We start from the raw sequence: 57,171 nt of genomic DNA on the forward strand, positions 1-57,171 counted from the left end.
ATTTCTGGGGCTGCGCCTGGGCGCTTGGCTGGCCGACGAAGCCCTTGTAGACGAAGCCGCGCCGGCCCTTGTAGACGACCTCGCACCAGGCCTTGCAGGCGACGATCCCGACGGAGGCATTGTCGGGGATGACCGCGACCACGGTGGCGCCGTTGGCTGCGCGGGCGCGCATCTTCACCGCGCTGGTGACGACGGCTGTGCTAGACGGCGCAGCACCGGTCGCGGCGGCGCCGGCAGGGGCTTTCCTTGGTGCCGGCCGCGCCTCGGCAGCCGGCTCGTCTGGAGTGATCGCTGCGGTCCGGGTCTCGTCCGGGACTTCAGGCGTGACCGGCGCTTCCGGCAGCGGTTGAGCCGCGGGTGGAGAGACGAGCGTCGCCGTATTTTCACCACCTGGCTGCATGGCCAGTGCGGCCTGGACGGCGGATGCAGCTGGAACCGTGGGGGCGAGCGCTTCGCCGACCTGTGCGCCGGAGGCGGCCGGAATCGGATCGTGTGCCGGGGTCAAGGTCTTCGCCCAGCGTGGGTCGTTCCCCTCCAGCGCTTCGACGTCGGATGAGATCGCTGCCAGCCCGGCCCGGGCTACCTGGCCCGATGCCGTGGTGTTGGACGCCATGCGCGCGTCGCGCTGGGGGCCCGCTGCTGGTGGCCGGGGCGCTGCGGCCTCCGGGCTTGTATCCTCGGCGGCCATCGCCGCGGGCACGGCCGCAGCGCGGATGTCACCGGCGGCAGCGGGCGGATCGGCGAACGGCGCAGTGAACAACGCGGCCAGGGCGCCGAGGCCGGCGAGTGCCGCCATCCCGGTCGCGCTCAGGATAAGGCGTTGCTTCCGAGGGGGCTGGCTATTTTCGGTGGGCTTGCTCCGGCGCGCCGCATCTTCGTGATAGGGCCGGGCCGCTTCCCCTGTGAACGGGCTCTTCAACTTACTCTCCACGCAAGACCGTTGTCTCACACCCCGCCAGTCGAGGGTTCTGCCGCGCGAATGTGGCGTTGCTGCGTCGAGATCGCGGCATTTATAGAAAATTTACCATTGCTGAGACGACGACAATCGCAAGGATGCACCTTGTGCTTGCCCCGCCTGCCGTCGACAGGCGACAAGACCGCAGTGGAGAGTCGAGGGAGCCCGCAATGACCAGGAAGGACATCGAAATCAGGACCGGGGACGGCGTGGCGAAAGGCGTCCTGTTCGGCCAGGCGACAAACGGGGCCGGAGTCATCCTCTACATGGATGCCTTCGGCCCGCGCCCCGCGCTCGACGCAATGGCGGAGCGGCTGGCGGGCGAGGGTTGTCTGGTGCTCGTGCCCGACCTCTTCTACCGCTTCGGGGCCTATGGCCCCTTCGATGCCAGGACCGCGTTCGGCGACGACAAGAAGCGGGCTGAACTGATGGCGCTGATCGGCGGGACGACGCAGGCCATGACCCAGGCCGATACCGCTCACTTCATCGCCGCGCTCACCGACGCAGGCGCGCACGGACGGCTGGGCGCGGTCGGTTACTGCATGGGTGGAGGGCGTGCGCTCAATGCGGCCGCCGCCCATCCCGATCGCATCGTTGCCGCGGCGAGCTTCCATGGCGGCAATCTCGCGACCGACGCGCCTGACAGCCCGGCGAACAATGCGGCGAAGATCAAGGCGCGGGTTTATGTCGGGGTCGCCGGCGTCGACCAGAGCTTTCCGCCCGAACAGTCGGCGAAGCTCGCCGAAGCGCTGCGCCGCGCCGAGGTCGACCATATCATCGAGAACTACGTCGGCATGCGCCATGGCTGGGCGGTTCCGGACCATGGCGTCTTCGACACGGCGGGGGCCGAAAGGCACTGGAAACGATTGACGACACTTTTCGCCGAGACGCTCCCCGCGAAGTAGCCGCCGACGCCGGACATGCCGGTCGCTTTCGTGAGGACGCAGCGTCCGGCGCCGCAAATGGTTGGCCGGCGAGGTGGGCGCCCACGCCGACATCACGGAACGGACTTTTTTGACCGAGCGCCCAAGGAATGACGACAAGCTTTCGTCCAACAGGCAAATGATGGCGACGATGCTGGACGAAGGCAGCGCGTCCGATGCCGATCTGGTCGGTTTGGCGCGCGAGGGAGACAGGCAGGCTTTCGGCGAACTCGTCGAAAGGCACTACGACTTTATCCATCGCGTCGCCTGGCGATGGTGCGGCAACAGCACCGACGCCGAGGACATCGCGCAGGAGGTCTGCGTGCGGCTCGGCAAGGCGATCAGGACCTTCAAGGGAGAGGGCGCGTTCACGACATGGCTCTACGCCATGACCTTGAACGCCGCTCGCGACATGAGGCGCAAGACGGTGCGCGAGGCGTTGAAGGCTGAAGCCTTCGGTGTTCACGCATTGATCTCCGGCGCGATCGCGCCCGTGCCGGACAGCGCGGCCGAGCGGCTCTGGGCGGCGGTCCGGCAGCTTTCCGACAAGCAGCGCGATGCCGTGCTGCTGGTCTATGGCGAAGGCCTCAGCCACTCGGCCGCGGCCGATGTGATGGCCTGCGCGGAAACGACGGTGTCCTGGCACGTCCATGAAGCGAAGAAGCGGCTGAAGGTGCTGATGCGCCATGCCGGGGAAGAGTGACCATGGTCAACGACAACGAACTCGATCTGCTGCGCACGATCTCCGTGCCGACGCCCGAGGCGAAGGCGCGCGCGCAGGCGCTTGAGGCGGCGCTTGCCGCCTATGACGGCAACCAGAATAGTTCGGAGGCGGCCCAAGGATCGGCCGCGAAGCTTCGTCTCATCGAGCGAGCAAGCAAGCTCTGGAGTGAGATGATGCAGAAGAAATTGGTTGCGACACCAGCAATCGCCGGTCTCGTGGCGTTGCCGATCGCCGGCTATGCGGCCTTCCATATCTTGAAAGAGAGCCCCTTCGTGCCGGCGGATGTGGCCGAGCAGACCACGTCGGAACCCCGGGAACAGGCGCTCGCCCGGCCCGCCCAGGTGAAGCGTGATCTCGATGCGGAGAGCAGGCAAGCGGTCGCCGAACTGCCGGCGCCGTCGAAGCCCGAGGCAGGTCCGGCGGAGATGGCGAACCAGGAGGCCGCGCCGGCCGATACTCTGGCGTCGGCGCCCGTGGTTCAGAGCGGCAATCGAGCCTTGTTCGCGCCCAGCACGGCGGTAGGAAAGATGGCCGTCCGCGAGATCGCGCCCGCGCCCGATATGCCGTCGCCGAAAGCGCAGGGCCGCGACCGGTTCGAGGCGTTCAAGTCCAACCCGATCCATTCGGCGGCGGAGGATCCGGTTTCGACCTTCTCCATCGATGTCGACACCGCCTCCTATTCCTTCGCGCGGCGTTCGCTGAAGGAGGGAATCCTGCCGGACCCCGACAGCATCCGCGTCGAGGAGATGATCAACTATTTCCCCTACGACTGGAACGGCCCCGAGGACGCCTCGACGCCGTTCAACACGACGGTCTCCATCATGCCCACGCCCTGGAACGAACACAGCAGGCTCATGCATGTGGCGATCAAGGGCTACGACGTGAAACCGGTCGAGCGGCCGAAGGCCAATCTCGTCTTCCTCATCGACGTGTCGGGCTCGATGGAGGAGCCCGACAAGCTTCCGCTGCTGCAGTCGGCTTTCCGCCTCCTGGTCGGCAAGCTCCAGCCCAATGACACGGTGTCGATCGTCACCTATGCGGGCGAGGCCGGGACCGTGCTGGCGCCGACCAAAGCGTCGGAGCGCGAAAGGATCCTGGCAGCGATCGACGATCTCCGCCCCGGCGGATCGACGGCAGGAGAAGCGGGCATCAAGGAAGCCTACCGGCTCGCCGAGCAGTCATTCGTGAAGGGCGGCGTCAACCGGGTCATGCTGGCGACCGACGGCGACTTCAATGTCGGACAAAGCGACGACATGGAGCTCAAGCGGCTGATCGAGGAGAAACGCAAGTCGGGCGTCTTCCTGTCGGTGTTCGGTTTCGGGCGCGGCAACCTCAACGACCAGATGATGCAGGCGATCGCCCAGAACGGTAACGGAACGGCGGCTTATATCGATACGCTTGCCGAAGCAGAGAAGGTGCTCGTGCAGGAGGCCGGCTCGACGCTCTTCCCGATCGCCAAGGATGTGAAGATCCAGGTCGAGTTCAATCCGGCCAAGGTCTCGGAGTACCGGCTCATCGGCTACGAAACGCGGGCGTTGAACCGCGAGGAATTCAACAACGACCGCGTCGACGCCGGTGAGATCGGTTCGGGCCATTCGGTCACCGCCATCTACGAGATCACGCCGAAGGGAGCGCCGCAGATAGTGGACGACCTGCGCTATGGCGCGGCGTCGACCGCCAATCCGGGCGGCATCCGGAACGCGGACGAATATGCCTTCGTGAAGATCCGATACAAGGCGCCCGACGGCGATGTAAGCAAGCTGATCACGACCCCGGTGACGGATGCCGACGCGGTAGCATCCTTCGATGCGGCCGGCGTCGACCAGCGCTTCTCGGTCGCGGTCGCCGCCTTCGGCCAGAAGTTGCGCGATGCCGATCAGCTCGCGTCGATGTCCTGGGAGCGCATCATTGAATTGGCCGGCGCCGCGCGCGGTTCCGACCCCTATGGCTATCGCGCGGAGTTCCTGTCGCTGGCGAGGCTCGCTTCGGCACTGTCAGGCGGAAATCGCTGATACGGCGAGGTTCCTGCGGCCAGAAAGCAGAGCGGCGACGAACCTGGTCCGTCGCCGCTCAATTGTTTAGGGATGAAGAACAAGTCGCCGGGGCAGGCTTCCGCAACGGAGCTGCGCCACGAAGGCTGAGGGTCAGGCCCTTGCGCGGCGACGCTCGCGGCGTGGTTCGCCACCGTCTGCTGCCGTCTTGTTGCGCAACGGTCCGATGTATTCCACGATTGTTTCGAGGGTGGGGCGGCTCGCCTTGGTATGGGCGTCGAGCGCGTGGCGCATCGCTGCCAGATGCGCGAAAGACGTGCCGCAGCAGCCGCCGATGATCCTGGCGCCGCCGTCGACCGCGAGGCGCACATAGTCCGACATCAGTTCGGGGGTGCCGGAATAGTGGATCTCGGATCCACGGAATTCCGGGATGCCGCAATTGCCCTTGACGATGACGGTCGCCTCCGGCTTGGCAGCCGTCATGTCGAGCAGCGAAGCCAGGATGTCGGCCGCGCCCACGCCGCAATTGGCGCCGACGCCGATCGGGGCGGCCGAAAGGCCTTCCGCCACGCCGTGGATGTCCTTGGGCAGCAGGCCCATCATGGTGCGGCCGGCGGTGTCGAAGGAACCGGTATAGGTGTAGGGCAGGCCGACGCGGATCGCGGCTTCCGCCGCAGCGCGGATTTCATCCGGCGCGGACATGGTCTCGATCCAGGCGACCTCGGCGCCGCCGGCCTTGAGCCCTTCGATCTGCTCGGCGAAGGCCTCGACAGCCTCTTCGTAGGTCAACGCGCCGAGCGGCACCAGCAGTTCACCGGTTGGGCCGACGGAGCCGGCCACGATGACCCTGCGGCCTGCCTTGTCGGCCACCGAACGGGCGATTTCGGCCGCACGCTTGTTGAGCTCGTGCACGCGATCCTGCGCATGGTGCAGCTTCAGCCGGTGGCGGGTGCCGCCGAAAGAGTTGGTGAGGATGATGTCGGCTCCGGCGTCTACGAAACCCTGGTGCAGGGCGGCGATCTTCTCGGGCGCCGCCTCGTTCCAGAGCTCGGGCGCCTCGCCGGCCTCCAGGCCCATGGCGAAGAGGTTGGTGCCGGTTGCGCCGTCGGCCAGAAGCACGCCCTTTTCCGCAAGGAGCGCATCGATTGGATTGTTCATCGGGAGATTGCCTTAGCTCAAACTGAGATAAGCATATAAAGAAGTCTTTATATGTAGTCAATGTCCAGGGTTGGGAAAACGACGGTTCAGCGGGTCACGGCCAATGAAGCGGCGAAGGACGCAGCCTCATGCGCGTTGACGTCGGCAGCGCGGATCAGATTGTCGAAATGCCTGGTCAGCGTATGGATCGGCTGCGTGGCGTTCAGCACGAGATACATGTCGCCGACATAAATGGCGGCACGCAGTGACCCGAAGATCGTATAGGGGATCGAATAGCGCATGCGCCCGTCATAGAGATAGAGGCGGAAGCTCGGATAGAGATCGTCCAGCAGCCGGGCCATGTGGGCGAGTTGTTCGGCGCGGAGATCGGCTGGAAAGCGGTCCCACACGCCGAGGCCGCGCGCGAAGATATCGAGCGTGTGGCGCGGCATGCATACTTCCATGTCGGTCTCGGGCCGGCGGCTGTAGTCGATGCGGTATTGCGTCTCGCCGAGTTGGGCCTCGCGGCTCTTGTTCGAAATGCCTGCCTCATAGTCGATCAGCGCATCGGTTCTCAGAAGGTCAGGGATGCCGGCCGGCACATAGCGGATCTTGGTGCCCGCAGCCTCCGCATGCCACTTGGCGATGAGCGTACGCTCGAAGCCGCCGGAGGCCTCCTCGATCTCGAGGCTTTCCCTGATCTCGCCGGTCAGGCCTTCGTCCTGGCTGAGGCCGAGCAGCCAGTCGAGCGAGACCTTGTGCTCGGAAGCTATGTTGAGCAGCGTCTCGGCCCGGGGCAGGCGGGTCGAGGTGCCTGAGAGGAGCTGGGACAGGGCCGACCGGTCTATGCCGACCTCGGCCGCGAAGGCGGACTGATTGACGCCGGCGCGCTGGATGAGGGTCTTGAGTCTCTCACGGAAGACACTTGAAAGATCGCGCTTGTCCACGTGTGCTCGCCTCCAGGAAAAAAATACCGGGATTGGTCGGAATACCGACTAAGGAGGAGCATCGGAATCCTCCCAAGTGTTTACAACACACAACATCTGTATTCCAAGCAGCGCAATATAAACATTTTATGCGCATTGTCGCATTGCACGCAACGAAAGCTCCTGACACCATGCTGTCAGTAACCAATGATTCCAGCAGTTTAGCGCGCACCAAGGGCATGGGCGAAGCAGGCAGACGGCGGGCGCCGACGATAGAATGGCCGACAGTCTTGTTGGTCGTGGGTTGCTACGGCACCTGGGCCGCAACGGGTTTCCTGGTCTGGCCGCACCATCCGATCATCGCCCTCATCGCGCTCACGCTGACGTTGACGCTGCAGTCGTCGCTGATGCACGAAATCGTGCACGGGCATCCCACCCGCGATGCGCGCGTCAACGAGGCCTTCGTCTTCCTGCCGATCGGTCTGGTCTGGCCGTTCCGACGCTTCAAGAACCTGCATCTGCGTCACCATGCCGACGAAAGGCTGACCGACCCGTTCGACGATCCCGAGAGCTATTACAGGGCGCTCTGGCAGCATCGCGACCTCCCGAAGACGATGAAGCAACTGCTCAGGGCAAACAATACCATGGTCGGGCGATTCCTGGTCGGACCCTGGTTGTCGAGCATCGGCTTCGTCATCGGCGACTTCAAGCTGGCCGTCGAGGGCGACCGCGCCGTACGCCAGGCCTGGCTGCTGCACTGCGTCGGGCTCGCGCTCGTCGTGCCAGTCATCGTCTTCGGCTTCGGCATACCGCTCTGGCTCTATGTGCTGGTGCCGGTGTGGATCGGCCAGTCGCTTATTTCGATCCGCACCTACGCCGAGCATCAATGGTCCGAGCATCCCGAGGGTCGCACCATCATCGTCGAGCGCTCGCCGCTGTCCGTCCTGTTCCTCAACAACAATCTGCATTTCGTCCATCACAAGAACCCGACAGCGGCCTGGTACGACCTGCCCCGGCTGTTCCGCGAAAGGCGGGAGGAATGGATCGCCCGCAACAAGGGCTATGTCGTCCCCAGCTATCTCGCGCTGCTGAAGGACTATGCCTTCCGCGCCAAGGAACCCGTCGTGCACCCGATGCTGCGGCGAGCGCCCGAGACGGGGCGGGCCTTCAAGCCGCGCATCAGGGCGCGCACGGTACACGGCGCCGGCACTGCGCCGGTGCCGGCCGAGCCGCCGAAGGAGTGAGGGCGCCTCCCTCCGGCAGGTCGCTTCTCTTGCCATCTGCCCGCGGGCCGGTTGATATCCTGCCATGAACGAGTTCGTCGTCGCGCTTCCCATGTATGAATGGCCCGAGACCCGGCACGAAACGGATGCCGAGTGGGCGCGGCTCCGCGCGGCGTTCCGCGAGGCCGGAATCGCGGCGCCGGAACCTCTGGTTCGGCGCAACGCCGACCTTCCTCCCGTGCCGGGCGGCATCCGCGACGCGAACGGGAACCCGCTCGCGCCCGATCCCGCAACCTTGCCGCCTGATGAACTCGATTTCCATGCGCTCTGGCTGCATCCACGACTGCTCTTCACCCAGACCTGCTGGGGGCCGATGGAACTCGGGCTGCAGGACCACGTCGCTGTCCTCGGCCAACCGAGCTATGGCAATATGGAAGGCGGGCAGGGTGCCCTCTATTCAAGCGCGATTCTGATGCTGCGGGGAGCCGGGCCGAGAATGCCGGCGCCGGCCGATGGCCAGCCGTCCATCCCGCTCGATCTCATGCGTGGAAAGCGGCTCGCCTACAATGGCAATGATTCCATGTCGGGGATCATCGCACTCACCCGCGATCTCGGGGCATCGGGCGAGAGCCTGGACATCTTCTCGGAGCGCATCGCGACTGGTGCCCATCGTGCCTCGATCGTGGCCGTCGCCGACGGCCGCGCCGACGTCTGCGCCATCGACTGCCGGAGTTGGGACATGGCGCTCCGCCATGAGCCGCGCGCCGCCGACGTCGAAGTGGTGGGCTGGACGGGCAGGCGCAAGGGCCTGCCCCTGATCACGTCGAGGTCGACGCCGCCTGATGTCGTGGCTGCGTTGAAGCAGAGCCTCAGGCTGACATGAGCGAGCTCAGTCTTGATATGAGCGAAGCTCAGTCAGACATGAGCAAGGCTCAGTCAGACATGAGCCGCGGGTCGAGCGGGTAGGCCGACAGCTTCTCGTTGCCGTTTTCAGTGATGAGCACCTGCTCCTCGAGCTTCACGCCCTCGTGTCCGCCGAGCCGGCCGATATAGCTTTCGACGCAGAGCACCATGCCCGGCTCGAGCACGCCATCGGGCGTGTCGTCGGTCCAGTCGGCCGCATGCGGCAAAGTCGGATATTCATCGGCAAGGCCGACGCCATGGTAGAGCACGCCGTAGCGTGTCGCGAAGCAGTCAGGTGGCGGAACGCGCGAACGCTCGGCCAGGTCGCGGAACGTCGTGCCCGGCTTCATCAGTTCCGTGTTCTGGGCGATCTGATCGGCTGCGATGCGGAAGAGATCACGCTGCTCCTGCGTCGGGCCGACGTCGCCGCAGAGCCAGGTCCGCGAGAGATCGGCGCAGAAACCGTAGGGCCCGATCAGGTCGGTATCGAAGGCGACGAGGTCGCCCGCCTCGATGATCCGCGACGAGCATTCCTGGAACCACGGATTGGTCCGAGGGCCGGAGGACAACAGGCGTGTCTCGATCCATTCGCCGCCGCGGGCGATGTTGCCGCGGTGAAGCTCGGCCCAAAGCTCGTTCTCCGATATGCCTGGCCGCAATGCGGCTTCCATCTCGGCCATGGCCGCTTCGCACGCAACGATGGCGCGGCGCATGGCGAGCAGCTCGTCGGGCGATTTGATCAGCCGGGCACTCTCCATCACCGCCTCGCCATTGCCGATCGCGATGCCCAGGCGCGCGAGCTCGGATACGCCCTCGGGGTCGAGATGGTCGACCGCGAGGCGCCTGTTACCGCCGCCATGCTCCTTCACGAGATCGGCGATGCCGCCTGCCCAGCGTCGGACACGCTTATGAGTAAGTTCGCCGCCATAGAGAAAAAGCCATGGGACGGCCGGGCGAACCTCGTCGACCACACCTGTGTGATCGGAGAGATGCTCGCACGAAAAATAGTCGAACAGCACCACCGGGCCGTCCGTGGCGACGAAACAATGCCGCGTCGGATTATGCGCCACCCAGGACTGCATGTTGGTGGCGTCGGTGGCGTAGCGGATGTTGATCGGATCGTAGAGCAGGGCGCCGGCATAGTCGCGCCGCCTGAGTTCAGCCCGGATGCGTTCGAGCCGATAGCGGCGCATCGCTGGCAGATCGGGCGCGGCGATACCGGCGGCGCGCCATTCGGCTTCCGCAACGGCGCCGTAGCCCAGGACGTGCTGGTTGAGCCCCGCAGCCTTGTCGCGCGAGGCCTGCCGAAGCGCCTCGATCGAGCCCGGCTCGAAAGGCATGATCTTGCGGTGGCGGCCGAAGGTCGAGCGCGGGGCGTCGTTCATGGAAGCGCCCTGCCGCCAGTACCCCCCTCTGGCCTGCCGGCCATCTCCCCCTCAAGGGGGGAGATTAGCTGTCGCCACTGCCTGCACACATAGGCAGCGCTGCAGGAAAGTTTCCAGCGTCGCAACTGCCAATCTCCCCCCTTGAGGGGGAGATGGCCGGCAGGCCAGAGGGGGGTATGAAGCACTGCCATGGCCGTTCGCCGCCGCTCCCTCTATCCCCGCATCTTCTCGCCGGCCGGATCGAACAGCGGTTCCGCATTGATGCGCGCCCGCCGGCGATGGCCGAGGATCTCGATCTCGAACAGTTCTTCGCTTTCGTCCTCGGCGAGCGCGGCTGGCACATAACCCTGCGCCAGCGACTTGCCGACATAGTGCGCATACCCGCCGGACGTCACCCAGCCGACCACGCGCCAATCGCCGTCCGCGATGCCGCGAACCGCCGAGGCTCCGCTGGCCGCAGCCGAGCCGCGCACTTCCTTGCCGGTCGCATCGAAGCGCGGCGCGCCGTAGCCATGCGGCTTCTCGACGGTGCCGAAATCCTTGTCGCCGACCTTGGCCCAGATCGGCTCGTCGCCCATGACGTCGGCATCCGCAGCCTCGACGATCAGCGACACGCGGCGCAGCTTGGGTCCGTCGGCCTTCTCCCGGGCCGCCACCTCGCGGCCGATGAAGTCGTTCTTCTCCAGCTTGATAAAGCGGTCCATCGAGCCTTCGAAGGGGCCGTAGATGGGCCGGAGTTCCCGGAACCAGGTCGGGAAATTCTTCTCCAGGCGCATCGACAGAAGCGCGCGCATTCCGAAATCGACGATGCCGAATTCCTCGCCGGCCGTCTTGATCGCCTGGTAGACGAGACGCTGGTAGGCCGGCTGCATCCAGATCTCGTAGCCGAGATCGCCGGTATAGGTGATGCGGTTGACCATGCAGGGAGCGCCGCCCACCGCCATCTCGCGGAAGTCCATGAAGCGGAAGGCCGCCGACGAAACATCCTCGTCGACCAGCTTCTGCAGCAATGCCTGGCTTTTCGGTCCGGCGATCGACAGGCCGACCAGCGTCTGGTCGAAGCGGTGGATATGCACCGAGCCGTCGTTCGGCAGGTGCTTCTCGAACCAGCGCAGATGGTATTTCTGCGCGGCCGAGGAGCCCCAGATCATGAATTTCTCGTTGCCGGTCTTGGCAATGGTGAAGTCGCCGATGAGCTTGCCGAATTCGTTGAGCATCGGCGTCAGCACGATGCGTCCCTTCTTCGGCATGCGGTTGGTCATCAGCCGGTTCAGGAAGTCTTCCGCACCGGGACCGGCCACCTCGTATTTGGCGAAATTGGCGATCTCGGTGACGCCGACCCGCTCGCGCGTGGCGCGCACCTCGTTGCCGATATGCTCGAAATCGTTGGAGCGGTGATAGGAGACGATGTCTTTCGCTTCCGTGCCCTTGGGCGCGAACCAAAGCGGCGTCTCCAGGCCCCAGCTGTCGCCCATAACCGCGTTCTGCGCGACCATCGTGTCATAGAGCGGCGTCGACTGCGCCGGCCGTGCGGCGGGCAGTTCCTCATTGGGGAAGCGGATCGAAAAGCGACGCGAATAGTTCTCGCGCACCTTGGCATTGGTGTAGCGCAGGGTCGCCCACTCGCCGAAGCGCGCAACGTCCATGCCCCAGACGTCGAAGCCGGGATCGCCGTTGACCATCCAGTTCGAGAGCGCGAGACCCACGCCGCCGCCCTGGGAGAAGCCGGCCATGACCGCGCATGCGCACCAGAAGTTCGTCAGCCCCTGCACCGGGCCGACCAGCGGATTGCCGTCGGGCGCGAAGGTGAACGGGCCGTTGATGATCTGCTTGATGCCGGCCTTCTCGATCCCCGGGAAATGCTTGAAGCCGATCTCGAGCGAGGGCGCGATGCGGTCGAGGTCGGGGATCAGCAGCTCATGGCCGAAGTCCCAAGGAGTGTCGACCGGCGACCAGGGCTTGCAGGCCTTCTCATAGGTACCGAGCAGGATGCCGTTGCGCTCCTGCCTCGTATAGATCTCACCCTTGAAGTCGAGCACGCCGACCATCTCGCGCCCGGTCGCCCTGTTGAAATCCTCGACCTCCTTCATCGGCTCGGTCAGCAGATACATGTGCTCCATGGCGAGCAGAGGCAGCTCGACGCCGACCATGCGGCCGACTTCGCGTGCCCACAGGCCGCCGCAGTTCACCACATGCTCGGCTTTCACCGTGCCCTTTTCGGTCACCACATTCCACGTGCCGTCGGGCTCTTGCGTCAGCTCGACGACCCGGTTGCGCAAGACGATCTCGGCGCCGAGTTTCTGGGCTGCCCTGGCATAGGCATGGGTGGTGCCCGATGGATCGAGATGGCCCTCGACGGGATCCCACATGGCGCCGACGAAATTCGTCTCGTCCATCAGCGGGAACATCGCCTTGGCTTCCGACGGGGTAATCAACTCGGTATCCATGCCGAGATAGCGACCCTTGGCGTGGGCAAGCCGCAGGAAGTCCATGCGCTCCGGCGTATCGGCCATCATGATGCCGCCGGTGAGGTGCAGCGAGCAGGACTGGCCGGAAAGCTCCTCAAGCTCCTTGTAGAGCTGGACCGTGTAGGCCTGCAGCTTGGCGACGTTGGGGTCGCCGTTCAGCGTGTGGAAGCCGCCGGCGGCGTGCCAAGACGAGCCCGACGTCAGCTCCGAGCGCTCGATCAGCATGACGTCGCTCCAGCCGGCCCTGGCCAGGTGATAGAGCACCGAGCAGCCGACGACGCCGCCGCCGATGACAACCGCTTTTGCGTGGGATCTCATAACAGTTGGTTCCGGTTCCGTAATGTATCGATGAAAGGAGGGACGAGTCAGGCTGCCGCGATGGCTTCGATTTCGATCAGCCAGGCCTCGTCGAAAATCCCGGCGATCACGATCGTGAGGGCGATCCTGCGGCCGGCCAGGATCTCGTTGCGTATCTGACGATATTCGACGCCGTGGCGACGGTCCGCCAGGAAGGTGGTGACCTTGACCAGGTTGTCGAGCGTCATGTCGGCGGCGCGAAGCTGCGCCTCGATATTGGCCCAGGCGAGCCGGGCCTGGCTGGCGAAATCGGTGGGGACGGTACCGTCCGGCGCAACTGGGATCTGGCCGCTGATGTGCAGGATGCGCGTTGCCCCAATCGTTTCGACGGCCTGGGCGTAGCCGCCCTGTGCCTGCGGCGCGTCCGGTGCGTTGATGAGGCGGCGGTTCATGGGGTCTCGACCCGGGATTGATCGGAACCGCGTGCCGGGCGGCCTCGGAAGGGAGCGTGGGAGCGAGCCGCCGCATGGATGGTTCGCCCCGGCAAGGGGAGGGATAGCGCCGTCGACGCGGCGAGGCGGCTGACGTGGTCCGGCCAACGATCGAGGTCTGTGAGGATCATTTCAGTGCCATCCCTGTGGTAGACCGGTCGACTACAGGAGCCTTGCTATGGTGTATGTCAGGCCGAAGGCGACATATTCATATTTGAAGTCTGTCTTCTCTATGAATTCCATGAATGCCTTATGCTCATGCTCCTGCCATCCATAGTATCCGATAAGTTCGTCGAAGCAGATCCATGAACCTTTTCGTAGCATGTGGCCAAGCGTCTCGAATATGGTCTTTGTCGAGCTGTACAGGTCGCAGTCGACGCGAAGAAGAGATATGATCTCGCCTTCATGCTCTTTCGCCCAAACGGGCAGCGTGTCGTCGAACCAGCCTTTGTAGAGACGGACATTCGCCGGCATTTCGGGCAGGCCCTTCAGCCAGCCGAAGGCCCCTTTCATCGAGTGGGACCAATCCTCCGGTAGACCCTCGAAAGAGTCGAACCCATGGATCGTATGCTTCGGGAAAATTTTCGCGAGGGCACGGGTGGAACCGCCCTTGAAGACGCCGAGGTCGACGACGAGCGTGTCCGCCGTCGGGGAGATTTCGTCCTTGCGCGCCTCTAGGACCCGGAACTGGTCCCTTTGCCAAAGCGCGTGCCGCATCTCCTTGTCGATGAAGTCGTAGGTGTCCCGGGCCGCACGGCGGCTGCGTTCCCGTATCGTCTCCACGAACCGGTACTCCGCGTCGAGATATTCCCGAATGGCCAGGCTGGTCGGGCTCTGTCCGATCTGTGCGACCATATCGCCGATGTCGAGCTTGAGCCGCGTCTCGGCGAAGACGGCCTTCAGCTCTTCGCGCACAATCTTGCGCAGTTCTTCCTTGTCTATGCTCACGACCAAATCTCCGATGTGCGGATGCCAAGTCGGTCCGGACAAAGTCTAGCTCAAAAATCGGTCGGCGCGCCGCCCTCGGCCTTACGTTTCTCCACGAAGGCGTTGATCTCCTCGCGGATGGCCGGATCGATGTAAGGCTCCTCGTAGGAGGCGAGCCTCTCCTTCCAGACGCGGTTGGCGCGCTCCAATGCCGTGGGCGCGCCGGCCTCGCTCCAGGTCTCGAAGTTGCGCCAGTCCGAGAGGATCGGGGAATAGAAGGCGGTCTTGTAGCGCGACTGGGTGTGCGGCGTTCCGAAGAAGTGGCCGCCGGGACCGACGGCGCGGATGGCCTCGACGGCCAGCGCATCCTCCGACAGATCGAGCGGCGTCAGGAACTCCGCCACCATCTGCAGGAGGTCGATGTCTAGGATCGTCTTCTCGTAGGAACAGCGCAGCCCGCCTTCCAGCCATCCGGCACCGTGCATCATCAGATTGCCGCCGCCCTGGATGGCGCCCCAAAGCGAGAACACGCTTTCATAGGCGGCCTGCGCGTCGACCGTGTTGGCCGCGCAGGTGTTGGAAGTGCGGTAGGGTATGTTGTAGCGCCGCGCCAGCTGACCGCCGACGAGCTGCGCCTTCATATATTCTGGCGTGCCGAAGGCGGGCGCGCCGGATTTCATGTCGACGTTGGAGGTGAAACCGCCATAGCCGACCGGCGCGCCCTTGCGCACCATCTGCGTGAACGAGATGCCGGCCAGCGCCTCGGCATTCTGCTGCACCAGCGCGCCGGCGACCGTCACGGGCGCCATGGCACCGGACAATGTGAAGGGCGTGACGATCACCACCTGACCCATGGACGACATCTGGATGATGCCTTCCATCATCGGGATGTCGAGCTTGAGCGGCGAATTGGTGTTGATGATGGTGAAGACCGATGGCTCGTCCATGAGCTGTTCGCGCGACACGCCGCGGGCGATACGGGTGATCTCGATGCCGTCGAGATTGCGCTCCTTGCCGAGCGAGTAGATGTGGAAGACCTTGTCCGTGAGCAGCGCGAGATCGCGGATGCACTCGAGATGGCGCACAGACGGATGGATGTCGATCGGCTCGACCGGATAGCCGCCGGTGCAGTTCAGGATGTTGTGCATTTGCGCAAGCCGCAGGAAGTTCCTGTAGTCTTCCTGGTTGCCGGGACGGCGCCCACGGTCGATGTCGGAACAATTCGGAGCCGACGCCATCATCGAAAAGATCAGATTGTCGCCGCCGAATGTGACGTTATGCGTCGGGTTGCGCGCATGCATGGTGAACTGCGGCGGGCAGTGCGCGATGAGCTCCAGGATCATGTCGCTGTCGAAGCGGACCCGCTCGCTGCCTTCGCGCACGTCGGCGCCATACTGCTTCATGATGCGGCGGGCTTCATCGTGAAGCACGTCGACGCCGATCTCCTCGAGCACGCGCAGCGACGCCAGATGGATCGATTCGAGCTCGTCGTCGGAGACCAGTCTCGTAGGCGGGAAGGGCATCCGGAGCTGGCGGAACGGCGGCTGCTCGAAGGGGGCGGAGCCGACGGCGCGTTTGCCGGCACGTCCGCCGCGGCGACCACGGTCGGTGGCGAGAACCGGTTCGGCCGGGTGGAGCGCGGCGGTCATGGAAATTCCTCGTGGCGAAGCATGTTTCGCCGGCATAATGGACCGGGGCTAGACGCCCGGGTACGGAAGCTACGACTACTAGCGCGAAGGAAGCGACATCGTGCGGGCTGCAGGTTGGCCGACGAGACAGGACCCCCTGCTGGAGGGATCGATTGCTCTTCCTGTCCCAAGGAGGCGCCTTCGCGGCGTGGCATTGATGCCCTGCGGCTCTGCTCGCCTGGTGCGTGCGGCGTCTGAGGGAGACAGGATTTGGGCGTCGCGGAAAAGACACCATGGCCGGCGCTCACCGGCGTCATCGCGACGGTTTCCGTGTTCGCGATCGCGCAGGGCCTCAGCTATCCTTTGCTCAGCTTCATCCTTGAGCGGCAGGGCGCGTCATCGAGCCTGATCGGGCTGTCGGCAGCCATGACACCGCTCGGCTTCATCGTGTCGGCGCCGGTCATCCCGTCGCTGGTGCGGCGTTTCGGGGCAGCGCGTACGGCGCTCGTCTGTGCTTTCCTGGGCGCGACGCTGCTGGCCCTGATCGGCTGGACGCGGGATGTCTGGCTCTGGTTCCCGCTGCGTTTCCTGCTCGGCTTCTCGATCAATCCGCTCTACGTGATCAGCGAGACCTGGATGCTCATGCTGGCGCCGCCGTCCAGCCGCGGCCGGATCATGGGCGCCTACACCGCGGTCGTCTCCGCCGGCTTCGCCACCGGCCCGCTGATCCTGTCGATTGCCGGAACACAAGGCTGGACGCCGTTCCTCGTCGGCATCGCAGCCTTCGGTCTCTGCACCTTCTGTCTCGGAGCGGTCTTGCCGCGCCTGCCGGAGTTCCACGACGCCGACGGCGACGCCTCGCTCGCTCGCTTCATTCCGCTCGCGGCGCTGCTTCTCCTCGCCGTGACCGTCGCTGCTGCCTTCGAGCAATCCCTGTTGTCGTTGACGTCGGTCTATGCGCGCAGCTACGGCAATACGGAGGCAGCGACCGCCACGTTGCTCGCCGTCTTCGTCGCCGGCAACATCGCCTTGCAGGTTCCGCTTGGCATGGTCGCCGAACGGCTCGGGCCCGCGAAGGGGCTCGCACTCTGCGCGGCGGGGTCGGCGCTCGGCTGCCTGCTGCTGCCTTTCCTGTTTGCGACCCCGCTGATATGGCCGCTCGCCTTCGTGTTGGGAGCCATATCTTTCGGCATCTATACGATGGCGCTGATCGAGCTGGCGAACAGGTTCAGCGGGCCGATGCTGATCGCCGGCAATGCGGCCTTTGCGCTGTTCTGGGGTGTGGGCGGCATCGCCGGTCCGCCTGTCACTGGTGCCGTCATGGACATCGTAGGAACTCAGGGGCTGCCGCTCGCTCTAGGCTCATTGTGTTTCGTTCTCGCCCTGCTTCAGACCGGGCGCCGGAGCGCGTGGGGCCGGTAACTGCTTGAAGCATCGAACCAGTCTCGGCTAGTGTGCGCTCATGAGCGCCTTCGACGCCCATCTCCGCACGCCAGGCACCGCCGTAACGCCGTCCCCGCGCACACGGCATGCGGAGCTGTTGCGGCTGTGCGCCCGCATCGGCTACTCGCCGCCCGCTCTTTTCTGAGGATCCATCCCGGCAACGCTGCCGGACCGATTCAAGAGAAGAGGCTAAATCCATGACCTATCAGAATTATTCGCTGAAGCAGTTGCAGGCGATCGACGCCGCGCATCATCTCCATCCCTTCACCGACCACAAGGACCTGCGCGCGGCGGGATCCCGCATGATCACCCACGCCGATGGACCGTACATCTACGATTCGGAAGGCAACGAGATCCTCGACGGCATGGCGGGCCTGTGGTGCGTCAATGTCGGCTACGGCCGCAACGAGCTGGCCGAAGCGGCCTACAGACAGATGAAGGAGCTGCCGTTCTACAACTCCTTCTTCCGCTGCACGACGCCGACGCCGGTGCTGCTCGCCAAGAAGATCGCCGAGCTCGCGCCTGACAACATCAACCAGGTATTCTACGGCTCGTCAGGGTCCGAGGCCAACGATACGGCCTTGCGCCTGGTGCGCCACTTCTGGGCACTGCAAGGCAAGCCGCAGAAGAACCGCATCATCTCGCGCAACATGGCCTATCACGGCTCGACAATCGCCGGCGCGTCGCTGGGCGGCATGGGCGGCATGCACGAGCAGCTTGGCGGCGCCGTGCCGAACGTCGTGCATGTCATGATGCCCTACGCCTATGAACTCGCGTTGCCGGGTGAGAACGACCACGATTTCGGGCTGCGTGCGGCCAAGGCCGTCGAGGATGCAATCCTCGAGGCGGGCGCCGACAATGTCGCGGCCTTCATCGGCGAGCCGGTCATGGGGGCGGGTGGCGTCAAGATACCGCCTGCGAGCTATTGGCCGGAAGTCCAGCGCATCTGCCGCAAATACGACGTGCTTTTGATGCTGGACGAGGTGATCACCGGTTACGGACGCACCGGCGAGTGGTTCGCAGCCCAGACCTTCGACCTCGAGCCCGATACCATCACCACGGCCAAGGCGCTGACCTCAGGGTACCAGCCCCTGTCGGCGCTCCTGGTCGGCGATCGTATCGCCGCCACACTGGTCGAGAAGGGCGGCGAGTTCTATCACGGCTACACCTATTCGGGGCATCCCGTGGCCTGCGCGGTGGGGTTGGAGAACATCGAGATCATCCAGCGCGAAGGCCTGGTCGAACGCGTCAAGAACGACACCGGTCCCTATTTCGCCAAGGCGCTGCAGGAGCATCTTGGTGACCACGACATCGTCGGCGAGGTGCGTGCGATCGGTCTCATGGGCGCCATCGAGATCGTCAAGGACAAGGCGACCAAGGAACGCTTCGAGCCGTCGGGCAGTGCCGCTGTCGTGGTGCGCGACCATGCGATCGCCAACGGCATGATGCTGCGCGCCACCGGCGACACGATGATCATGTCGCCGCCGCTGATCTGGACCCGCGACACGATCGACCTCGCCTGCGAACGCATCCGCAAGGCGCTCGATCTCGCCAAGGCGGATCTCTTCCGCTCGAAATAGTTGTCATGCCAGCGGTCGACGATATCGACCGCTGGAGCGCGCGACCGCGTGGCCCACGCCCGTTGGCGCGAAAGCCAAAGCGGCCCGGAGGGCCGCGCCGGCGATTGAGGTAAGGTGGATGTGCAGCATCCACCTTACCTGGATGTGTCAACATCCAGTGCCACTGGTATCAGAGGGCAGGGCGCATCTGCGTCCTGCCCGCGATGTTCCGCCGACAGAGGAGGCGACCATGACCGGAAAACCTGTTGTCCCGCCGATCGAATATGAGGCGGCGAGCGACGAGGTCAGAGCCGTCTATGACGACATCATGCGGACGCGCAAGGTCGACTGGATCAACAATTTCTGGAAGGTCCTCGCCCATGACCCGGCCCTGCTCAGGCGTACATGGGAGGACCTGAAGCAGGTGATGGCGCCGGGCGCGCTCGATCCTCTGGTCAAGGAGATGCTCTATATCGCGGTGTCCGCGACCAATGGCTGCGAATACTGCACCTATTCGCATACGGCCTCTGCGCGGGCCAAGGGCATGAGCGAGGCGCAGCTCATGGAACTGCTCGCCGTCGTCGGCATGGCGAACCAGACCAACCGGTTGGCGAACGGGCTGCGCCCGCCGGTCGACCCACAGTTCGAGCCGCGTGGGTAGCGTTGCTGCGCTGTCACTTCCTTGGTGGCGTTGACAACGCTTATCTCCTGGCTCTCCGCGCAGTACTTCACGGTGTCCTTGGCCGTGTTGCCGAGCACGTCGGGATCCATTGAGAGTTCCTGGAAAATTCGCCTCTCGGCGGCGACGCAAGCTGAACAGAGGCACCCGAGTCAGGGGAGAGGCTAGCCGGGGCTATTGCTCAGGCACCCGACCTTTGACGACCCACGCAGTGGCGGCATAGGAGCGAGCACCGTCATTTTCGCCATCGAGGTACGCTAATCTGACCGCATCTCGCAGTTTGCTTCTTCCTTCAATCGATAGTGTGCTGACATATTCAGCGAACGGCCCGTCTTTGCCTTCCATCGGCGTCCAGAAATCTTCGAAGTCGGCGAAATCCATTCGAATGGTGATCATGGCGTCGCTTGTGTCCCGGAAGCCGGCATCCCGCCAGGCGCGCGCGAGATCGCCAGGTCGCGTCATTGGCCGCGAGTAAGCCCTTGCCCGGCGCTCGACGGCCCGTTGATCAAGCATCGCAGCGGTATCCCAGAATATGCGAGACATTATCAATCCACCTCGAGCATCCCACATTGAACCAGCAACGGTTCCACCGGGCCGAGTCACGCGTCGCATCTCGCGCACGGCGAGGTCCGCTCGAGGAATGAAGGCCAGAACCAAGAGCGACGCGCAGTGATCGAAGGTGGCATCCTCGAATGGCAGCGCGCACGCGTCGCCAACTTGAAACTGAACGCGAGGATCCTTGTTGAGGCGCTTGGCATATTCGACATAGATCGGCGAATAGTCGATCGCGCTGATGTTTCTCACGTTTGGGTTCTGGGAGAGTGTGAACGCCAAGCTCCCGGTGCCGCAGCCAACATCAAGGACATGTTCGCCCTCGCTGATGCCGGCGAAGTCGACGAACAATGGTGCCAGTATGCGGCTCCAGCGCCCCATTTGGCGCTCGTAACCGCTGCCGTCGCCCGCCATGAAAGTCGATGTAGGGACGGAGCCCGTAGCGCTCATGTGCGTCTCCTGTTCCGTAAGTCGCAGCACGCGCGGCAGACTACGAGGGGTCCCGGACAGCGACATCGTCGCGCCCCAAAAGTGGCCGGCGTCTGCAATCTGCACAGCGCGTGGCGAATCGTGGGCCCAGGGACGATTAGTGTCAACGAGATATATGCGGCCTCCGAATTGAGAACCGATTGGATGAGCTTGCATTTCCCGAGAATAGCGGGCGGTATTCCTTCGAATGCGGCCTCCTATTGATCCGTCGCGTCATTTCGTTGCTGAGCAGCAACTCCAACATCGATGCGCCACGCCATCAAAATTATGAGTACATGACCTAATCAGAGTTGCCAGTTCCGCCAGATGGCCTTCAGACGCCAGGTCGAGGTGTGGGCCCCAAAACGCGAAAACCGCGCTGCCCCATCGGGGAAGCACGGCTTCGCCAAACAACGCAAGGCCGACGCATACTCACTCGGCAATGATACGGCTCCGGTACGCGAGACCTGATCCGGAGCGGGGGCGGTTGCGATCGCCGCCTCGTCATCCGTTCTACAGGAACATCGTTACCGCGCGGTTATCGAGACCTTAAGCAATTCTAAATTTGTGGCTTTTTTGCTCGGAAGCCTGTCTTCGCAAGCTTACCATGCGTCACCCCGCAGGAAGCGGATGATGCCGGAGAAATCGGTTCCGCCATGGCCCGCAGCGTTGAACAGGGCATAAAGCTGGGTCGCTTCCGCGCCGAGCGGCGTGATTGCGCCGGATGCCTGCGCGGCTTCCTGGGAGAGTTTCAGATCCTTCAACATCAGGGCGGCGGCGAAGCCGGGTTTGTAGTCGCGGTTGGCGGGGGAGTTGGGCACGGGCCCGGGCACCGGGCAGTAGCTGGTCAGCGACCAGCACTGGCCAGACGAGGTAGAGGCCACGTCGTAGAGCGCCTGATGGGAGAGGCCGAGCTTCTCGGCGAGCACGAAGGCCTCGCCGACGCCGATCATGGAAATCCCGAGGATCATGTTGTTGCAGATCTTCGCCGCCTGGCCAGCGCCGGCATCGCCGCAATGGACGACGCGCCCCGCCATGGGGTTCAGCACCGGCTCGGCCTTGGCGAAGGCCTCCCTGGAGCCGCCGGCCATGAAGGTCAGGGTGCCGGCCGCGGCTCCGCCCGTTCCGCCGGAGACCGGCGCGTCGATCGAGAGCAGCTTGTGCCTGGCGGCGATCGCGTGTGCCTTGCGGGCCGATTCCACGTCGATCGTCGAACAGTCGATGAACAGCGTGCCCGCCGGGGCCCCGGCGGCGATGTCCTCATAGACCGACAGCACATGCTTGCCGGCCGGCAGCATGGTGATCACCACCTCCGCGTGCTTCACGGCGGCCGCGGCGTTCGCCATCACGGTCACGCCATGCTCGCGCGCCACGGTGAGGTTCTCCGGCAAGAGGTCGAAGCCTTGCACGGTGTGCCCGGCCTTGACCAGATTGGCGGCCATGGGGTTGCCCATATTGCCGAGGCCGATGAAAGCGATCGTGGTCATGTCTGTTCTCCGGATTCCTCGCCGCCTCAGCGGCCGATCAGATGGCGCGCGATGATGACGCGCATGATCTCGTTGGTGCCTTCGAGAATCTGGTGGACGCGAAGGTCGCGAACCAGCTTCTCGATGCCGTAGTCGTGCAGGTAGCCGTAGCCGCCGTGGATCTGCAGGGCGTCGTTGGCGACGTCGAAGCCGGTGTCGGTGACGAAGCGCTTGGCCATGGCCGACCATTTCGAGGCGTCATGCGTCTTGCGGTCGAGCTTCGAGGCCGCGGTGTAAAGAAGCACGCGGGCGGCCTGCAGCCCGGTCTCCATGTCGGCAAGCTTGAACTGCAGCGACTGGAACTGGTTGATCTTCTGCCCGAAGGCCGACCGTTCGCCGGCATAGGCGAGCGCCTTGTCGAGCGCGGATTGCGCTCCACCCAGCGAGCAGGCCGCGATGTTGAGCCGGCCGCCGTCAAGGCCGGCCATGGCGATGCGGAAGCCCGAGCCTTCGCCGGTGAGCAGGTTCTCGGTCGGAACCTTGCAGTCCTCGAAGATGACCTGACGGGTCGGCTGCATGTGCCAGCCCATCTTGTTCTCGACCGCGCCGAAGGAAAGGCCGGGCGCGTCCTTCGGGATAACGAGGGTCGAGATGCCCTTCGGTCCGTCCTCGCCGGTGCGCACCATGGTCACATAGACGTCGCTGTCGCCGGCGCCGGAGATGAACTGCTTGGCGCCGTTCAGCACATAGTCGCTGCCGTTGCCGCCGCTGCGGGTCGCGCGCGTCTTCAGCGCCGCGGCGTCGGATCCCGATCCCGGCTCGGTCAGGCAATAGGATGCCAGCCATTCCATGGAGGTCAGCTTGGGAAGGAAGCGATGGCGCTGCTCGTCATTGCCGAAGCTGTCGATCATCCATGCTGCCATGTTGTGGATCGAGATGAAGGAGGCGAAGGCGGGGCAGGCCCTGGAAAGTGCTTCGAATATCAGGACTGCGTCGAGCCTTCCGAGCGCGGAGCCCCCGACATCGTCGCGGATATAGATTCCCCCGAGGCCCAGCGGGCCGGTCTCGCGGATCACATCCGCGGGGAAATGCTTCTTGCGGTCCCACTCGAGCGCATTGGGGGCCACCCGGTCGGCGGCGAAGGCCTCCGCCATCTCCTGAATGGCGCGCTGATCCTCGTTGAGCTCGAATTGTCCGGCGGTCGCTTCGATCGCTGCGTCCATGGCGGCCTCCCCGGCAGGTCTTGCTTTTCGTATGACGCAATCTAGAGCAATGATGCCGCAGCGCAATCCGACCCGCTGCGGAGCCGATGTGCGAAGATACGGATGATGGCGACGACGATCCCCCAGACCCTGTTGCAACTGTTCCGGGAGCATCTTGGAGCCTTCCCGGCCGAGCCGCTGGCGAGCTTTGTGAGCGAGATCAGCTGGGACATGGCGGCGCGCGCCGTGGAGCCCGGAACGCTTGCCTGCCTCGGCTATCTCGATCGTGTCGCGGAGATCGCACGGCCCGAAGCACTGCGGCTTGTCCGCTTCCTGGCGGAGCACCGGCAAGCGCTGCTTTGGCAGCAGACCTACACGGCTGCCGACTTCGGCCAGCATTTCGTCGATAGTTACGGCTGGCTGGAGCTTTTTGGCACGCGGGGCCATTTCGCCAATGAGAACGTCGCAGCAGGCTTTCTGATTCTCGGCCCGGAAGTGGTTTATCCCGACCATCACCATGTGGCGGAGGAGATCTATGTTCCGCTCACCGGCGGGGCCGAATGGCGCAAGGAAGCGAGCGGCTACCTGCCGAGGGGCGCTGGCGAGGTGATCCATCATCCCTCCAACGTCAATCATGCGATGCGTACGAGGGCGGAGCCGCTGCTCGCTCTCTATCTCTGGCGGGGCGGCCCCCTGGCCCAGAAGCCCGTCGTCAGCAACTGAAAGAGAAGGGCGCGATGGCCAAGGCGATCATGCTGCAAGGCACGGGGTCGGATGTCGGCAAGACCGTCCTGGTGGCCGGACTTTGCCGTGCGGCGCGCAGGCGGGGATTGCGTGTGCGGCCGTTCAAACCGCAGAACATGTCGAACAATGCGGCGGTGGCCGACATTCCCGGCGAAAGCGGCGGGGGTGAGATCGGTCGCGCGCAATGGCTTCAGGCGATCGCCTGCGGCGTTGCGCCCTCGATCCACATGAACCCCGTGCTGCTCAAGCCACAAAGCGACATCGGCGCGCAGGTCGTCGTCCAGGGCAAGGTCTTCGGCCAGGCACGGGCCCGCGACTATCAGCAACTGAAGCCGAAGCTGATGGATGCGGTGCTCGACTCCTGGCGCAAGGTGGGCGAGGGCGCCGACCTCGTCATCGTCGAGGGCGCGGGCTCGCCGGCCGAGATCAATCTGCGCGACCGCGACATCGCCAATATGGGTTTTGCCACACGCGCGGACTGTCCCGTCGTACTGGTCGGAGACATCGATCGCGGCGGCGTCATCGCCTCGATCGCGGGAACGCATCTCATCCTTCCGGAGACCGACCGGCGGATGATCGTGGGCTATCTCATCAACAAGTTCCGTGGAGACGTGACCCTGTTCGACAGCGGCCTCACCGCGATCGGGAAGTTCACGGGATGGCCGTGTTTCGGCATCGTGCCCTGGCTCAAGGAGGCGGCGCTGCTGCCGTCGGAGGATTCGGTGGTGCTCGAGAGGTTGGCCTCGGGCGAGCAAAGGGCGTTGAAGGTGGCCGTGCCGATGCTCGACAGGATCGCCAATTTCGACGATCTCGACCCGCTGAAGGCCGAGCCACGGGTCGAGGTCGTGTTCGTGCCGCCGGGCAGCCGGCTGCCTGACGATGCCGGGCTCGTCGTCATCCCCGGCTCGAAATCGACGATCGGCGACCTGATCCGTTTCCGCGAGAACGGCTGGGATCGCGATCTTGCCGAGCATCGCCGCCGCGGCGGCCATGTGGTCGGCATCTGCGGCGGGTATCAGATGCTCGGCCGCGTTGTGCGCGATCCCGACGGCATTGAGGGCAAGGTCACGGAAGCACCGGGCCTCGGCCTGCTCGATGTCGAGACCGTCATGGAACCCGAGAAGACGGTGCGCAACGTCACCGCACGCTCGACCCATTTCGATACCGCGCTCGAAGGCTACGAAATCCACCTCGGCCGCACCGTCGGCCCGGATTGCCTGCGCCCGGCGGCCGTCATCGACGGTGTCGAGGACGGCGCGACATCGTTTGACGGCAAGGTCTTCGGTACCTATCTCCATGGGCTGTTCGGCGCCGACGCGTTTCGCCGCCGCTATCTCGCCAGCCTGGGGGTGGCCGATGGCGGCATCGACTACAGGGCCGCAGTCGAGGATGCGCTCGACGCCATTGCCGAGCATCTCGAAAGGCATCTCGACTGCGACGCGCTCTTCGCCGCGGCTCGGTAGGGCTCAGGCTGGGTCCCCAGCCTTCGGCCAGTAGGTGCCGAACGACCAGACATTACCTTCCGGGTCGCGGCAGATGAAATCCCGGCTGCCGTAGTCCTTGTCATTCAGTTCCTGTTCGATCTTCGCCCCTGCCGCCTTGGCGCGCGCATAAAGCGCGTCGGCGTCATTGACGGCGATGTAGACCGACTTGCCGCCATTCTCGCCGGGCAGGCCGACGATCGCGCCATATTCATCCTCGCGCGTGTGGCCGACCATGATCATCGAAGACCCGAAGGCGAGTTCGGCATGGTGGACGTCGTCGCCTTCACCGTATCGCACACGCAAGGTGAAGCCGAAGGCTTCCACCAGCCAGTCGATCATTCGTGCGGGATCGCGGTAGCGGAAGGTCGGGAAAATGCGCGGGGCTTCGGTCATGACTATTCTCCTCATGCCAGCGGTTTCGTCGGCCTGAATGGTCGCAGGAACCCGAACTGCCGTCTTGAAGAATTGTAACCGCGCTCAGGCAGCCTGGGCCCGCCACCGGGACGGGCTGGCGCCGGCGAATTCGGAGAAGTCGCGTGTCAGATGCGCCTGGTCGGCGTAGCCGCAGGCCGCGGCAATGTCGGCCCAGTCGACTTCGCCCTCGCAACGTGCCATCGCGAGCGCCGCCTGGAAGCGGATCATGCGGGCGATCACCTTGGGCGGAAGGCCAAGTTGCGCCTGGAACCGCTGCGACAGGTGCTTGCGGCTCCAGTCGAGCTCTCGTGCGACATCGGCGATGCGGAGGTCACCCCGGCGGGCGAGCATGCGCTGATAGGCCCAATGAAGAGCCGGATCGGCTTGCCGCGCGCGTCGGATCCTTTCAACGACGTAGCTCTCGGCGAGATCGAGCCGGCGCTGCCAGTCACGCTCTTCCCATAGCCGTTGGCGCAGGCGCCTCATATCCTTGTCGCCGAGATCGTCGAGAGCCACCATCCGGTCGGCGAGTTCGCTCATCGGCAGGCCGAAGAAACGCCAGGCGCCAAGCGGCGTGAAGTCGATCTGGATGCACTCCGCGCCGCCGGTCGACGTGATCACCACGGGACCGGCGTAGAGACCGGCCGCAAAGCTGCCATAACGATCGTCGGAACCGGGCTCGTGGCCCAGACCGATCTCGAAGGCTTCCCCGAAACTGATGACCAGGGGCACGGCCAGCGTGGCCGTCTCGACGTTGCCCGTGATGGCCCGGCCGTGCTCCTGGTATCCGATCAAACGCTCGACCATGCCGTCGAGCTCGGGCGGGATTTTCCGCTCCAGCACGAAGGGGCTGCCGGCCTGGCTTCCCGTCGATGGCCTCGATGCCGATGACATCAGATCCTCGCGCCTTGATCTCCGGCGAGAATAGGATCGAATGGAGCCGTCAGGAAGAGGCAGGCAGAGCGCATGGACAGCATATCTTCAGTGTGATATATGGATATACGAAGGGAGATATCCATGGCGCTGTTTATCCGGGATGCGGAAGTTGATGCACTGGCCGAAGAAGTTCGCAGGCTGACGCAAGCACCCACCAAGACCGAAGCAGTTCGCCAAGCCTTGAGGGATCGGCTCGCGCGGGCACGAAGCGCGCTCCCGCTAAGGGAGCGCCTTGACCGTTCAAAGGCGCTTGCCGATGCCATGGGACCCGGCGATCCCAGCTTCGACATGAAGCACTTTACCGACGAGATGTGGGGCGACGCTTGATGTTCATCGATGCGTCGGTCGTCGTCGCGATCCTGGGACGCGAGCCGGGGCACGAGGAGATCGAGAAGCGACTGGCTGCGGCCGGCGGGCGGTTCTTCGTTTCCCCGCTGGTGAAGTTCGAGGCGACCGTGGCGCTTGCACGCCTGAAGGCGACGGCGAAGGGATCCATTGCGCGACCGTCGCCGACGCTGCTGAAACAGGCGCAAGCGGCCATCGATGCGTTCGTAGAGGATCTCGAGGCTGAGGAGGTGTCGATATCGGGTGAGATCGGCAGGAGAGCATTGGACGCCAGCGCGACATACGGCAAAGCCGTCGGTCATGTCGCGGATCTCAATTTCGGCGATTGCTTTGCCTACGCCTGTGCCAAGTCGCTCAATGTCTCGCTGCTCTATAAGGGCGACGACTTTGCCCACACGGACCTCGCCTGAGACCGTGGCCGCTCGGGACGGATAATCCCACTCAGTCGTCAGATTTCGGCCGCAGGCTCAAACGCCGATCAGCAGCCGCAGCGGGTGGGTCGGATCGGCGAGAAGCTTCACGGCCAGCGCGATACAGGTGAGTACGAGCAGCGGCTTGATCAGCCTGGCGCCGATCCGCATAGCCAGGCCGGCGCCGGCGCGCGCGCCGAGGAACTGGCACAGTCCCATCATCAGCCCGATCTTCCACGAGATCACCCCGGCCGCAGCGAAGGCGCCGAAGCCGCCGAGGTTGGAAGCGAAATTCAGCAGCTTGGTGTGAGCGGTCGCCTTGAGCACGCCGTAGCCGGCAAGCGACACGAAGGCGAGCATGAAGAAGGAGCCGGCGCCGGGGCCGAACAACCCGTCATAGAAGCCGATCGCAGGGACGATGAGCAGGCCCAACAGAAGGGGCGACAGGCGCTCGGCCCGGTCGATGTCGTTCATGTTCGGCTTCAGTGCGAAATAGAGAGCAATCGCGATCAGCATGAAGGGCAGCGCGAGGCGCAGGAGATCGCCGGGCAGCACCGTCGCCAGCAGCGCACCAGCCACGCTGCCGACGACCGAAAGAAACGCCGACGGAAGCTGCTTTCCCAGGTCCACATGCCCCTTGGAGGCGTAGGCGATCGTGGCGGAACCGGTCCCGAACAACCCCTGAAGCTTGTTGGTGCCGAGCGCCTCGACCGGGCTGAAGCCGGCGAGCATGAGGGCCGGAACCGTGATCAGCCCGCCGCCGCCCGCGATGGAATCGATGAAGCCGGCGCCGAAAGCGGCAATCGCAAGCAGGAGGACGAGTTCAGTCGAGAGATCGAACATTTCGGGGCGGATGGCCAGCGGTGAGCCTTTGTGCTTCGACCACAGGCCGGCTCCTTTCGCAAGGCCGATTTCGCGATAGCAGCCTTCCGAAAAACCGTTCCGCTCCCCGGTTCGATGCTATAGGTTCCGGCTTTCCGGTCTGTGGAGCGACACAAACATGTCTCAGGGAATGTTGGCCAGGATCCGTTCGCTTTTCGAGGGTGACCCGGGCGTACGCAAGGTGGCCGACGATCCCGTGCTCTCCGCCGAACTTCTGCTCCTCTTCCGCATGATCCTCGCCGATGGTTCCGTCAGCGATGCCGAAATGGAGACGCTGCGGCGGATCTGCCGTGACTCCTTCGGCATCCCGGAAGCGAGCATGGACTCGGTGATCGATTACCTTAACGAGTTCGGATACGAGACGAACGGCTCCCAGGCCGTTGCGATGTTCCAGGACCTGGATGACGATCGGCGACGGCTCCTGGCGCAGCACATGGCCGACATCGCCAAGGCCGACCAGCAGCTTGCGGAGAACGAAGTGCGTCTGCTCCGCCGTACGCTCGAAATGCTGGGCCTCAGCCCGGTCGATGTCGTGAAGCCAGCAGCGAGCAAATAGCGAATAGCGAGTAGCGAACAGGGAAAAGGTGCGCGGACGGCAGTTCGGGTTCTTTCGCTTTTGGCCATTGGCTATTCGCTCATCCCTGTTCCTGCAGCTTCCGCGCGATGGCCCGGTGCAGGTCGGGCGCGGCGTCGACCAGGTCCCTGGCCGCCTGCGACTGCGGATTGTCGAGCACCTGCGTGGTCTTGCCCGCCTCCACGATCTGGCCTTCGTCCATAACCATGACGTCGTCGGTGATGGCGCGCGCGACGGTGAGATCGTGGGTGATGAACAGGTAGGCGACGCCCAGCCGCTGGTTGAGGTCGGCGAAGAGGTCGAGGACCTGGGCGCGGATCGAGACGTCGAGCGCCGAAACCGGCTCGTCCGCCACCACCAGCTTGGGGCGCGTGATGATGGCGCGCGCGATCGAGATGCGCTGGCGCTGGCCGCCCGAGAATTCGTGCGGGTACTTGTCCATGTCGCGCGGCGAGAGCCCGACCTCGTGAAGTGCGGCCGCCACCCGCTCGCGCCGCTCGGCCGGTGACGGCTTCTGCTCGAGCAGATGCAGGGGCTCCGCGACCAGGCGTTCCACCTTGTGGCGCGGGTCGAAGGAACCGTAAGGGTCCTGGAAGACGACCTGCATGTTGCGCCGTGCCGGCTTCAGCTCGGCCTCGGTCCTGCCTGCGAGGTCGGCGCCCATGAAGCGGATGCTGCCGCCCGTCGGCTTGTCGAGAGCGAGGATCATCCGCGCGAGCGTCGACTTTCCGCAACCCGAGCGCCCGACCAGAGCTGTCGACTGGCCTTCGGCCAGAGAGAAGGACACGCCGTTCACCGCCCGCACCGGTGCGCCTGATTTGAACAGCGAGGTCCTCCGGCCCGGATAGTCGCGCGTCACGTCGCTGAGTTCGAGCAGCCGGCCCGTGGACCCGCTGCTGGAATGGACCTTGGGGCGGGCCGGAACATGTACCGAGGCAAGCGCCAGTTGGCGCGTATAGGGATGGGCCTGTCCGGAGAGCGTCGGCGCGGTCTCGCCGGCCTCCATCACCTCGCCGTGGCGCATGATGGTAACGCGGTCGGACATGTCGGTGACGACGGCGAGGTCGTGCGAGATGAGCAGAAGCCCCATCCTGGCCTCGTCGACCAGGTCGCGCAGCAGTTCGAGGATCTGCTTCTGGAGGACCACGTCGAGCGCGGTGGTCGGCTCGTCGGCGATCAGCAGCTTCGGCTTCAGCGCGCAGGCTATCGCGATGACGACACGCTGCCGCTGGCCGCCGGAAAGCTCATGCGGATAGCGGGAGAGGGGGAACTTCGCTTCCGGCAGGCCGACCCGGTCGAGGATCCTGCGAGCCCTGTCCTCGGCATCGCCGCGACTGGCGCCCGTGTGCCAGCGTATCCCTTCGGCGACTTGCTCGCCGATCGTCTTGACGGGATTGAGCGCGGTCATCGGCTCCTGGAAGACCATGCCGATCTCGTTGCCGCGCAGCGCGCACATCTGGTCCTCGGTTGCCGTGAGCAGGTCGATGCCGTCGAAGACGACGCGACCTGCGGCGCGCGCAGACCGAGGCAGGAGGCGCATGACGGTCAGCGCCGTCATCGACTTGCCGGAGCCGGATTCGCCGACGAGCCCCATCACCTCGCCGGGTTCGATCGACAGGTCGATGCCCTTCAGCACCGGAATGCCGGCGATGTCGACCGTCAGGTTGCGTATGTCGAGCAGGCTCACCGTTCGCGCCTCAGCTTGGGGTCGAGAACGTCGCTGAGGCCGTCGCCGAGCAGGTTGAGGCCGAGCACCGTCACGACGATGGCCATGCCGGGAAAGATGGCGAGATAGGGTGCAACCATCATGCGCGTCTGCGCGTCGAACAGCATACGTCCCCAACTCGGCATGGGCGGCTGGGCGCCGAGGCCGACATAGGAAAGACCGGCTTCCGCCAGGATGCCGAGCGCGAACTGGATGGTGCCCTGGACGAGCAGCATTGTCGCGATGTTGGGCAGGATGTGCTCGATCGTGATGAGCGCGCTGCCCTTGCCCGCGGCGCGGGCGGCCAGGATGAACTCGCGCGGCCAGATCGCCAATGCGCCTGCACGGGCGACCCGGGCGAAGACGGGGATGTTGAAGATGCCGATGGCGATGATCGCGTTGATGGCGCCGGGCCCGAAGATGGCGGTGATCATGATTGCCGAGAGCAAGGCGGGGAAGGCGAAGACCAGGTCGTTGAACCGCATCAGCACCTCATCGACCAGACCGCCGCGGGCCGCAGCCCAGCAGCCGAGCGGCACGCCGACCCCCATGCCGATGCCGACCGCGACGAGGGCCACGGCGATCGAGTTGCGCGATCCGACCATGATCATGGACAGGATATCGCGGCCGAAGTGGTCGGTGCCCAGAAGATGCGCGGACGAGGGCGGCTTCATCCGGTCTGCGACCGGAAGCACCGTCACGTCATAGGGAACCCAGAAGAAGGAGACCAGCGCCATCACGGCGATGGCCAGGGTGATGAAAAGACCGATCATGAGAGAACGGCTCGCCAGGGCCTTGGACAGGAAACTGTCCCCCTTCACGGCAGATGCAGGGTCGGTCATTGCCGGGTCCTCAGCCTGGGGTCGATCACGGCGTAGGAGAGATCGACGAGGAAATTCACCAGGATGACTGCCGCGACGAGGAGCATGACCACGCTTTCGACGACGATGACGTCGCGCTGGGTGATCGCCTGGAAGACCAGCCGCCCGAGGCCCGGCAGATAGAAGACGTTCTCGATGATGATCGTGCCGGCGAGCAGGAAGGCGAATTGCAAGCCCATTATGGTCAGCACGGGTATCATCGCGTTGCGCAACGCATGGCGCCACAGCACGTAGCGGCGCGGCATGCCCTTGGCGCGCGCGGTGCGGATATAGTCCTCGTTCAGCACCTCGAGCAGGGCGGAGCGCGTCACCCGGGCGAGGATGGCGGCCTGCGGCAGGGCCAACGCCACCGCCGGCAGGACGAGCGCCTTCAGGGCCGGCCAGACGCCCGCGCTCCAGCCCGGGAAGCCGCCGGCCGGCACCAGGCGCAGCCACACGGCGAAGAGGTAGATCAGCAGCAGCGCGAACCAGAAATTGGGGATCGCCACGCCGAGCTGCGCCGTTCCCATGGCGACGGCGTCCGCCGCCTTTCCTCGCCGTGAGGCCGAGAAGATGCCGACCGGAATGGCGATCGCCGTCGACAGGAAAAGCGAGATCACCGCAAGCGGCAGGGACACGACGGCCCGTTCCGCGACCAGGTCGATGACAGGCACCGAATAAGTGTAGGAACGGCCGAGATCGAGCGTCAGCATGCCGCCAAGCCAGCTCAGGTAGCGAACCGCCAGCGGCTGGTCGAGGCCCATCTGCTGGCGCAGGGCCTCGATCGCATCCGGCGTCGCATTCATGCCCAGCATCAGCTGGGCAGGATCGCCGGGCAGGATCTCGAGAACGGCGAAGACGACGAGCGAAGCAACCAGCAGGGTGGCAACGCCGATGCCGAGTCGTTTGAGGATGTAGGCGGTCATAGTTCGCGCCGAAGGGTCGGTGGCACGACGGCGCCGAAGAGTGCTGTTCGGCCTGCCTGACCTCTTCCGTGCGGGCAGGGCGAGAGGCTCTTCTTGCCGCGCCGGCACTGCCCGTGCCGTGAAAGTAGCGCTGAAATTCGTTTTGCTTCAGTGAGATAACGGACTCGGCAACGCCGAGCTGGGCCCGTCATCCGCCTGCCGACACCCTCTCCGCGCATTGCGCTACGGCAGCACACGTCGCGAAAGTACCCCTCATCCGACCGCGCTTTCGCGCGGCCACCTTCTCCCACAAGGGGAGAAGGGAAGGCTCCCGCAACGTCGCAGCTAATCGCATAAGTTGACGATTTGAAGGGCCGGCCAAGCCAGGCTCCAACCTTCTCCCCTTGTGGGAGAAGGTGGCCTCGCCCCAAAGGGCGAGGTCGGATGAGGGGTACTTTCGCGATGTGTGCGTCCCATAACCGCATTGCGGGGAGAAGATCGATGTCGCCACGGGCTTCGCCAATCGTCAGCATAGCAGATTGAACGCCGTCACTGCGGCAGGCGGTCTTCTCCCCGCAATGCGGGGAGAAGGTGCCGGCAGGCAGATGAGGGGCGGCGCCGACGCCTGGGAAAGAGCTCCTCATCCGACAGGCGAATATGTGCGCGCGTCTCCCCCGGATCGGGGGAGACGGCCGGCAGACCGGAGAAAGGTAGTTTCGCATGCTTACCAAGAGACGTCAGTCGACCCATTTCACCTTGGTAAGGTCGTTGGCCTGGATGGGCGAGTTCTCCCAGAGCCCTTCCAGCTTGGCATCCCATATGCCGATCTTGGGCAGTTCGAACAGGAAGCCGTTGACCGCATCGTCGGCCAGGATCTTCTGCGCCTGCTTATAGAGTTCCATCCGCTTGGCCTCGTCCGAGGTCAGATCGAGTTCTTCGATCACCTTGTCGAAGGCAGGGTTGTCATAGTTGAAGTAATAGTCCTTGCGGGAATAGATACCGATGTCGTTCGGCTCGGTGTGCGAGACGATCGTCAAGTCGTAGTCCTTGTTCTTGAAGACTTGGCTCAGCCAGTCCGCCCATTCCACCGGAATGATCTCGAGATCAATGCCGATCTCGCGCAGTTCCGAGGCGATCACCTGTCCGCCGTCGCGGGCATAGGCGACCGGCGGCAGCTTGAGGGTCGCCTTGACGCCGTTCTCGAGGCCGGCCTCCTTCATCAGTTCCTTGGCCTTGGCGACGTCGTGAGGATAGGTGCTGGTGAGGTCGACATAGGCGGCATTGGCCGGGGAGAAATGCGAACCGATCGGCGTGCCCAGGCCGGAGGATGCAGCGTCCATGATCGCCTTGCGGTCGAGGGCATGGGCGATCGCCTGACGGACCTTCAGATTGTCGAAGGGCGGCTTCTTGTTGTTGGTCGACAGGATGGTCTCGCCTTCGGTCGCGCCGATCACCACCTTGAAGCGCGGATCGGCCTGGATCTGCGGCAGCGCGTCGCCCACCCCGACATTCGGGAAGGCCTGGACGTCGCCGGAAAGCAGAGCGGGAATGGCGGCGGCCGCATCGGGAACGATCCTGAATTCGGCCTTCTCCAGCGCCACCGGTTCACCCCAGTAGTCGGTGTTCCTGACCAGGGTGATCGCGGAGCCCTTGGCCCAGTTGTCGAACTTGAACGGACCGGTGCCGATAGGCTTGTCCTTGTTGGTTTCGGCCGATTCCGGCGCGACGATCACCGCGTCACCCCAGCCCATATTGTAGAGGAAGGAGCCTTGCGGCTGCTTGAGCGTGACCTTCACCGTTGCGGGGTCGACGACCTCGACCGTATCGATCGCCGCGAACAGGGCCTTTTGAGCGTTTGTCGAATTGTCGGCCCGTGCCCGGTCGAGCGAGAACTTCACGTCGTCGGCGTTGAAGTCGCTGCCGTCATGGAACTTCACCCCGGTGCGAAGCTTGAAGGTGTAGACCTTGCCGTCGTCCGAAATGGTCCAGCCTTCCGCCAGCGCCGGCAGCACCTCGCCCTTGGAGCCGATTCGGGTCAGGCCTTCGAAGACGTTCGCGTAGAGCACCTCGTCGATTGCCGCTGCAGCACCCGCCGTCGGATCGAGATGCGGCGGCTCGAGCGTGATGCCGAGAACGAGGTCGGTGCGTGCGGCGAAGGCCGCCGTGCTCGACGCGAGCGCCAGCGCGGTCGCCGCGAGAATGGTCTTCCAAGCTTTCATAACCTAACTCCCCAAGTATGAATGGCGCGATTGAAGCCGGAATTTCGGTCGGAGTAAATCGCTGATATCGCGCGGCCCGCCGGGCGGGCGAAATCGCTTTCCATTTCGCCCGAACCGTGTGGTCACGCCGATCAGTTCGCCTTGGAAGACAGGCCCGAGCCGCCGCGTAGCAGGACGTCGAGGCCGATCGCCATGACCTTGGCCGATTCGACCATGTCGGTGATGCCGACCCATTCGTCGGGACGGTGCGCCAGGTCCAGGATGCCAGGCCCGTAGGCGATGCAGTCATAGATGTGGCCGATGCGGGCGACGTGTTTCTGATCGTAGGTGCCAGGGGAGATCACATAGTCTGGCTCGCGGTCGAAGATTTCGCGGATGCCTTGCGCCACCGCGGTGACGACCGGCGCGTCGCGCTCCGTCATGGTCGGCTGGACCTCCATCAGGTCGCGCAGCTTGTAGTCGAATTTTGGCCGCTCACGCTTCAGACGTTCGAGGATCGACGTGACCTCGCCCTTCACCTCGGCGATGTCCTCCTCGAGCAGGAACCGACGGTCGATGGTGAGCCGGCACCAGTCCGGCACATTGGGCGAGGGGAGGCCCGGCCGGAAATCCTCGGTCTGCCCGCCATGAATCGAGTTGATGTTCATGGTCGAGCGCCGCGCGCCTTCAGGCACCACGGGCATCCGGGTGTGCTTGCGGTCGAGGGCCGGGAACAGTTCGGCTTCGAAGGCAGCGAGCACTGCACCCATGTGACGCACGGCATTGTCGCCCAGGAATGGCATCGAGCCATGCGCGATCTCGCCCTTGGTCTCGATCTCCGCCCACCACACGCCGCGATGGCCGAGGCAGATGCGATCCTTGTTGAGCGGCTCGGGGATGATGACGTGATCGACACGCGGCTTCGAGAAATAGCCCTTGCCGGCAAGATAGGCGACGCCGCCGAAGCCGCCCGATTCCTCGTCCACGGTTCCCGAGATTTCGATGGCACCGGAGAAATCGGGATTGACACGAATGAAGGCCTCGGCCGCGATGATCGAGGCGGCGAGGCCGCCCTTCATGTCGCAGGCGCCGCGGCCATAGACCCGGCCGTCCCTGACCACGCCGCCAAAGGGATCGACGGTCCAGCCTTCTCCGGCCTCGACCACGTCGATATGCGAGTTGAAATGCACCGTCGGTCCGGGTCCGCGTCCGTCGAAGCGGGCCACGACATTGGTGCGCGGATAGCGATCGGTGTCGCCGGGCGTGCCTTCTCCACGGACGAACTCCACGCCGAAGCCCTGCTTCCTCAGGCGTTCTCCGATGTATTCGGCGCAGGGCGTGTAGGCTTCGCCCGGAGGGTTCACGGTCGGAAAGCGGATGAGGTCGGCCGTGAGCTCGACCAGGTCGTCTACCTGGCCGTCAATCGTTTCGAAGAGCTTGTCGTACATTCCAAAAACCTTGCGGCGAGGCGCGGCCGGCGGCGCCTTGCGCGGATTCCATTGCGGCTGGTGAGAGCCTGGCGCCTGCGCATTCAGGGCACGGGCACTTCAGCTTCGTCAGGGCCGGACGGCCGTTACCTCTATCTCGACCAGAAAGCCGGGATTGACAAGCCCCGCCACCTGCATAGCCGATCGTGAGGGCAGGTTCGGTTGTTCCTTGGTTCCGAAGAACTTGACATAACCCTCCATGAAACCCGCGAAATCCATCTTGCCGCCCTTGGCGGGATCGCCGACCAGGAAGACCTGCATCTTGACGACGTCGCCCATCGTCAAGCCGAGCCCCTGGAGTGTCCTGTCGATCGCCTTCAGCACGGTCTCGGTCTGTGTTCTGGTGTCGCCATAGGCCGCCACGCTGTTCTTGTCGGCCTTTTCGTCGATTGCGGTCGGCACCGCGCCGCTGACATAGACGGTCGTCTTCCCGGCCGGGACCTCGACCGCCTGCGCGATCGGGAAATCGGAGTTCGGGATCCTGTGGCGCACGACCTCGTCGGCCAGTGCGCCGCTGGCGGCAAAAAGGCCGGCAGCCAGCGTGGCGGCGGCGATCCGCGAATTCTTCATGTTGCATGCTCCTTCTATCGATGAGTGAGGGGAAACCGGCACGCCGGATCCTGTCGCCTCTACCGGGCGTCGGCAACGTCCTGCGCCGACACCTCGTCCGTGTAGTCGTTGCCGAAATGGGTCCTGACATAGTTGACCACGGCGGCGACCTGCTCGTCGCTCATCATCTGGCCAACGGGCGGCATGCCTTTCAACCCATGCAGGATCACATAGACCGGGTATCCGCCGGCCTCCAGGTTCTCATTCTTGGCGAGCGCCGGATATTTGCCGGCACCCACCGCGCCCTGCGCCTGGTCCATATGGCATGCCGTGCAGACATTGGCATAAAGTGCCTCTCCGGTCTGCTGGCTGAACTTGTCGCCCTGGCTGACGGTGACGCCGGCCGAATCTGCCAAGGCGCCGGAGCCGGCGCAGGCCGCGAACGCCAAGGCAAGGCCTATGCGTGCGGAAGTGTGCTGGGTCATGACATCCCTCGCTGTCTGAGTCGCGGAAAATCGCGTCGACACGGCGTCAACCCGAGACGACACGCTGGTGCAGGCGGGTTATGGCGTCGAGCGACGACAGGATCGCGCCTTCCATCCAGGCCGGTATGTAGGAAGCGTGCTCGCCCGCGAGCACGATGCGCCCGTCGATCTGGCAGAGATTGTCGTAGTGCTCCTTGCGTGCCTCGTCCGTCCAGTCGCCGGCGCAGCCGAGCGTGAAGGGCGATCGGTGCCAAGCTACCGCGATGCCGTTCTCGAACTCGTCCTTGTACTGGGGGTGGATCTGGGAACCGTATTCCACCGCGCGCTTGACCCGCTCTTCCGGCGCCATGGACGTGAATTCGTAGGAATTCGGCCCGTTCCAAGTGTAGCAGCCGAGCAGAACGCCCTTGCCGCCCTTGTTGAAACCGGTGCTGGGATAGGAGATCTGGGTGATCGGCAGGTCCGTGTAGCTGACGCCCCCGAAGATCAGATCGTCCTCTTCCCAGAAGCGGCGCTTGAACTGGAGGCCGACCTTGACCGAAGACACATAGGGCACGGCCTCTATCGCCGCCTGCATCGGCGCCGACACGTTGATCTCGATCTGGCTGAGGATGCTCAGCGGGATCGTGCACACGCACCAGTCGGCACTTGCCTGCTTGGTCGAGCCGGGGTTCCTGGTCTCCTCGTAGGTCACCGTGACGCCCTTGTCGTCCTGCGCGATCCTGGTGACCTTGGCGCCATACTGGATGAGGTCGCCGACCTCCCTGGCAAAGGCCTTGCCGATCATGTCGATGCCGCCGACCGGCTGGAACATGGTGGTCTGGAATTCGTAGAGCGCGAAATTGGCCAGGCTGTCCCAGAGCCCGGAGCTCAATATGTCGGCAAGCGCGATCGGCTTGCCGGGCACGGGCGCCGCGCCCAGGCCGCCGCCAGGGTCTTTCGCAAAACCGCGAAACTCCGCCGTATGCAGGCTTTCCCTGTAGGCGTAATCCTTGTCGAGGGCACCCCAGGAGCGCAGCGCCTCCAGCAGCATCTCCTGGTCCTGCCTGGTCACGTCTCCTTCGAGTGCGCCCTTCTGGGTCACTTTGGCCAGAAGCTCGGATACGTGGCCCCGGAAGTCCGTCTTGATCTCGCGGACGCGCTGCGGCTTGCCGCCAAAGGCCTTGCTGGAATGCAGAAAGGCGTTGTGGTTGAGTTGCTGGAAGGGCTCCAGGGTCACGCCGAGCCGCCGACAATAGGCAAGCAGCCCGTTGTGGTGATACGGAATGCGCCAAGGGCCCGGATTGATGTAGAGGCCTTCGTCGAATTCGCACTTCTGGGTCGCACCGCCCAGTTCGGTATAGGTGTCGCCGCCGCGCAAGGTCCAGTTCCGGCCGCCGGCGCGCTCGTTGTATTCAAGGATCTGCACCTTGTAGCCGGCCTGGCGCAACTCAAGGGCGGCCGTCATGCCCGCAAGGCCGGCACCGAGGATCAGCACCGAGGCACCCTTCGGGTCCCCTTCGAGCTTGACCGGTCCCTTGTAGCCCGACTCCTGCGCGAGCCCGAGGCTGGACATCGCCTGATACATGGCGGCGGTGCCAGCCGTCAGCCCGATCAGCGACAGCAACTGACGCCGGCTCAGGCCGGCAAGTGCTCCATCATGTTGCATTTTGATCCTTTCCGGCAGTGCCTCGCATGGTGATCACGCCGCGCCGACCGGAACAGCCTCGCTGTCTTCCAGGGGCGTGATCGGAGACTATGCCTGTCCTCCACCCTGTCAATGGAAGTCGCCGCGATGGCGCAATCCTCGGTTGCTCCGTGGCGCAAAGTCTCCCGACGCAATGGCGCAACTTCCGGGCGGTTCAATCGTTATTGTTGCGTATTCGCCACAGAATATTTACCCCGTGTAGAGATTTTTGCCGCTTCTTCCGAAATGGACGAAAAGCTTGGGAAGAAAGGTTCATTTGAATGTACAAGATACTATTCATGGCGGCTGCTCTGGCCTTTTCTGGAATTTCGACGGAAGCCTACTCGGCGGGTCTCGTCGCCAGGATCAATGTTTCGACACAGACCATGACCGTCACGAAACATGGCCGCATCATCCATACCTGGCGCGTTTCGACGGCTCGCAAGGGGTATGTCACGCCGCGCGGCACCTGGCGGCCGACCCGGCTCCACAAGATGTGGCGCTCGCGCAAATACGACAATTCGCCGATGCCCTATTCGGTGTTCTACCATGGCGGCTATGCCATCCACGGGACCAATGCCGTGTCGCGGCTCGGATCGCCCGCCTCGCATGGCTGCGTCAGGCTCGACACGCAGAACGCGGCGCGCTTCTACGCGCTGGTCAAGGAGTTCGGGCCGGGCAACACACGCATCATCGTGTCGAACTGACGATCTCCGCGCAAGGGTGCCGGCCGGCCGCCGGCGCTCATGTCGACACGTTGGGGTGCAGCGGCGTGGATTGACGCCTTCGGCCATTTCCTTTCGCGGGTCCGCTCTGTAGGACTCGGGCGCAGGGAGCATCGCAGATGGATACCGACTCGCGCGTGGCGCTGTCCAAGCCGGTAGGCGACGAAGTGCGCAAGACCACGTGCTACATGTGTGCATGCCGTTGCGGCATCGACGTCCACATCAAGGACGGCAAGATCCGCTACATCGAAGGCAATCGCGATCACCCCGTGAACCGCGGCGTGCTCTGTGCCAAGGGTTCCGCCGGCATCATGCAGCATTACGCGCCCGCGCGGCTGCGCGCGCCGCTGCTGCGGACCGGCCCGCGCGGCTCGGGCACGTTCAGGGAGATCTCCTGGGAAGAGGCGCTGTCGCTCGCCACGACCTGGTTGGGCGAGGTGCGCCAGTCCGACCCGAAGAAGCTCGCCTTCTTCACGGGGCGCGACCAGTCGCAGTCGCTGACGGGCTTCTGGGCGCAGCAGTTCGGTACCCCCAACTATGCCGCTCATGGCGGCTTCTGCTCGGTCAATATGGCGGCAGCCGGCATCATGACCATCGGCGGAGCCTTCTGGGAATTCGGCGCGCCCGATTGGGACCGGACCCGCCTCTTCGTGCTGTTCGGCGTCGCGGAGGATCATGATTCCAACCCGATCAAGATCGGCATCTCGAAGCTCAAGCAGCGCGGCGCGCGTTTCGTCTCGGTCAATCCGGTGCGCACCGGCTACTCCGCCGTGGCCGACAACTGGATCGGAATCCGGCCTGGAACCGACGGGCTGTTGATCCTGGCGCTCGTCCATGAGCTCCTTCGGGCACGCAGGATCGATGTCGACTATCTCGTCCGCTATTCGAACGCGCCCTGGCTGGTCATCGACGCACCCGATACGGCCGAGCACGGGCTGTTCGCGCGCGACACCGAGGGCAGGGCGCTGGTCTACGAGACCGTGACGGAAAGGATCGTCCCGCATGGCACCAAAGGGGCGCATTCCGCCCTGTCGGGACGCTACCAGCTCGAGGATGGCCGTTTCGCGGCGCCATCGTTCCAGTTGCTCGCCGAGAAGTATCTCGATCCCAGATATGCGCCGGAGGCCGTCGCGGCCGAGACGGGCGTCGCGGCCGAGACCATTCGCGGACTGGCCGCCGAGATCGCGCGCGTGGCCTTCGAGGAGACGATCACCGTCGACCAGTCGTGGACCGACGTGCACGGCGTCCATCACGAAACCTTCGTGGGCCGTCCGGTCTCCTTCCACGCCATGCGCGGCATCTCGGCGCATTCGAATGGGTTCCAGACGGCACGCGCGCTTCACATGCTGCAGGTGTTGATCGGCGCCGTCGACTGTCCCGGCGGGTTCCGTTTCGAGCCGCCTTATCCGAAGCCCCTCGAGGCCCATCCGACGCCGCATGGCAAGGCCGAGCATTTCGGCTCGAACAAGCCGCTGTCGGGGCCGCATCTCGGCTTTCCACGCGGGCCGGAAGACCTGCTCGTCGACGCCGAGGGCAAGCCGACCCGCATCGACAAGGCCTTTTCCTGGGATGCGCCGGTCTCGGCCCATGGCCTCATGCATATGGTCATCGCCAACGCCCATGCCGGCGATCCCTATCCGGTGGACGTGCTGTTCCTCTACATGGCCAACATGGCCTGGAACTCGTCGATGAACACGGCGGGCGTGATCCGGATGCTGGAGGACAAGGATCCTGAGACGGACGAATATCGCATCCCGAGGATCATCTATTCCGACGCCTATGCCTCGGAGATGGTCGCCTATGCCGACCTCGTCCTGCCCGACACGACCTATCTGGAGCGGCACGACTGCATCTCGCTGCTCGACCGGCCGATCTCGGAGCCCGATGCCGTGCAGGATGCGATCCGCTGGCCGGTCGTCGAGCCCGATCGCGACGTTCGCGGTTTCCAGACGGTGCTGCTCGATCTCGGCGCACGGCTGAGACTGCCGGGCTTCGTCGACAGCAGGGGCAAGGCGATCTATGCCGACTATGCCGATTATATCGTCCGCCACGAGCGGCGCCCCGGCATCGGTCCGCTGGCGGGGTTCCGGGGCGTCAAGGGCGACCGTGCGGGGCGCGGGGCGGCCAATCCGGACCAGTTGAAGCGCTACATCGAGAATGGGTCGTTCTTCTCCGTGCATATCCCGCTCGAGGCGCAGTTCTTCAAGCACGCCAACCAGGCGTACCAGGACTTCGCCGTCAGCATGGGCTTCTTCGACAAGCCGCAGCCCGTAACCTTCCAGCTCTATTCCGAGACGCTGCAGAAATTCCGCCTGTCCGCCGAAGGGCTTCGCGCGCCCTTGGCGCCGGAGGCATACCGGCAGCGTATCCTCGGCGCCTTCCATTCGCTCCCCGAATGGTACCGCCCGCTGGAGGAGGCCGCATTGGGCGAGGGGGATTTTCCCTATCACGCGATCACGCAGCGGCCGGCGGCGATGTATCACTCCTGGGGGTCCATGAACGCCTGGCTGCGCCAGATTCACACCCGCAACGTGCTCTATGTGCCCGGAGCGATCTGCGAGGCGCATGGCCTGAAGGACGGAGACTGGGCCTGGGTGATCTCGCATCACGGGCGCATCAAGGTCGAGATCGCGCGCAGCGACGCGATCAATCGCGACACGATGTGGACCTGGAATGCGATCGGCAAGCGCTCGGGCGCCTGGGCTCTGGACCGCGACGTGCCGGAAGCGCGCAAGGGCTTCCTGGTGAACCATCTCATCCATGAGCTGTTGCCGCCGAAAGGCGACGGCCAGCGCTGGTCGAATTCCGACCCGGTCACCGGTCAGGCGGCCTGGTACGACCTGCGCGTGCGGATCGAGAAGGCCGAGCCGGCCGAAATAAGCGAGCCGCATCTGCCCGAACTGTCGGAGCCTGATCTCGGAAACCGGCCGAACGAATTGCGCTACGGGCAGGAGTGGGCCGAATGACCAGCCTGCCGGCCGCGCGATCGCCGAGGAAGCTCGGGCTGGTCATCGACCTCGACGTCTGCGTCGGCTGCCATGCCTGCGTCGTGTCCTGCAAGGAGTGGAACACCGGTGGCTATGGCAGCGCGCTATCCGACCAGCATCCTTACGGCGCCGATGTCTCGGGCGCCTGGCTCAATCGGGTCCATAGTTTCGAAGTGGTGCCCGAAGGCGGCGAGATCGTTGGAGAAGCGGGGCAGGCCCGCATCGTGCATTTCCCCAAATCCTGCCTTCATTGCGAAGACGCGCCCTGCGTGACCGTGTGCCCGACGGGCGCGTCCTATAAACGCGATGCCGACGGCATCGTGCTGGTGGACGAGGACAAGTGCATCGGCTGCGGGCTCTGCGCCTGGGCCTGCCCCTATGGCGCCCGCGAGATGGACGTCGCCGCCGGCGTGATGAAAAAATGCACGCTCTGCATCGACCGGATCTACAACGAGACGCTGGCGGAGGTGGACCGGATTCCTTCCTGCGTTCGTACATGTCCGGCCAATGCCCGCCATTTCGGCGATCTCGGTGACCCTGCCTCGGCCGTCTCCGTCATGGTCAGCGAGCGCGGCGGCATGGATCTGATGCCGGAGCAGGGAACGAGACCGGTCAACAAGTACCTTCCGCCGCGGCCACGCAAGCCACTCGCCGCCAGCGCCTCCTCGCTGCCGCTCGCCGAAAACACGGAAGGCGCAAAGGGCTTCTTCGCATGGCTCGACGGCATGCTGGACCGGATTTGATGGCGATCATGCATTTCAGTACGGCGCTCTATGTTGCCCCCCTCTGTCCTGCCGGACATCTCCCCCACAAGGGGGGAGATTGGCCGGCCGCCCGGCTTTCGCCAATCTGCAACGTTCCTGGATGGGCGAGAGGCCGGAGACAGCCGATCTCCCCCCTTGTGGGGGAGATGTCCGGCAGGACAGAGGGGGGCGCGAAGGAACGCGACGCCAGCCGGCATTCTTTCCTCTCGTCAGCCGGTTAGCCATGCATCCCGCACCCTCCATCATCGTCTTCACCACGTTTTCAGGCCTCGGCTACGGGCTGGCGGCAGTGCTCGGGCTCGGCCTGCTCGACCCGGCCGCGACCTCGACGGGCATTGCCCATATCCTTGCGCTTCTGCTGATCGCCGCGGGGCTTTCGTCGTCGACACTGCATCTCGGAAATCCGCAGCGCGCCTGGCGGGCCTTCTCGCAATGGCGGTCGAGCTGGCTGTCACGCGAAGGGGTGATGTCGATCCTGACCTTCGTGCCGCTGGTATGGTCGGCCTGGGCGTCGGTGTTCGAGGGACGCTACTTCTGGTTCCATGGCCTGCTGGGCTCGCTGCTGTCGGCGGGCACGGTCTACTGCACGGCCATGATCTATGCCTCGCTGAAGTCGGTCGATGCCTGGCACACGCCCCTGACGCCGGCGTGTTATCTGCTGTTCGCCGCGGCCGGAGGGGCAATGCTGGCCGGTGTCTTCGCGGTAGCAGGCGGATCGATGGCCGTGCCGATGCTTGCGGCCGCGCTGGTTCTCCTCGTTGCGGCCTGGGTCGCCAAGATCCTATGGTGGCGGCGCCTCGATGGGCTGACGCCGTTGTCGACGCCGGAAAGCGCGACCGGGCTGGGCTTCATCGGCCGCGTGCATCTGTTCGAGCGGCCGCATGTCAACGAGAACTACCTGACGCGCGAGATGGGTTTTCGCGTCGCCCGCAAACATGCCGCCAAGCTGCGGCGCCTCGCGCTTGCACTCGGCGGGTTCGCGCCGGCGTTGTTTCTTATCCTGGGGATTGTGACGGGAGGGGGCGTCGCCATTGCGCTCTCCAGTGCCGCCGCGATCTCCTTTCTCGCCGGGGTGCTTGTCGAACGTTGGCTGTTCTTCGCAAGCGCTCGCCACGCCGTGATGAACTACTACGGCGGCTGAGCGCTGCATGCTCGTCTTTTTCCCGAAACCGCCGCACGCTGTCGGGCGAGCTCCTTCAGGCTGATCGCGGGGCCGGCCTGCGCTTCGGGCCGGCCATGTTCCAACGCTTGTGGAACCACATCCACTGGCCGGGGTTCTCGCGGACCCAGCTCTCCACCACGTCGTTGAGGAGCTGCGTGGTCCGGCTTACGTCCACCTGACCCGTCTCGTCGCGCGGCAGATCGAGCTTTTCGTCGAGCACGAGGCGGAAGCGGTTGCCGGGTAGCCGCATGCAATGGGCCGGGTAGACGTCGCAATCGAACTGGCGGGCGAGCTTGGGCACCAGCGGGCTGGTCTCGCATTTGCGGCCGAAGAAGGTGGTGGGCACACCATGCGCGAATTTCTGGTCGACGAGGACGCCGACATTGCCGCCGGCATCCAGGATACGGGCCAGAGCGAGCGCGGCGCCGGCGCGGGAGGCGAGCAGGTCGCCCATCGCCGACTTGCGCGTCTCCGAAACATAGTCGGCGATGAAGGGGTTGTTGGGCGCCCGGAACATCGCGGTCACCTTCAGGCCGAAGGTGGCCGCCGCCACAGGCAACAACTCGAAATTCCCGATATGGCCGGTGAAGATGATATGCGGCCTGTTCTCCGCCGCGATGCGCTCGAAGATCTCGATGCCCGAAACCTCGATCCGGCCGGGCGGTTCCTTGAATGGCACGAAGTCGAAAAGCTGCTCGATGAAGATATATTCGGCCGCGAGCCGCGCCATGTTGCCCCACATGTCGGAGGCGATCTGCTGGATCTCTTCCTCGCTCTTTTCGGGGTAGGCCTGCCGCAGATTGTTGAGCGCGACGCGATGGCGGCCGAACCACGGGCCGACCCGGCGCGCGAAGCGGTCGGCGAAGTTGAGCGCCTTGTCCGCGGGCAACCGCTTCAATACGGCCAGACCGAAACGGGCGAACTGGGCGACCATCCAGTGATTGAGCAATCTCAACCGCTGAAGGATGCGGATCGTCAGGGGCCTCATCTAGTCGTTATCTCAGGCGACGCGAAGGATGATCTTGCCGAAGACGTCGCGGCCTTCCATGCGTTTCAGCGCCGCGTCGATGGAATCGAAATCCACCTCGGTGTCGATGACCGGCCGCACCAGCCCGGTCGCCATCTTCTGCATGGCGTTCGCCATGTTCTCCATGCGGCAGCCGAACGAGCCGAGGAGCTTGAGCTGCTGCTGGAAGAGCTGCATCAGATTGATCGACGTCGACACGCCAGACGTCGAGCCGCAGGTCACCAGCCGTCCGCCGCGCTTCAGCGACAGCATGGAACCTGCCCAGGTATCCGCGCCGACATGCTCGAACACCACATCGACGCCCTTCTTGCGGGTGAGCTTGCGCACGACGCCTTCGAACCGGTCCTCGCGATAGTTGATCACATGGTCGGCGCCCAGCGCCTGGGCCTTGGCGATCTTGTCGTTTGAGCCGACCGTGGTGATGACCGTGCAGCCCATGCGCTTGGCGAGCTGGATGGCGGCCGTGCCTATGCCGGAGCCGCCGGCATGAACAAGCACAGTTTCTCCGGGTTCGAGATGGGCATTGTCGAACAGCATGTGCTCGACCGTGCCGAAGGTCACCGGCGCGACTGCAGCGCCGATCGCGTCGACCCCGGGAGGGGCGGGTACCAGGAGCCGCGCCGGCAGATTGATCAGTTCCTGCGCGAAGCCGTCGAGATGGAAGCCGTGAACACCGGCAACATGTTCGCACAGATTGTCGCGACCTTCGCGACAGGCTCGGCAGAGGCCGCAGGTGCGTGCGCCATAGATCGAGACGAGCTGTCCCGGCAGCAAGTCGGACACGCCCTGGCCGACGGTCTCGACCTCGCCCGAGGCCTCCGCGCCGATCACCAGCGGCAGCTTGCGCTTGGCGAAGGCCATGCCCCGCCAGCCCCAGACGTCGATATGGTTGAGCGCCACGGCCTTGATGCGCACCGTGACCTCGCCGAGTGCGGGCGGAGGCGGGGGGGCTAAGTCCACGGCTTCGAGCCTGCGGTCCTCGATCAACTGCAATGCGCGCATGGCGAAGCTCCGGGTCGGATAATACGGCTATGTGCGAAGGAATGGTGGCCTAGAGCGGCGGACACACCGAGAGGATCGGTGCTGCCGCTCCATCTGTTTGTTTGAGCATCGGATTTATCCCGAAACCGGTACCCACTTTCGGGTCCGATGCTCTAGACCGGTTCGCGAGCCATGACAAGGCAGGCGTTCTGCCCGCCGAAGCCGAAGGAATTCGAGATCACCGTGCGCACCTCGGCCGAACGCTTGACGTTGGGCACGACGTCGAGCTCGATCGCGGGGTCGGGATTGTCGTAGTTGATGGTCGGCGGGATGACGCCTTCGCGCATCGTCATGAAGGAGAAGGCTGCCTCGATCGCGCCCGCCGCCGACAGCGTATGGCCGATCATCGACTTGTTGGACGAGATCGGAATGGAGCGCATCCGTTCGCCGAACACGGTCGCCAGCGACAAATGCTCCATCTTGTCGTTCTCTGGCGTCGAAGTACCGTGGGCGTTGACATAGTCGATCTCGTCCTCGGCGAGGCCGGCATCGGCGAGCGCTGCCCGAACCGCCGCGATTGCCGGGGACCCATCGGGCTTGGACCGGGTGCGGTGGAAATCGTCGGCGCGCTCGCCGCAGCCGCGCATGATGCCGAGAACCGTGGCGCCGCGCGCCAGCGCGCTTTCCAGCGATTCCAGGACAAGCGCAGCCGACCCCTCGGCCAGCACGAATCCGTCGCGGTCACGCGAGAAGGGTTTGGACGCCTTTTCCGGCACCTCGTTGTTGGTCGACAGGGCCGACAGCAAGGAGAAACGGATCAACGCCTCGGCTGTCGCCGAGCCGTCGGTGCCGATCGCGAGCGCCCGGTCGCATTCGCCCCGGCGGATCGCCTCGACACCGAGCTGGATGGCGGTGGCGCCCGAGGCGCAGGCCGTGGACAGCGTGATCGGCAGGCCGCGCGTGCCGAAACGGTCCGACAATCGCTCGGCGATCGTACCGAACTGCACCGAATCGAAGACCTCGGTCGAGTTGAGGCCGCGGGCGACCTCGAGCAGACGGTCGTAGCCTGTGCTACCGTTACCGGAATGATAGAGGCTGAAACGGTCCTTCCAGCTCAGCTCGACCGGCGGCGAAGCAAGAAACAGGGGGCCGCCGAAATCGGATGTGCCGAGCTGCGCCTCGGCGAGCGCCTCTTCCGCCGTCAGGGCCGCGAGCTCATAGGTCAACGCGCTGGCGCCGCCGTTGCTCGCCGGCAGGAAGTCGACGGTACCGGCGATCCGCGTATTGAGATGGTCGACCGGGAACCGGGTGATGGCGTGGATGCCGGAACGGCCCGAGGTCAGCGCATCCCAATTGTCCTTCTTGCCGGCGCCGAGCGACGTGACCACGCCGATGCCGGTCACGGCGACGACCTTGCGTCCCATATGGTCCGTCATGTTCGCCATGGACGACCTCGCTTCCTGTCAACGCGGCGCTGTAAGCAGCGCCATGCCCTCGAAGTGGAAAAAGCCGACCGCGGTCGCAAGCGCCGCCTCGGGCACGCCATCGAATGCCGGCTCGGTCTGCGCATCGAATGCGGGATAGGCAGAACCGCGGTCGATTGTCAGGGCAGCCAAGGCGACCGCGAACGGGAACTGCGCTTCCTTGAGATGGCCGGTGAGATTGCTGAAGCCGCGTGCGGCGATATCAGGGCGTGCGGCGAATGCCGCTTTCTCTGCCGCGGTCGCTTCATGCGCGCCCGACGCACCGGAAAGTGCGAGCAGAGGGCCGGCAGGCAGCCCCGCCTTGTCGAGCATCGCACCGATCGCCGCGGCAAGATCGGTCGACCGGCGCCTAACCCTGTCAGAGATCGTCGTCGCCAGGGTCGCATAGATCTTGCGTCCGCGCCGCTCGGCATGTTCGCGCGATTCCAGAACGAGGAAGGCCGCGCCCGAGCCGGTGACGACGCCGCCGCCTTCCGTTCCCGACCGCTGCCACAGGGGCTTCCAGGGCGCGCGATGCAGGAAACCGCGGAACTCGTAGCCGAGCAACATGTCGGGGTGCTCGGTCTGGAACGCCCCGCCGACGAGCGCATGGCTCGATTGGCCGGAACGGATGCGGGCGGCCGCCGTCTCGATCGCCGCGACGCCGGCGCCTTCCTCGCCCATGAAGGTGCGCGAGGACCCCGTCACCTTGTGAACGATGGAGATGTTGCCCGCCAGGAGGTTCGAGAGCTGCGCCAGGAACAGCGTGGGCCGGAGCTCGGTGGTAAGCTTCTCGTTGATCAGCACCTCGGTGTCGTCGCGCGTTTCCGAGGCCGCGAGGATCGCCGCGTCCACCTGCTCGTCGCGCTCTCCGCCGGCGGCCGCGACGATCATATCCATGGTCGAGCAGAGCGCTTCGTCGCCCTTGATGCCTGCATCGTCGAGCGCGAGGCCGGCCGTATAGGTGCCCAGCCGCTGCCAGGTTTCCATCTGGCGCTGGTCGCCGCGCTTGGCGATCTGCAGGCTCCAGTCGATGACGGGCAGCGGATGAATCGTGTAGGGCGCGAAACGCTCCGCGTCGAGCACCGGAGCGGCACCTTCGGCAGAAAGCCTGTCCCAATGCGTATCGACACCTTCGCCCAGCGAGGAGACGAGGCCGATGCCGGTGATGACGACGTCGTGGGTGCTGCTCATGAAGGGCTCTGTCGCCTGCGATCAGGCAGCCTTCGCGGCCACCAGTTCGTCGATCTTGGCGCAGAGGTTCTTCATCAGGAAATACTCCTCGGTCGGAACCTTGCCGTCATTGACGCTCTGCGTCCATTTCTCGAGCGGCACCTTGATGCCGAACTCCTTGTCGATGGCAAAGACGATATCGAGAAAATCAAGGCTGTCGATGCCCAGATCGTCAATCGTGTGGCTTTCCGGCGTGATCGTGTCGATGTCGATCTCGCTCGTATCGGATATGATCTTGGCAACTCGGTCGAATGTGGATGGCACGATGCGTCCCTCTGCAATCGGGGGAATAGTCTTCATGATTTGCTCGGCTCTCTAATCGGTTTTTTCCGGCAGGAAAAGGGCGAAGTTGCCACGCGCGAACAGCCAGGCGACGCCGAAGCGGGTTGAACCCCAGCCTTCCGGTACGTCGCCTTGTTGCGTTGCAACAGTCGCGGTCCGGCCGGCAAGGCGTCGGATACGCGCGGCGGAGCAGGGGTCAGTTGAAGACGATGCGGCCGAGCACATGAAGGGTCTCGCCGTCCGGACGTACGATCAGCGCCTCGCCCTCACGGGCGGACTGACCGGTCAGGGCGGTGATGTTCTCCAGATGGGTGACCATCACCATGTTGCCGGAGCCGCGGAAGCCGCTGATCTCCTTCATCACCGCGGCCTTCTGTGCCTCAGCCTCTGTCGGGTCGGACGACGGGACGTCCAAGGCCTCGAAGGCCTCGGTGGGTCGCTCGCCGAAGGCGAGCCGTGCCGTTTCCATCGTACGGCAATAGCGGCTCGCCAGTGCAAGTTCTATCCCGGCCGCGCGGGCGGCGAACAAAGCGCCCATCTTGCGGGCCTGCTGCCTGCCGCGCTCGGAAAGGTTGCGCTGGCTCCTGCAGTCGTCGAGATCGACCTTGGCCGGATCGGCGGAGCCCGCCGTCATGGCGTGGCGCAGCAGCACGACATGACCGCCGTCGCGAAGGAGCGCCCAGCCGGCTTCCGTAGCCTCGGCGGCGGTGGCCAAAACCAGCAGGATCAGCGCGGCAGCAACTCGGAACATTCGATTCCTTTCGTTGACGGGCCCTATAGGGACGCGAAACGGGGGAGAAAGACAAGTCGAGGGGCTCTTGGCATTGTGTGCCGCGTATGGCTGATGCGCTTTTCGACTTGGCTGGGGTTGTCTGAACTGCAGAAGCGCGGTCGAGATACTGGACCTGGCACTATGGGGGCGGTCAGCAAAGTGACTTGATGTCCGCGTTGGCGATCTTCCGGCGCCATCTGGCGCAACTTCGGTCCGCGGCCAAGTAGGGAGGGGAGTGTCGAAAATTTTGTGCGTGAGGCCATGATGATGGAAAGGAGAGAATCATCACATGGCTATCGAGAAAGAACTGCTGGATCAGCTGCTTGCCGGTCGTGATCCGAGGGATTTGTTTGCCAAGGACGGTCTGCTCGACGACCTGAAGAAGGCGCTTTCGGAGCGCATTCTGAACGCCGAGCTCGACGAGCACCTGGCGGACGAAGGTGCCGACGGCAACGCCAATCGCCGCAACGGGCATTCGAAGAAGACGGTGGCTGACGGGGACGTCACAGATGACGCTGGCGATCCCGCGCGACCGGGCCGGCACCTTTGATCCGAAGCTGGTCGCCAAGTACCAGCGGCGGTTTCCCGACTTCGACGACAAGATCATCTCGATGTATGCGCGCGGCATGACGGTGCGCGAGATCCGCGGCCATCTGGAGGAGCTCTACGGCATCGAGGTCTCGCCGGACCTGATCTCGGCGGTCACCGACGCGGTGCTGGAGGAGGTCGCCGAATGGCAGAACCGGCCGCTGGACGCGGTCTATCCCGTCGTCTTCTTCGATGCCATTCGGGTCAAGATCCGCGACGAGGGCTTCGTGCGCAACAAGGCGGTCTACATCGCGCTCGGCATCCTGCCCGACGGCACCAAGGAGGTCATGGGCATCTGGATCGAACAGACCGAGGGCGCCAAGTTCTGGCTGCGCGTCATGAACGAGTTGAAGAACCGCGGCGTCGGCGACGTCCTGATCGCCGTCGTCGACGGGCTGAAGGGCTTTCCCGAGGCGATCAACGCCGTCTTTCCCCAGACCGTGGTGCAGACCTGCATTGTGCACCTGATCCGCCATTCCCTGGAGTTCGTGTCGTGGAAGGACCGCAAGGCGGTCGTGCCGGCGCTCAGGGCGATCTACCGGGCCATGGACGCCGAGGCCGGCCTGCAGGCCCTGGAGGCGTTCGAGGCCGGTCACTGGGGCCAGCGCTACCCGGCGATCGCCCAGAGCTGGCGGCGCAATTGGCAACAGGTCATTCCGTTCTTTGCTTTCCCTGAGGGCGTGCGCCGCATCATCTACACCACAAACGCCATCGAGGCGCTCAACTCCAAGCTGCGGCGCGCCGTCCGAACCCGGGGCCATTTCCCCAATGACGACGCCGCCATGAAGCTGCTATATCTGGTTCTGAACCACGCGGCCGAGGAATGGAAACGACCGCCGCGCGAGTGGTTCGAGGCCAAGACCCAATTCGCCATTGTCTTCGGCGAACGGTTCGTCGGTCGGTGACGAAAACGGGCCTCGCGCACAGAATTCCTGACAGTCCCAGTAGGGAGTTCCGCCCATGCGACGCCCCGCCAGCACTCCGCTGGCGGTAACTTTCGCTTCCGACATCAACCCCATCTGAGCGAACGCCCTTGCAACATCGCCGGGATGTCTTCCTTGGGGATGGGCTTACCGATCAAATAACCTTGAGCTTCGTTGCATCCGATCCGGCGCAGATAATCGAGCTGATCCGGCGTCTCGACGCCCTCGGCTGTCACACCTATGCGCAGCTCATGCGCCAGCCCGATCAGTGATCTGACGATCGCTGCACTGTCCGTATCGGTCAGTAGGTCCTGGACAAAGGACCGGTCGATCTTGAGGCGGGAAAGCGGCAGTTTGCGAAGGTAGGTGAGCGATGAGTACCCGGTGCCGAAGTCGTCCAAGGCGACCGTTACAGATAGAGAACTCAGGGATTCCAGAAACGCCTGGGCTTCTTGAAAATCGGAAATGAGAACCGATTCCGTGATCTCGACCTCAAATCGTCGTGGCTCCAGCCCAACGTCGGCCAGTGTCTCCAGAATGGAGTTCAACAATGCCTTGTCTCTCAGTTGTACGACCGACAGGTTGACGGAAACTCGCACGTCATCAGGCCACTGAACTGCGCCTTCACAAGCCGTCCGGATGGCCCATTGCCCGATGGAGTGGATCAGTCCGGTCTCCTCAGCGATGGGGATGAACTCGGCTGGAGAGATGGCGCCGTGGATTGGATGTTGCCATCGCATGAGGGCTTCGAAGCCCTGGATTCGATCACGGTCGAGGTCGAGAAACGGCTGAAACACCATCGAGAGCTGGCCGTCGGACAGCGCAGATCGCAAATCGCGTTCAAGCGCTTGGCGCCTCGCAGCCGCGTCGTCGTCATCTGGACTGAAGAACTGAATAGAGCCAGCCGCAACCTTCTTGGCCCTACCCAGCGCGCTGTCGGCGCTCCTGAGGAGCCGGTCAGCGTCGAGGCCGTCAGAAGGCGCCAGCGCGATGCCAATGCTGGCGCTACAGTAAATCTCGCGCCCTTCGACCAGAAAAGCCTGGCGTGTCGATTCGATGATCTGGCCCGCCAGCGACATCAATTGATCTGGCCTGACGTCCCGGGCTTTGATTATCGCAAATTCATCGCCCTCCAATCTGGCCACGCTATCGCTCTCACGCGTTTCCTTGCGCAGCCTTGCCGCAATCTGAACCAGCATTGCATCCGCTATTGCGCGACCAAAATGGTTGGTCACGTCGTTGAAATTGTTGAAGCCTACGAAAAGCAGCGCGAAATTCTGGCCGTACTGCCTCGCGTCCATCAGCGCTTTGTCGAGCAGTTCGTTGAAACCGAGGCGGTTCGACAGGCTCGTCAGAAGGTCTCGGCGGATGGCATGTTCGCTTTCCACCTGCAGAATGGACCGCTGCGTGAACTCGAATGCGTGACCAAGCACCGCTCGAAACAGCGTCGCGGCGTAGCTCACCATCAGGATTGCCACCGCGACGCTAACGGTATCTCCCGCCCGCGCGATCGCAAACGCGGAGCCGGCAAAGATAGGCAGTGTGTAGGCGATGGCCGCTATCGGAATCGTCGAAAACATCGCGGCGCCTCCCGAGATCATCCCCGCGACGAGGCAGATGATAATGACCTGGTTGTTGCTTGCTGCATCGTGGAAAAACAGAACTGGCACTGCTCCCCACCACATGCCGAGGAGGCAGGCGTTTCGGACCAGGTTTTGCGTTGTACGGCGAGAGACTGTCCTTGGCTTGACGACCTGATACGACGACCATGCTCTAATGCCTATGAAACCGGCAGCCGCGAAGATGCCGATTGCCCAGAAAATGGCTCGAGTCCGGTCCGGCGAGTTCCAAAGCGCCATGACAAGGACGGCTGCGTTGACGATGTTCGCGAGCATGGCGAATAGTGTGTTGCGAAGCACGATGCTGATCTGGTCGGCCCTGACCCGGCCAGCAACCGGTTCACTCGTCGTTGGCCCGCCAAAGGCCCGTAGGTCCCCGGCCAATAGATCGCCGACCTCCATGGGTGACAGAAGCCGCATCTCTTCGTTGCCTCTCGAAAAATCCTGCGTCGCTAAATTGGCAATTGTAGCCCTTTGGGTGTGCGGATCACTGCGCAAGAATCTGGCAGTCGGTTTCATGCCGCCGGCGTTGTCATTGAGGAGCGCCCTTCTCACCACCGCCACGGGCCGCGCGTATGCGCGTGACTCCTACGGAAGACATCGATCAGGCGCCCGCTGAGGTCCTGAAAAAGTGCGGCGGCCAGCTGCTTTTGCAGCGTAGAGCGCACGGTCGGCTCTCGTGAATACAGCTGTCGGCGTTTCCTGTTCTGCGAAAGCATAGCCAAGAGATGCACCGACCCGGAAAACGCGGCCGGAGCATTTCATGGGCTCCTCGGCAACACGAACAATGCGCCGGGCGATCCCTTCGACTTTTTGCAGGCTGGCGCCTGGGCCGAAGAGCACAGCGAACTCATCACCGCCAATACGAGCAACCAACTCGGCGGACTGGCACACCGCTGAGAGTCGCCGGGCAATCTCGATCAGACATTCGTCGCCGATAGCATGCCCGAGAGTATCGTTGACCTTCTTGAAGCCATCGAGGTCGATGAGCATCAGCACGCCACCTGTTCCCCCGGATTCACAGATTTCAGCGATTCGGGCTTCGAACTGGGCGCGATTGGCAAGCCCGGTCATCACATCGTGCCCCGCGAGATACTCTATTCGTTCGAGTTGTTTCTTTTCTTCGGTAATGTCCTGTTTGATACCGAAGAGCCGGATCGGTTCGCCGTTTCGACGCTCGACGGTGGCGGATACTCTGATCCAACGCGTTCCGACTTCGGGAATCCGGATTTCGGCATCAAGCCCGAAGCCCGAACCCGCTTCTATGGCATTGCCACGGACTCGCCCCAGGCGAGCAAGCGATTCTTCGGAATAGCCTTTCAGGATCTCGCTGCGCACGATACCACTGCGACGCTGAAGGCCGAAGAGGTCGTAGGTTCCGTCGCTCCACGTCAATCGTTCGCTGGGCAATTCGCACTGCCAGAAGCCCATTCGCGCGGCGACGGAAGCCCGCTCGAAAATCTCGGCGCCTGCGATTGCGGCTTCCGCTTGTCGGAGCAAGCCGGATTGATACTCGATCTGCCGATGCAATCGCCAAACGGTACGGGCATTGAAGGGGCTCGTCAGGGCCAGACGCAGACGGGCGAGGAGCGAATAGAGCGTGGACTCCGGGGGATGACCGCGGTCGGAAATGGGCCGATGGGCACCGAAGTCCGATTGGCCCGCTGGATCACCCATCTCCGTCACCTGTGCTCCACTACATGGATTGATCCTACCGCTGAATACATTAACCGCCGGTAAGCCGTCCCAGTGTGATTAGAGACATCGCCTCGTGATAACGGTCCCTAGAGTAGATGCCCGAAATCGCATGTAACAGCAGGCGTTTAAAGGATCTTCCTCAAGTCGGAAGGCTCGATCTGCCGGCATGGGCCATCGCATGCGGCGGGCCGATCGCCACCAGTCGCCTCCTCCGATCTTTCGGCCCGCCAAGATTGCGGTTCGTACCCCGCTCGCCTATCAGGGCGCGATGTCCTCATCGACCGAAACCGTCATCTTCGTCTTCGGGCTCGTCGCGCTCGGCTATCTCGCCGGGTGGTCGGGCTATCTCAAGGCCGAGACGGGTGACGCGCTGTCGGAATTCGCGGTCGGCGTCGCGGTTCCGCTGCTCCTGTTCCGCACCATGGTTTCGGCCGACTTCCACGGCGCGGCGCCATGGGCGCTGTGGGCGACCTATTTCACGGCCGCGGCAGTCGCATGGGCCGCGGGGCATCTGACGACGACGCGTTTGTTCGGCCGCGACGGCGCGACCGGAGTCGTCGGCGGGGTCGCCGCGGCATTCTCCAACACAGTGCTGCTCGGCATTCCCTTCACGCTCGGCGTCTTCGGAGAGCAGGGCGTGGAGATACTGTCGCTGATCGTTTCTGTGCATCTGCCTGTCATGATGGCGGCCTCGATCATCCTCTTCGGCCTGTTCGGCAGCGAGAAGGGCAAGCCGGTGAAGCCCGCGGCGCTGGTCAAGTCGTTCCTGTCCAGGCTATTCGTCAATCCGCTCGTCATCGGCATTCTCGCCGGTCTGGCGTGGCGGCTCACCGGGCTGCCCCTGCCGGGCTTCGCGCTGAGGCTGGTCGACGCGCTCGCCGGCATAGCGGGGCCGATCGCGCTTTTCGCCATGGGGCTCGGGCTCTTGAAGTTCGGCATATCGGGGAATGTGCGGCCGGCGCTCGTCCTATCGGTCCTGAAACTGTTCCTGATGCCGGCCGTCACGCTGCTCATGGCCTGGCTGCTCGGCCTGCCGCCGCTCGCGGCCAAGGTGGCGGTCGCGACGGCGGCGCTGCCTTCCGGCGTCAACTCCTATCTGATCGCCATTCAGTTCGGAACCGGCCAGGCCTTGGCCTCCAACCAGATGACAATCGCCACGGCTGCCGCGGTGGCGACGACCGCGCTCTGGCTTTCAATCGCCCAGATGATGTTCGGCTAGGCGGGACTTTTCGTTGTGCCAATGGGTTATGCCACCGCATTGCGATTGATCCCGCGTCATGCGCTGGGGTAAGACCATTCCATAGCCTCGGCCCTGCGGAATGACCGCATGGAACCAAGCGGTCGGCCAGGCTTTTGACAACGGAACAGAGACCGGCGCCCCCGGGGCGCCGACGGGAGACGGAACCATGCTCCAGAAAACCAGCCCCTTCATGCGGCAGGCCAACCTGATCAATGGCGAATGGGTGCAGGCCGATTCGGGCGCCACCGTCGATGTGATCAACCCGGCCACCGGCCTCAAGCTCGGCACCGTGCCGAAATCAGGCAAGGCCGAGACGCGGCGCGCCATCGAGGCGGCCGACGCCGCCTTCCAGACCTGGAAGAAAACTTCCGTGCTCGAGCGCCACAAGCTGCTGCGCAAGCTGCACGACGCGATCATGGACAACCAGCAGACGCTGGGCGAACTGCTGACCATGGAGCAGGGCAAGTCGCTGACCGAAGCCAAGGGAGAGGTCGCCATTTCGGCCGCCTATGTTCTGTGGTTCGCCGAGGAGGGGCGTCGCGCCTATGGCGATGTCGTGCCGTCGCCCTGGGCCGACCGCCGCATCCTCGTGACGAAGGAGCCTACCGGCGTCGTCGCGGCCATCACGCCTTGGAACTTCCCCTCGTCGATGCTGTCGCGCAAGATCGGCCCGGCGCTCGCCGCCGGCTGCACGGTCGTGGTGAAACCCGCCTCGC

The 57,171-nt window shown here is 64.3% G+C and carries 49 protein-coding genes and 1 pseudogene (2 of these 50 cut by a window edge); 20 read left to right on the forward strand and 30 right to left on the reverse strand.

Annotation, left to right across the window (positions count from 1 at the left end; genetic code table 11):
- Positions 1-919: the 5' portion of an SH3 domain-containing protein gene (locus JN302_RS20580; RefSeq protein WP_202328802.1), read on the reverse strand. Its footprint begins 65 nt before the window's first position; 919 of the gene's 984 nt are visible here — the first part of the coding sequence; the start codon lies at positions 917-919; its stop codon lies off the left edge, out of view.
- Positions 920-1,125: 206 nt separating this feature from the next.
- Here JN302_RS20580 and JN302_RS20585 point away from each other — a divergent pair, with 206 nt between their 5' ends.
- The 3 genes from JN302_RS20585 to JN302_RS20595 all read left to right on the forward strand — a co-directional run bounded on the left by JN302_RS20585 (position 1,126) and on the right by JN302_RS20595 (position 4,614).
- On the forward strand, positions 1,126-1,860 hold the full coding sequence (locus JN302_RS20585) for a dienelactone hydrolase family protein (protein WP_202304537.1): 735 nt from the start codon (positions 1,126-1,128) through the stop codon (positions 1,858-1,860).
- Positions 1,861-2,020: 160 nt separating this feature from the next.
- Complete coding sequence (locus JN302_RS20590) at positions 2,021-2,581, forward strand: RNA polymerase sigma factor (protein WP_202334378.1); 561 nt, start codon at positions 2,021-2,023, stop codon at positions 2,579-2,581.
- 2 nt (positions 2,582-2,583) lie between these two features.
- Positions 2,584-4,614 carry a VWA domain-containing protein gene (locus JN302_RS20595; RefSeq protein ID WP_202328803.1) on the forward strand — a complete coding sequence of 677 codons (2,031 nt, stop codon included), beginning with the start codon at positions 2,584-2,586 and terminating at the stop codon, positions 4,612-4,614.
- Between the two features lie 132 nt (positions 4,615-4,746).
- Here JN302_RS20595 and bmt read toward each other — a convergent pair whose 3' ends face one another.
- Both bmt and JN302_RS20605 read right to left on the reverse strand, forming a co-directional pair.
- Complete coding sequence (gene bmt, locus JN302_RS20600) at positions 4,747-5,751, reverse strand: betaine--homocysteine S-methyltransferase (protein WP_202304541.1); 1,005 nt, start codon at positions 5,749-5,751, stop codon at positions 4,747-4,749.
- Between the two features lie 86 nt (positions 5,752-5,837).
- On the reverse strand, positions 5,838-6,677 hold the full coding sequence (locus JN302_RS20605; RefSeq protein WP_202304546.1) for a helix-turn-helix domain-containing protein: 840 nt from the start codon (positions 6,675-6,677) through the stop codon (positions 5,838-5,840).
- Positions 6,678-6,895: 218 nt separating this feature from the next.
- Between JN302_RS20605 and JN302_RS20610 the strand changes: the two genes are divergently transcribed.
- Complete coding sequence (locus JN302_RS20610; protein WP_202334380.1) at positions 6,896-7,900, forward strand: fatty acid desaturase; 1,005 nt, start codon at positions 6,896-6,898, stop codon at positions 7,898-7,900.
- Between the two features lie 64 nt (positions 7,901-7,964).
- Positions 7,965-8,762: a phosphate/phosphite/phosphonate ABC transporter substrate-binding protein gene (locus tag JN302_RS20615; protein ID WP_202304550.1), complete on the forward strand. Its 798-nt coding sequence runs from the start codon at positions 7,965-7,967 to the stop codon at positions 8,760-8,762.
- A gap of 49 nt (positions 8,763-8,811) precedes the next feature.
- Here the strand turns inward: JN302_RS20615 and JN302_RS20620 are convergent, their stop codons facing one another.
- From JN302_RS20620 to JN302_RS20640, 5 genes are all read right to left on the reverse strand, one after another.
- Positions 8,812-10,167 carry a M24 family metallopeptidase gene (locus JN302_RS20620; RefSeq protein ID WP_202328805.1) on the reverse strand — a complete coding sequence of 452 codons (1,356 nt, stop codon included), beginning with the start codon at positions 10,165-10,167 and terminating at the stop codon, positions 8,812-8,814.
- A gap of 212 nt (positions 10,168-10,379) precedes the next feature.
- A complete protein-coding gene (locus JN302_RS20625) occupies positions 10,380-12,953 on the reverse strand; it encodes a GcvT family protein (RefSeq protein WP_202328807.1) in 2,574 nt (857 codons plus the stop codon).
- Positions 12,954-13,000: 47 nt separating this feature from the next.
- Positions 13,001-13,384 carry a RidA family protein gene (locus tag JN302_RS20630; RefSeq protein WP_202328809.1) on the reverse strand — a complete coding sequence of 128 codons (384 nt, stop codon included), beginning with the start codon at positions 13,382-13,384 and terminating at the stop codon, positions 13,001-13,003.
- Positions 13,385-13,585: 201 nt separating this feature from the next.
- A complete protein-coding gene (locus tag JN302_RS20635) occupies positions 13,586-14,371 on the reverse strand; it encodes a TylF/MycF/NovP-related O-methyltransferase (RefSeq protein ID WP_202304557.1) in 786 nt (261 codons plus the stop codon).
- A 50-nt stretch (positions 14,372-14,421) separates the two neighbouring features.
- Positions 14,422-15,999, reverse strand: coding sequence for a trimethylamine methyltransferase family protein (locus JN302_RS20640; RefSeq protein WP_202328811.1), 1,578 nt, complete (start codon positions 15,997-15,999; stop codon positions 14,422-14,424).
- A 249-nt stretch (positions 16,000-16,248) separates the two neighbouring features.
- Between JN302_RS20640 and JN302_RS20645 the strand changes: the two genes are divergently transcribed.
- The 3 genes from JN302_RS20645 (at position 16,249) to JN302_RS20655 (ending at position 19,641) form a co-directional block, all read left to right on the forward strand.
- Entirely contained in the window at positions 16,249-17,400 is a 1,152-nt protein-coding gene (locus JN302_RS20645; RefSeq protein ID WP_202328813.1) for an MFS transporter, read from the forward strand.
- 218 nt (positions 17,401-17,618) lie between these two features.
- Positions 17,619-19,001 carry an aspartate aminotransferase family protein gene (locus tag JN302_RS20650; RefSeq protein WP_202328815.1) on the forward strand — a complete coding sequence of 461 codons (1,383 nt, stop codon included), beginning with the start codon at positions 17,619-17,621 and terminating at the stop codon, positions 18,999-19,001.
- A 229-nt stretch (positions 19,002-19,230) separates the two neighbouring features.
- Positions 19,231-19,641, forward strand: coding sequence for a carboxymuconolactone decarboxylase family protein (locus JN302_RS20655; RefSeq protein WP_202328816.1), 411 nt, complete (start codon positions 19,231-19,233; stop codon positions 19,639-19,641).
- A gap of 192 nt (positions 19,642-19,833) precedes the next feature.
- Here JN302_RS20655 and JN302_RS20660 read toward each other — a convergent pair whose 3' ends face one another.
- From JN302_RS20660 to JN302_RS20670, 3 genes are all read right to left on the reverse strand, one after another.
- Positions 19,834-20,661 (reverse strand): class I SAM-dependent methyltransferase, encoded by an 828-nt coding sequence (locus JN302_RS20660; RefSeq protein ID WP_244845792.1) that lies wholly within the window; start codon positions 20,659-20,661, stop codon positions 19,834-19,836.
- A gap of 620 nt (positions 20,662-21,281) precedes the next feature.
- Positions 21,282-22,166: a 3-hydroxyisobutyrate dehydrogenase gene (gene mmsB, locus JN302_RS20665; RefSeq protein ID WP_202328819.1), complete on the reverse strand. Its 885-nt coding sequence runs from the start codon at positions 22,164-22,166 to the stop codon at positions 21,282-21,284.
- A gap of 26 nt (positions 22,167-22,192) precedes the next feature.
- Positions 22,193-23,368 carry an isobutyryl-CoA dehydrogenase gene (locus tag JN302_RS20670; RefSeq protein ID WP_202328821.1) on the reverse strand — a complete coding sequence of 392 codons (1,176 nt, stop codon included), beginning with the start codon at positions 23,366-23,368 and terminating at the stop codon, positions 22,193-22,195.
- Positions 23,369-23,470: 102 nt separating this feature from the next.
- On the opposite strand from JN302_RS20670, the gene JN302_RS20675 reads away from it, so the two are divergent.
- Positions 23,471-24,070: a dimethylsulfonioproprionate lyase family protein gene (locus tag JN302_RS20675; RefSeq protein WP_244845794.1), complete on the forward strand. Its 600-nt coding sequence runs from the start codon at positions 23,471-23,473 to the stop codon at positions 24,068-24,070.
- Positions 24,071-24,084: 14 nt separating this feature from the next.
- On the forward strand, positions 24,085-25,554 hold the full coding sequence (locus JN302_RS20680) for a cobyric acid synthase (RefSeq protein ID WP_202328823.1): 1,470 nt from the start codon (positions 24,085-24,087) through the stop codon (positions 25,552-25,554).
- Positions 25,555-25,557: 3 nt separating this feature from the next.
- Here JN302_RS20680 and JN302_RS20685 read toward each other — a convergent pair whose 3' ends face one another.
- Positions 25,558-25,968 carry a VOC family protein gene (locus JN302_RS20685; protein WP_244845796.1) on the reverse strand — a complete coding sequence of 137 codons (411 nt, stop codon included), beginning with the start codon at positions 25,966-25,968 and terminating at the stop codon, positions 25,558-25,560.
- 84 nt (positions 25,969-26,052) lie between these two features.
- The gene (locus JN302_RS20690) at positions 26,053-26,883 is read right to left on the reverse strand and encodes a helix-turn-helix domain-containing protein (RefSeq protein ID WP_202328829.1); all 831 of its coding nucleotides are present in this window, start codon (positions 26,881-26,883) and stop codon (positions 26,053-26,055) included.
- A gap of 123 nt (positions 26,884-27,006) precedes the next feature.
- Between JN302_RS20690 and JN302_RS20695 the strand changes: the two genes are divergently transcribed.
- Both JN302_RS20695 and JN302_RS20700 read left to right on the forward strand, forming a co-directional pair.
- Complete coding sequence (locus tag JN302_RS20695) at positions 27,007-27,252, forward strand: type II toxin-antitoxin system VapB family antitoxin (protein ID WP_202328830.1); 246 nt, start codon at positions 27,007-27,009, stop codon at positions 27,250-27,252.
- Positions 27,252-27,680: a type II toxin-antitoxin system VapC family toxin gene (locus JN302_RS20700; RefSeq protein WP_202328832.1), complete on the forward strand. Its 429-nt coding sequence runs from the start codon at positions 27,252-27,254 to the stop codon at positions 27,678-27,680. Before JN302_RS20695 ends, JN302_RS20700 begins: the two co-directional genes overlap by 1 nt.
- A 57-nt stretch (positions 27,681-27,737) precedes the next feature.
- Here the strand turns inward: JN302_RS20700 and JN302_RS20705 are convergent, their stop codons facing one another.
- Positions 27,738-28,523: a TSUP family transporter gene (locus tag JN302_RS20705; protein ID WP_202328836.1), complete on the reverse strand. Its 786-nt coding sequence runs from the start codon at positions 28,521-28,523 to the stop codon at positions 27,738-27,740.
- Positions 28,524-28,680: 157 nt separating this feature from the next.
- On the opposite strand from JN302_RS20705, the gene JN302_RS20710 reads away from it, so the two are divergent.
- A complete protein-coding gene (locus JN302_RS20710; protein WP_202304589.1) occupies positions 28,681-29,118 on the forward strand; it encodes a TerB family tellurite resistance protein in 438 nt (145 codons plus the stop codon).
- Between the two features lie 79 nt (positions 29,119-29,197).
- Here JN302_RS20710 and JN302_RS20715 read toward each other — a convergent pair whose 3' ends face one another.
- From JN302_RS20715 to JN302_RS20750, 8 genes are all read right to left on the reverse strand, one after another.
- Positions 29,198-30,823, reverse strand: coding sequence for an ABC transporter ATP-binding protein (locus tag JN302_RS20715; RefSeq protein ID WP_202328837.1), 1,626 nt, complete (start codon positions 30,821-30,823; stop codon positions 29,198-29,200).
- The gene (locus JN302_RS20720; RefSeq protein ID WP_202328838.1) at positions 30,820-31,683 is read right to left on the reverse strand and encodes an ABC transporter permease; all 864 of its coding nucleotides are present in this window, start codon (positions 31,681-31,683) and stop codon (positions 30,820-30,822) included. The genes JN302_RS20715 and JN302_RS20720 overlap by 4 nt, the downstream gene beginning before the upstream one ends.
- Positions 31,680-32,627 carry an ABC transporter permease gene (locus JN302_RS20725; protein WP_202328839.1) on the reverse strand — a complete coding sequence of 316 codons (948 nt, stop codon included), beginning with the start codon at positions 32,625-32,627 and terminating at the stop codon, positions 31,680-31,682. Before JN302_RS20725 ends, JN302_RS20720 begins: the two co-directional genes overlap by 4 nt.
- 716 nt (positions 32,628-33,343) lie before the next feature.
- Positions 33,344-34,825, reverse strand: a complete 1,482-nt coding sequence (locus JN302_RS20730; protein WP_202328841.1) for an ABC transporter substrate-binding protein — start codon at positions 34,823-34,825, stop codon at positions 33,344-33,346.
- 131 nt (positions 34,826-34,956) lie between these two features.
- Complete coding sequence (locus JN302_RS20735; RefSeq protein ID WP_202328843.1) at positions 34,957-36,252, reverse strand: acetylornithine deacetylase/succinyl-diaminopimelate desuccinylase family protein; 1,296 nt, start codon at positions 36,250-36,252, stop codon at positions 34,957-34,959.
- Positions 36,253-36,360: 108 nt separating this feature from the next.
- A complete protein-coding gene (locus JN302_RS20740) occupies positions 36,361-36,861 on the reverse strand; it encodes a RidA family protein (protein WP_202304605.1) in 501 nt (166 codons plus the stop codon).
- Between the two features lie 59 nt (positions 36,862-36,920).
- A complete protein-coding gene (locus JN302_RS20745; RefSeq protein WP_202304607.1) occupies positions 36,921-37,325 on the reverse strand; it encodes a c-type cytochrome in 405 nt (134 codons plus the stop codon).
- Between the two features lie 46 nt (positions 37,326-37,371).
- Positions 37,372-38,973 (reverse strand): flavin monoamine oxidase family protein, encoded by a 1,602-nt coding sequence (locus JN302_RS20750; RefSeq protein WP_202304609.1) that lies wholly within the window; start codon positions 38,971-38,973, stop codon positions 37,372-37,374.
- 299 nt (positions 38,974-39,272) lie between these two features.
- Between JN302_RS20750 and JN302_RS20755 the strand changes: the two genes are divergently transcribed.
- The 4 genes from JN302_RS20755 to JN302_RS20770 all read left to right on the forward strand — a co-directional run bounded on the left by JN302_RS20755 (position 39,273) and on the right by JN302_RS20770 (position 44,608).
- Complete coding sequence (locus JN302_RS20755; RefSeq protein WP_202304610.1) at positions 39,273-39,698, forward strand: L,D-transpeptidase; 426 nt, start codon at positions 39,273-39,275, stop codon at positions 39,696-39,698.
- Positions 39,699-39,835: 137 nt separating this feature from the next.
- Positions 39,836-42,682 carry a molybdopterin oxidoreductase family protein gene (locus JN302_RS20760; protein WP_202328845.1) on the forward strand — a complete coding sequence of 949 codons (2,847 nt, stop codon included), beginning with the start codon at positions 39,836-39,838 and terminating at the stop codon, positions 42,680-42,682.
- Positions 42,679-43,446: a 4Fe-4S dicluster domain-containing protein gene (locus JN302_RS20765; protein WP_202328847.1), complete on the forward strand. Its 768-nt coding sequence runs from the start codon at positions 42,679-42,681 to the stop codon at positions 43,444-43,446. The genes JN302_RS20760 and JN302_RS20765 overlap by 4 nt, the downstream gene beginning before the upstream one ends.
- A 244-nt stretch (positions 43,447-43,690) precedes the next feature.
- Positions 43,691-44,608: a dimethyl sulfoxide reductase anchor subunit family protein gene (locus tag JN302_RS20770; protein ID WP_202304614.1), complete on the forward strand. Its 918-nt coding sequence runs from the start codon at positions 43,691-43,693 to the stop codon at positions 44,606-44,608.
- Between the two features lie 55 nt (positions 44,609-44,663).
- On the opposite strand, the gene JN302_RS20775 is transcribed toward JN302_RS20770, so the two are convergent.
- The 6 genes from JN302_RS20775 to JN302_RS20800 form a co-directional block, all read right to left on the reverse strand.
- Positions 44,664-45,617: a lipid A biosynthesis lauroyl acyltransferase gene (locus JN302_RS20775; protein ID WP_202328849.1), complete on the reverse strand. Its 954-nt coding sequence runs from the start codon at positions 45,615-45,617 to the stop codon at positions 44,664-44,666.
- A 12-nt stretch (positions 45,618-45,629) separates the two neighbouring features.
- Positions 45,630-46,658, reverse strand: coding sequence for a zinc-binding dehydrogenase (locus tag JN302_RS20780; protein ID WP_202328850.1), 1,029 nt, complete (start codon positions 46,656-46,658; stop codon positions 45,630-45,632).
- A 152-nt stretch (positions 46,659-46,810) separates the two neighbouring features.
- Positions 46,811-48,082, reverse strand: coding sequence for a beta-ketoacyl-ACP synthase (locus JN302_RS20785; RefSeq protein WP_202328851.1), 1,272 nt, complete (start codon positions 48,080-48,082; stop codon positions 46,811-46,813).
- Between the two features lie 18 nt (positions 48,083-48,100).
- Positions 48,101-49,294 carry a beta-ketoacyl-ACP synthase gene (locus JN302_RS20790; protein ID WP_202328852.1) on the reverse strand — a complete coding sequence of 398 codons (1,194 nt, stop codon included), beginning with the start codon at positions 49,292-49,294 and terminating at the stop codon, positions 48,101-48,103.
- 21 nt (positions 49,295-49,315) lie between these two features.
- Positions 49,316-49,597: an acyl carrier protein gene (locus JN302_RS20795; protein ID WP_202314920.1), complete on the reverse strand. Its 282-nt coding sequence runs from the start codon at positions 49,595-49,597 to the stop codon at positions 49,316-49,318.
- A gap of 214 nt (positions 49,598-49,811) precedes the next feature.
- Complete coding sequence (locus JN302_RS20800; protein ID WP_202304620.1) at positions 49,812-50,366, reverse strand: histidine phosphatase family protein; 555 nt, start codon at positions 50,364-50,366, stop codon at positions 49,812-49,814.
- A 310-nt stretch (positions 50,367-50,676) separates the two neighbouring features.
- Between JN302_RS20800 and JN302_RS20805 the strand changes: the two are divergent.
- Positions 50,677-51,880 (forward strand): annotated as a pseudogene (locus tag JN302_RS20805) (IS256 family transposase).
- Between the two features lie 104 nt (positions 51,881-51,984).
- On the opposite strand, the gene JN302_RS20810 reads toward JN302_RS20805, so the two are convergent.
- Positions 51,985-54,081, reverse strand: a complete 2,097-nt coding sequence (locus tag JN302_RS20810; RefSeq protein ID WP_342215847.1) for a putative bifunctional diguanylate cyclase/phosphodiesterase — start codon at positions 54,079-54,081, stop codon at positions 51,985-51,987.
- A gap of 24 nt (positions 54,082-54,105) precedes the next feature.
- Positions 54,106-55,194 carry a sensor domain-containing diguanylate cyclase gene (locus JN302_RS20815; protein ID WP_202328853.1) on the reverse strand — a complete coding sequence of 363 codons (1,089 nt, stop codon included), beginning with the start codon at positions 55,192-55,194 and terminating at the stop codon, positions 54,106-54,108.
- A gap of 289 nt (positions 55,195-55,483) precedes the next feature.
- On the opposite strand from JN302_RS20815, the gene JN302_RS20820 reads away from it, so the two are divergent.
- A complete protein-coding gene (locus JN302_RS20820; RefSeq protein WP_202328854.1) occupies positions 55,484-56,434 on the forward strand; it encodes an AEC family transporter in 951 nt (316 codons plus the stop codon).
- 187 nt (positions 56,435-56,621) lie between these two features.
- A protein-coding gene (locus JN302_RS20825; protein ID WP_202328855.1) for an NAD-dependent succinate-semialdehyde dehydrogenase crosses the window boundary here: on the forward strand, positions 56,622-57,171 show its beginning. It continues 908 nt past the right edge of the window; only the first 550 of its 1,458 coding nucleotides appear in the window; its start codon is at positions 56,622-56,624; its stop codon lies off the right edge, out of view.

The organism is Mesorhizobium sp. L-8-3 (assembly GCF_016756615.1).
In the GTDB taxonomy this organism is placed as follows: domain Bacteria; phylum Pseudomonadota; class Alphaproteobacteria; order Rhizobiales; family Rhizobiaceae.

Coding starts and splice junctions, on each gene's coding strand:
- JN302_RS20585 (WP_202304537.1), top strand. CDS start 1,126: ATGACCAGGAAGGACATCGAAATCAGGACCGGGGACGGCGTGGCGAAA.
- JN302_RS20590 (WP_202334378.1), top strand. CDS start 2,021: ATGGCGACGATGCTGGACGAAGGCAGCGCGTCCGATGCCGATCTGGTC.
- JN302_RS20595 (WP_202328803.1), top strand. CDS start 2,584: ATGGTCAACGACAACGAACTCGATCTGCTGCGCACGATCTCCGTGCCG.
- bmt (WP_202304541.1), bottom strand. CDS start 5,751: ATGAACAATCCAATCGATGCGCTCCTTGCGGAAAAGGGCGTGCTTCTG.
- JN302_RS20610 (WP_202334380.1), top strand. CDS start 6,896: ATGGGCGAAGCAGGCAGACGGCGGGCGCCGACGATAGAATGGCCGACA.
- JN302_RS20615 (WP_202304550.1), top strand. CDS start 7,965: ATGAACGAGTTCGTCGTCGCGCTTCCCATGTATGAATGGCCCGAGACC.
- JN302_RS20620 (WP_202328805.1), bottom strand. CDS start 10,167: ATGAACGACGCCCCGCGCTCGACCTTCGGCCGCCACCGCAAGATCATG.
- JN302_RS20625 (WP_202328807.1), bottom strand. CDS start 12,953: ATGAGATCCCACGCAAAAGCGGTTGTCATCGGCGGCGGCGTCGTCGGC.
- JN302_RS20630 (WP_202328809.1), bottom strand. CDS start 13,384: ATGAACCGCCGCCTCATCAACGCACCGGACGCGCCGCAGGCACAGGGC.
- JN302_RS20640 (WP_202328811.1), bottom strand. CDS start 15,999: ATGACCGCCGCGCTCCACCCGGCCGAACCGGTTCTCGCCACCGACCGT.
- JN302_RS20650 (WP_202328815.1), top strand. CDS start 17,619: ATGACCTATCAGAATTATTCGCTGAAGCAGTTGCAGGCGATCGACGCC.
- JN302_RS20655 (WP_202328816.1), top strand. CDS start 19,231: ATGACCGGAAAACCTGTTGTCCCGCCGATCGAATATGAGGCGGCGAGC.
- JN302_RS20660 (WP_244845792.1), bottom strand. CDS start 20,661: ATGAGCGCTACGGGCTCCGTCCCTACATCGACTTTCATGGCGGGCGAC.
- mmsB (WP_202328819.1), bottom strand. CDS start 22,166: ATGACCACGATCGCTTTCATCGGCCTCGGCAATATGGGCAACCCCATG.
- JN302_RS20670 (WP_202328821.1), bottom strand. CDS start 23,368: ATGGACGCAGCGATCGAAGCGACCGCCGGACAATTCGAGCTCAACGAG.
- JN302_RS20675 (WP_244845794.1), top strand. CDS start 23,471: ATGATGGCGACGACGATCCCCCAGACCCTGTTGCAACTGTTCCGGGAG.
- JN302_RS20680 (WP_202328823.1), top strand. CDS start 24,085: ATGGCCAAGGCGATCATGCTGCAAGGCACGGGGTCGGATGTCGGCAAG.
- JN302_RS20685 (WP_244845796.1), bottom strand. CDS start 25,968: ATGACCGAAGCCCCGCGCATTTTCCCGACCTTCCGCTACCGCGATCCC.
- JN302_RS20690 (WP_202328829.1), bottom strand. CDS start 26,883: ATGTCATCGGCATCGAGGCCATCGACGGGAAGCCAGGCCGGCAGCCCC.
- JN302_RS20695 (WP_202328830.1), top strand. CDS start 27,007: ATGGCGCTGTTTATCCGGGATGCGGAAGTTGATGCACTGGCCGAAGAA.
- JN302_RS20700 (WP_202328832.1), top strand. CDS start 27,252: ATGTTCATCGATGCGTCGGTCGTCGTCGCGATCCTGGGACGCGAGCCG.
- JN302_RS20705 (WP_202328836.1), bottom strand. CDS start 28,523: ATGTTCGATCTCTCGACTGAACTCGTCCTCCTGCTTGCGATTGCCGCT.
- JN302_RS20710 (WP_202304589.1), top strand. CDS start 28,681: ATGTCTCAGGGAATGTTGGCCAGGATCCGTTCGCTTTTCGAGGGTGAC.
- JN302_RS20720 (WP_202328838.1), bottom strand. CDS start 31,683: ATGACCGACCCTGCATCTGCCGTGAAGGGGGACAGTTTCCTGTCCAAG.
- JN302_RS20725 (WP_202328839.1), bottom strand. CDS start 32,627: ATGACCGCCTACATCCTCAAACGACTCGGCATCGGCGTTGCCACCCTG.
- JN302_RS20730 (WP_202328841.1), bottom strand. CDS start 34,825: ATGAAAGCTTGGAAGACCATTCTCGCGGCGACCGCGCTGGCGCTCGCG.
- JN302_RS20735 (WP_202328843.1), bottom strand. CDS start 36,252: ATGTACGACAAGCTCTTCGAAACGATTGACGGCCAGGTAGACGACCTG.
- JN302_RS20740 (WP_202304605.1), bottom strand. CDS start 36,861: ATGAAGAATTCGCGGATCGCCGCCGCCACGCTGGCTGCCGGCCTTTTT.
- JN302_RS20745 (WP_202304607.1), bottom strand. CDS start 37,325: ATGACCCAGCACACTTCCGCACGCATAGGCCTTGCCTTGGCGTTCGCG.
- JN302_RS20750 (WP_202304609.1), bottom strand. CDS start 38,973: ATGCAACATGATGGAGCACTTGCCGGCCTGAGCCGGCGTCAGTTGCTG.
- JN302_RS20755 (WP_202304610.1), top strand. CDS start 39,273: ATGTACAAGATACTATTCATGGCGGCTGCTCTGGCCTTTTCTGGAATT.
- JN302_RS20760 (WP_202328845.1), top strand. CDS start 39,836: ATGGATACCGACTCGCGCGTGGCGCTGTCCAAGCCGGTAGGCGACGAA.
- JN302_RS20765 (WP_202328847.1), top strand. CDS start 42,679: ATGACCAGCCTGCCGGCCGCGCGATCGCCGAGGAAGCTCGGGCTGGTC.
- JN302_RS20770 (WP_202304614.1), top strand. CDS start 43,691: ATGCATCCCGCACCCTCCATCATCGTCTTCACCACGTTTTCAGGCCTC.
- JN302_RS20775 (WP_202328849.1), bottom strand. CDS start 45,617: ATGAGGCCCCTGACGATCCGCATCCTTCAGCGGTTGAGATTGCTCAAT.
- JN302_RS20780 (WP_202328850.1), bottom strand. CDS start 46,658: ATGCGCGCATTGCAGTTGATCGAGGACCGCAGGCTCGAAGCCGTGGAC.
- JN302_RS20785 (WP_202328851.1), bottom strand. CDS start 48,082: ATGGCGAACATGACGGACCATATGGGACGCAAGGTCGTCGCCGTGACC.
- JN302_RS20790 (WP_202328852.1), bottom strand. CDS start 49,294: ATGAGCAGCACCCACGACGTCGTCATCACCGGCATCGGCCTCGTCTCC.
- JN302_RS20800 (WP_202304620.1), bottom strand. CDS start 50,366: ATGTTCCGAGTTGCTGCCGCGCTGATCCTGCTGGTTTTGGCCACCGCC.
- JN302_RS20815 (WP_202328853.1), bottom strand. CDS start 55,194: ATGGGTGATCCAGCGGGCCAATCGGACTTCGGTGCCCATCGGCCCATT.
- JN302_RS20820 (WP_202328854.1), top strand. CDS start 55,484: ATGTCCTCATCGACCGAAACCGTCATCTTCGTCTTCGGGCTCGTCGCG.